This is a genomic window from Rhodococcus gannanensis, assembly GCF_042681175.1.
GTDB lineage: Bacteria > Actinomycetota > Actinomycetes > Mycobacteriales > Mycobacteriaceae > Rhodococcus_G > Rhodococcus_G gannanensis.
This window is the reverse complement of sequence record NZ_JBHUFB010000012.1, coordinates 56,971-114,641: the sequence shown is the minus strand read 5'-3', so window position 1 is coordinate 114,641 and position 57,671 is coordinate 56,971. Positions and strand designations below refer to the sequence as shown.

The following is a 57,671-nucleotide window of genomic DNA, read 5'->3' as shown; positions in this document are numbered from 1 at the left end:
CACAACGGCATCGAGTACGCCGACATGCAGCTGATCGGTGAGGCCTACCACCTGTTCCGGGATGCGCTCGGCTACGACGCCGCGCAGATCGCGGCCGTGTTCGGCGAGTGGAACACCGGCGACCTGGAGTCGTACCTGATCGAGATCACCGCCGAGGTGCTGTCCCAGGTCGACGCGAACACCGGGCAGCCGCTGGTGGACGTGATCGTGGACGCCGCCGAGCAGAAGGGCACCGGCCGGTGGACGGTGAAGTCGGCGCTCGATCTCGGTGTCCCGGTGACGGGTATCGCCGAGGCCGTGTTCGCCCGCGCGCTGTCCGGGTCGCGCGCGCAGCGTCAGGCCGCGAAGGGTCTCGCGTCGGGCGTCCTCGGCGACAAGCCGACCGATGCGGCGCAGTTCACGGAAGACATCCGGCAGGCGCTCTACGCGTCGAAGATCGTCGCGTACGCGCAGGGCTTCGACCAGATCCGTGCCGGCAGCGTCGAGTACGACTGGGATCTGACTCCCGGCGACATGGCGACGATCTGGCGTGGTGGCTGCATCATCCGCGCGCGCTTCCTGAACCGCATCAAGGAGGCGTACGACAACAACCCGGAGCTCACGTCGCTGATCGTGGAGCCGTATTTCAAGGACGCGATCGAGACCGCCATCGATTCGTGGCGCCGCGTCGTCGTCACCGCGACGCAGCTGGGCATTCCGGTGCCGGCGTTCGCGTCGTCGCTGTCGTACTACGACGGCCTGCGCGCGGAGCGTCTGCCTGCCGCGCTGACGCAGGGCCAGCGTGACTTCTTCGGTGCGCACACCTACGAGCGCACCGACCGTCCCGGCAAGTTCCACACCCTCTGGAGCGGTGACCGCAGCGAGGTCGAGGCCTGATCCGCCATCCGGCGCCGCCCGTCACGGGTGGCGCCGGACGTTGCTGGTTCGCCACGGGCTACCGGCGTAGCGTTTGACGCGACGTGAGTCACACCAGGCCCGGAGGCCGTCATGACCGTCGCGAATCCGAACCCCACCGACGAGGTCGTCGACTCCTGCGACCTGTGCGTGGTCGGTGCGGGCATGGCGGGCCTGAACGCGCTGTTCGCTGCGAGTCGCTATCTGGACAGCGGGCAGAAGGTCGTGCTGATCGACCGCCGGCCGCGGGTGGGTGGCATGTGGGTGGACACGTACCCGTACGTGCGCCTGCATCAGCCACACCGACTGTTCACGGCCGGGAACATCGGGTGGGACCTCGACCGGCCCCCGTCGTACCTGGCGACGAAGGACGAGGTGCTCACGCACCTGCGGCACTGTGCCGACGTGATCGAGCAACGCATGCCGGTCGACGAACGCCTCGGATGCAGCGTCGACTCCGTCCAGGAGTCGGGCGGCGGAGTGGATGTGCACTACGCGAGTGCCGACGGGTGGCGCCACCGTCTGCGAGCTGCCCGCGTGATCAAGGCACTCGGGTTCGACATCTCCCCCAACGATCCACTGCCGGTGTCGAGTTCACGGGTGCGGTCGGTCTCCCCCGACAGCTGCGACCTCCACGAGATCGCGTCGGACGCCGCGCCGGTGTGGGTAGTCGGCAGTGGCAAGACGGCGATGGACACGGCGCACGCGCTCGTCGATCGCGTTCCTGGGCGAGAGGTGAACCTGGTTGCCGGCTCGGGCACATACTTCATCCGGCGTGACGGGGCATTTCCGGTCGGTGCCAGGCGCTGGTGGCACAGCCCGCTGCCGAATGCTGTGCTCGCCTCGGTCGCTCACCGCTTCGACGGCACCAACGAGGCGATCGTTGCGCGGTGGTATCGGGACAGGCACGGAACCGGACCGCTCCCCGTGGCCCGGAACTTCATGCTGGGGATTCTGTCCGACGCGGAGAACGCGGCGATCTCCACGGGACTCGCCCAGGTGCGGATGGACCATCTCGTCGACGTCGTCGACCGGGACGGCGCCACCGAGATCGTGTTCCGCAGCGGCGCGAGGGCTCCGGTGTCTCCGGGCAGCTGGATCGTGAACTGCACGGGCTACACGCTCCATTCGGAGCACCCGTACGAACCGTACGTGTCCACGACCGGCTCGGTCGTGTCGGTGCAGCTGCGATCCGCGGTGCTGCCGCTGCCCGCGTTCATGGGGTACTACCTGTCCCATCTGCTGCACGCCGGGCTCGTGCGTCAGATACCGCTGTACGCGGTCGACGGTGAGGAGGTGCGCCGCCGCGGCACGCAGGAACTGTTCGCGTTCACCGCAATGTCTCTCGCGATGTACAACCTGGGTCTGCTCGCGGACGCGCTGCCGACGCGGGTCCTCCGCACCGCGGCGTTCGACTACGACCGCTGGTACCCGTGGCACCGGCAGATGCTGGGCCTGGTGCGCTTCGCCGCCGCGGCACGGCGCGATCGTGACCACTTCCGCCGCACCCTCGACACGGTGGGCCGACGCTTCGACGTCCGCGTCGGACCGCAGATCGACGGGTGACGCCACGGCCGTCGGCTCGGGTTTCGGGGACGGCGACGCGTACGCTCAACCTGCGCCGATCGCGCCCCACCCGACCCTGGAGGTGTTCCGCACCGTGTCCACGCCGTCCTTCGCCGAGTTGGGTCTGCCCGCGACGCTGGTGCAGTCCCTGCGGCGGGAGAAGGTCGCCGAGCCGTTCCCGATCCAGGCACTGGTGATCCCCGACATCCTCGCGGGACGAGACGTGCTGGGTCGCGGCCCGACGGGATCCGGGAAGACCCTCGCGTTCGGGTTGCCGATGCTGGTGCGGCTCAAGGGGAAGCCCAGCGCGCCCGGGCGGCCTCGCGGGCTGGTGCTCGCGCCGACCCGAGAGTTGGCGATGCAGATCGAACGCTCCCTCGACGAGTCCGCGCTCGCGCTGGGCCTGCGGTTGGCGTCCGCGACGGGCGGCGTTCCGACGAAGCCGCAGGCGCAGCGGCTCGCCCGCGGCGTGGACGTGCTCGTCGCGACCCCGGGCCGCGCCGCGGACCTGATCGCGCAGAATGCGCTGGATCTGGGCGACGTCGCGGTGACGGCGGTCGACGAGGCCGACCACATGGCGCAGATCGGATTCCTGCCGCAGGTGACGTCGATTCTCGACGCGACCCCGGAATCCGCGCAGCGACTGCTGTTCTCGGCGACGCTCGACGGCGAGGTCGACGAACTGGTGCGCCGCTACCTGAACGACCCGGTGACGCACGCGACGGCGTCCGCGGCGGCGCCGGTCGCCGACACCGACCATCACGTGCTCTTCGTGGACCGCCGCGACAAGTCGCGGGTGGTCGAGGAGATCGCGGCCCGCGACGGGCGGACGTTGATGTTCGTCCGCACCCAGCACGGCGTCGATCGGCTGGTGCAGCGGCTCGCCGAGGTCGGGGTCGCGGCAGGCACACTGCACGGCGGGAAGTCGCAGGCGTTCCGCAACCACGCGCTCGCCGCGTTCACGTCGGGGCAGGTGCCGCTGCTCGTGGCGACCGATGTCGCGGCGCGCGGGATCCACGTGGAGGACGTGTCGCTGGTGGTGCACGTGGACCCGCCTGCGGATCCGAAGGACTACCTGCACCGCGCCGGGCGGACGGGGCGGGCGGGCGCGTCGGGGACGGTGGTGACCCTGGTGACCGACGACCAGCGCGAGGAGGTCGCAGCGGTGATGACGCAGGCCGGGGTCGACGCGATACGCGACTCCGTGCGACCAGGGGACCGAACCCTCTCGAGGCTGACGGGCGCGAAACGGCCACCGGGAAAACCGCGTGTCGCCGAACCTGATCCGACACCGGCAAAGCCCATTCCGCGGCGCCCCGGCGGCGCCCGCGGCGGCCGCGGCCCGGCGGCTCCTCGCCGGACAAGGCGCGGGTCGAAGCCGTGAGCGACCTCCCCGTCCTCGCGGTCGTGCTCGCGCTGATCGGCGCGCTGCTGTTCGCGGTCGGCTCTGTGGCGCAGCAGTCCGCGGCGGAGGGCGTCGACGAGGACGCGTTGATCGGCGAGCTGATCCGGTCGCCGCGGTGGTGGGCGGGGGTGGTCGGCGACGTCGGCGGCTACGGGTTCCAGGCGGCGGCGCTCGCGGTGGGGTCGGTGCTGGTGGTGCAGCCGCTGATCGTCAGCACCCTGTTGTTCGCGTTGCCGCTGTCGGCGCGGTTCACCGGGACCCGGATGACCGGACGCACGTGGGCGGCGGCGCTGGCGCTGGCGGCGGCGCTCGTCGTGTTCCTCGTCGTCGGGAACCCCACCGAGGGTGTGGAGTCGGCACCGTTACGGCACTGGGTGGTTCCGCTGCTGGTGGTGCTCGCCTGCTGTGTCGGGGCGGTCGCCGCCACCGCCGCGCCGCGGATGCCCGCGGGTGCGCGGGCGCTGCTGCTCGGCTCCGCCAGCGGCGCGCTGTACGGGGTGGCGGTGGCGTTGACGAAGCCGGTGGTCGAGGAGTTCGACGACGGCCTCACAGCGGTGCTGACGGGCTGGGAGCCGTGGGCGCTGGCCGCCGCCGGACTGGTCGGCTTCTACCTGCAGCAGCGCGCGTTCGCGGCGGGGGCGCTGTCCGCGTCACTGCCGGCGATCACGATCGGCGAACCGCTGGTGGCGTCCTTCCTCGGTTTCACGGTGCTCGACGAGCGATTGCGGGTGGAGGCCGCGGGGCTGGTGATCGTGCTGGCTGCGGTCGCGGTGATGGTGGTGACGACGGTCGCGCTGTCCCGGGGCCAGGCGGGCGCGGCAGCACCCGCGGTGTCGTCGTGAGGCGGTCTCTCGGTACCGCGGTGCTGGCGCTGACCGTGGCGGTCACGCCGGCTTGTTCGACCGGCGACGAGACGACCCCCGCACCGGAGGCGACGATCGCGGGCAACGGCGGCATCGGCGACGACGGCTCGGGCGACTGGACGGCGGTGCCTCCCGACGAGGCCGGACTCGACCCGGCGGTTCTCGACGCGATGGCCGCCGAGGCCGCGGCGCACGACTCCTACTGCCTGCTCGTCGCCCGGAACGGGAGGATCGCCGGCGAGTGGTACTGGAACGACGTGTCCGAGCACACGGGCCGGGAGGTGTTCTCGGTGACGAAGTCGGCGACCAGCCTGCTCGCGGGGATCGCCGCGGACGACGGCGCCGTCGAACTCGATGCACCCGCCGCAGAGTGGATTCCGCAGTGGCAGGGCACCGACTCGGCGACGGTGACCGTGTCGGACCTGCTCGGCAACGACTCCGGCCGCTACTGGTCGATGTCCAGCGACTACGGCGAGCTGATCCGCGCGCAGGATCGTTCCGCGTACGCGGTCGGACTGGCACAGCAGGATCCTCCGGGCACGGTGTGGGCGTACAACAACGCAGCGATCCAGACGCTGGTTCCGCTGCTCGAGTCCGCGAGCGGAACACCGTTCGTGGAGTTCGGGCGGGATCGGTTGCTCGCCCCGCTCGGGATGACCGACTCGGCGTTCGGGACCGACGCCTCCGGCGGTGGGGTGTCGTTCATGGGTCTTCGGTCCACGTGTCGTGATCTGGGACGCCTCGGTGAACTGGTACTCCAGGACGGGGTGTGGGACGGCAGGCGGATCGTGTCCGAGGAGTACCTGGACGCCGCCACCGGCCGCGCCTCCCAGGACCTCAACGCCGCGTACGGCTACCTGTTCTGGCGCAACGCCGTCGGTCCGATCGCGGGCGCGGTGAGCCCGCTGTCGGCGCAGCAGGTCGCGGGCCGGGCGGACGCGCAGATGGCGCCGGGCCGACCGGAGGACCTGGTGTGGGCGCTGGGGCTGGGCGGGCAGATCGTGCAGATCCACGCGCCGACGAACACCGTCGTGGTGCGGATCGGCCCGCCGGAGCCGGGCGCGGACTACGACTACTCGGCGACGGCGAAGGTGCTCGACGCGATCCGCAACTGACCGTGTCCGGATCCGGTGACCGACGCCGGACGCCGTCACCCGGTACCGTGGACTGACGTGCGCTTCCTCGACGGACAGACTCCGCCCTACGACCTGACCTACGACGACGTGTTCCTGGTGCCGAACCGCACTGACGTCGCATCCCGCTTCGACGTGGACCTGTCCACGCGGGACGGCTCCGGTACCACCATCCCGATCGTCGTCGCGAACATGACCGCGGTCGCGGGCCGACGAATGGCGGAGACCGTCGCGCGGCGCGGCGGCATCGTCGTGATCCCGCAGGACGTCCCCACGTCGGCGGTCGCCGAGACCGTAGCCTTCGTCAAGGGCAGGCACCTGGTCGCGGACACACCGGTGACCCTCGGCCCCGACGCCTCGGTCTCGGACGCGCTCGCGCTGCTGCCGAAGCGGGCGCACGGCGCGATCGTCGTCGTCGATGCCGGGAACCGGCCGGTCGGCGTGGTGACCGAGGCGTCCTGCGCGGACGTGGACCGGTTCACGCGGCTCAGCGCAGTCGCCGCCACCGACTTCGTGACCGCGCCGTCGACGGCGTCGGCGCGTGAGGTGTTCGACCTGCTCGAGACCCGACACGATCCGATCGCGGTGGTCGTCGACGGCGACGGCCGACTCGAAGGGGTTCTGACCCGTACCGGCACCATCCGCGCGGGGATCTACACCCCGGCGCTGGACGACGCCGGACGGCTGCGCATCGCCGCGGCCGTCGGCATCAACGGTGACGTCGCCGCGAAGGCGAAGGCGCTGGTGGAGGCCGGTGCCGACGTGCTGGTCATGGACACCGCGCACGGGCACCAGGCGAAGATGCTCGAGGCACTGTCCGCGGTGGCGGCCCTCGACCTGGGTGTGCCGCTGGTGGCGGGCAACGTCGTGTCGGCGGCCGGTACCCGGGACCTCGTCGCGGCGGGCGCGAGCATCGTCAAGGTCGGCGTCGGCCCCGGCGCGATGTGCACGACCCGGATGATGACCGGCGTCGGCCGCCCGCAGTTCTCCGCGGTCGCGGAGTGTTCGGAGGCGGCACGGGAACTCGGTGCGCACGTGTGGGCAGACGGCGGTGTCCGGCATCCGCGGGACGTGGCGCTGGCACTCGCGGCAGGTGCGTCGAACGTGATGATCGGCTCGTGGTTCGCCGGAACCTACGAGTCACCGGGCGACCTGCGGTTCGACGAGGACGGCAACGCCTACAAGGAGAGCTTCGGCATGGCGAGCAAGCGGGCCGTCGCCGCCCGCACCGCGTCCGACAGCGGATTCGACCGCGCCCGCAAGGCGCTGTTCGAGGAGGGCATCTCCAGTTCCCGGATGCGCCTGGACCCGCATCGCCCGGGTGTCGAGGACCTGATCGACCACATCTGTTCCGGTGTCCGCAGCACCTGCACCTACGCGGGTGCCCGGACCATCGAGGAACTGCATGACAAGGCTGTGCTGGGCGTGCAGTCCGCGGCCGGTTTCGCCGAGGGACGGCCCCTGCCGACCGGCTGGTGACCCGCACTCCCGACCTGTGGCGCGCGTCGCGGGTTGCCCGCTTCGCGCGTCACGGGCGGTAGAATGGCCGCTTTCCAGACAGTGTGCGCCCGGCACTCTTCCGGGCACGACGAAAGGATCAAGGTGCCCGAGGCACCCGAATCGGCGCACGACGCCGGCTCCGGCGACGACAGCTCCACGACGGAGGGCTCCTCTACCGAGCCGGGTGACAAACCCGGCGGCCCCATCCCGACCCACTCCGGGCGGCGATAGACGATGCAGATCGCAGTGACCGTCGTCAGCCTGCTCGGCTTTCTCGCCCTGACCGCAGGCACCGCGGTGTTCGTCGCCGCGGAGTTCTCCCTGACCGCCCTCGAGCGCAGCACCGTCGACGCGCATGCCCGCGACGGCGACCGCCGCGCGCGGCAGGTGCAGCGGGCGCACCGCACCCTGTCCTTCCAGCTGTCGGGTGCGCAGCTCGGTATCACCATCACCACGCTGGCCACCGGCTACATCGCCGAGCCGGTCCTGGCGAAGCTCATCACCCCGCTGCTCACCGCCGTCGGCGTCTCGGCGTCGGTGGCGTCGGGGGTGTCCCTGGCGCTGGCGCTGATCCTCGCGACGTCGTTGTCGATGGTGTTCGGTGAGCTCGTCCCGAAGAACCTCGCGATCGCGCGTCCGCTCGCGACGGCGCGCGCGACCGCCGGACCGCAGGCCTGGTTCTCGACGGTGTTCCGTTGGGCCATCGACGGTCTCAACGGCACCGCGAACTGGGTGGTGCGCCGTCTCGGTGTCGAGCCGGCGGAGGAGCTGCGGTCGGCGCGGTCGCCGCAGGAGCTCGGTTCCCTGGTACGCAACAGTGCCCGTAGCGGCACCCTCGATCCGGGCACCGCGCTGTTGGTGGACCGGTCGCTTCGGTTCGGTGAGCGCACCGCGGAGGAGTTGATGACGCCGCGGGTGAAGATCGAGACCCTGGAGCTGCACGACACTGTCGCGGACCTGCTCGACGTCGCGTCCCGCACCGGCTTCTCCCGATTCCCCGTCGTCGACGGGGACCTGGACGACACGGTCGGCGTGGTGCACGTGAAGCAGGCGTTCACGGTGTCCGCGGCGGCCCGTTCGGCGACCCGGCTGTCGGTGCTCGCGCAGAAGGTTCCCGTCGTTCCGTCGAGCCTCGACGGTGACGCGCTGATGGAACAGGTGCGGTCGGACGGCATGCAGGTGGCGCTCGTCGTCGACGAGTACGGGGGCACCGCGGGACTGGTGACGATGGAGGACCTGATCGAGGAGATCGTCGGCGACGTCCGCGACGAGCACGACGACCAGCAGATCGACGTGCAGCGCTCCGGGGACGGCTGGATCTGCGCCGGACTGTTGCGGATCGACGAGATCCGCCACGCAACCGGCTATGCGGCACCGGAAGGCGAGTACGACACCATCGGCGGTCTCGTCCTGGAACGGCTCGGCAGGATTCCCGAGGTCGGTGACGAGGTGGAGTTGCCCGCACCCGACGGCTCCGAAGCGCAGCCCAGCGACGGCGCAGGCGGCTGGCTCGCCCGGGTCGCCGCGATGGACGGCCGCCGCATCGACCGGATCGTCCTGACTCCGGTCCCCGCGGAGACGCTCGCCGCCTTCCGCGCCCGCACCGACGAGGAGGCCGACGATGAATGACCTGTTCGGCGTTCTCCTGACGGTGCTGCTGCTCGGCGGCAACGCCTTCTTCGTCGCGGCCGAGTTCGCGTTGATCTCGGCTCGCCGCGACCGGCTCGAGGCCCTGGTCGCACAGGGTAAGAAGCGGGCCGCCACGGTGATCCGCGCCGGCGAGAACCTGTCGCTGATGCTCGCCGCGGCGCAGCTGGGCATCACCATCTGCTCGATCCTGCTGGGCCGGGTCGGCGAGCCGGCGATCGCGCATCTGATCGAGAAGCCGCTCGACTGGGTGGGTCTGCCCGACCAGTTGCTGCATCCGATCGCGTTCACCATTGCGATGGCACTGGTGGTGGTCCTGCACATCCTGCTCGGGGAGATGGTGCCGAAGAACATCGCGATCGCGGGCCCCGAGCGGGCGGCGATGCTGCTGGTGCCCGCGCACCTGGGGTTCATCAAGTTCGCGAAGCCGCTGATCGCGTTCTACAACTGGGCCGCGAACTCGGTGCTGCGGTTGCTGCGGGTGGAACCGAAGGACGAGCTCGACAGCACCGTCTCCGAGATCGAGCTGACCGAGATGATCGGCGAGTCCCGCTCGGAGGGTCTGATCGACGAGGAGGAGCATCGCAGGCTCACGCAGGCGCTGCACACCTCCGGCCGCACGGTGGCCGACGTGCTCATTCCGCTCGACAAGGTGCGGACCGTGCCGTTGACGGACCGCGGGACGACGCTCGGGGAGATCGAGGAGGCCGTCGCCGAGACCGGCTACTCGCGCTACCCGGCGGCGCTGCCGGACGGCACCCTCGCCGGGTACCTGCACCTGAAGGACGTCCTCGACGAGGTGCTCGACGAGCATGCGGGTCCGGACACGGTGGTTCCACGCGCCGACATCCGTCCGTGGCCGCGAGTGCTGGTGCAGACGCCGCTGGACGAGGCGCTCGCCGTGTTGCGGCGGGCGAGCAGCCATCTGGCGGAGGTTGTCGACGCCGACGGCGTCTGCCTGGGCATCGTCGCACTCGAGGACCTGGTCGAGGAGTTCGTGGGCACGGTGCGGGACGGCACCCATCGCATCACGGACGCCGTCCCCGGACAGCACACGCCGTGACCGCGGTGAGTTCCGTCCAACACCGCGTCGTCCTGCCCGAGTCGGAGTGGACGACGCGGCGGGACGCGTACCGGCATCGGGTGGACGAACTGATCGGTGCGCACGTCGACCGGCAGTCGCACGGCGTCACGCATCCCGTGGTGGACTTCCTGTTCACCTACTACAGCCTCCGGCCTGCGCAGTTGCGGCGCTGGCATCCCGGTTTCGGGATCGTGCTCGGCGGCGATGCCGCGCGCCGCTACGCGGAGTACTCCGGCTATCGGGAGGTCGACGGCGGGGTCACCGCCGACCCGGCACTCGTGCAGCGGCGGCGGACGATGCTGGAGTTCACCGAACGCCTGCTGGCGGGCACGCAGTCGCGGCCCGCCCAGCTCGGCTGTTTCGGTCTGCACGAGTGGGCGATGGTGTACCGGGGCGGGGCCGACGCGGTCCGGCATTCGGGGACGCCGCTGCGACTCGGCGCGGACGGGACGGACGCGGTCGTCGAGTCGATGTCGCTGCGCTGCACCCACTACGACGCGTTCCGCTTCTTCACGCCGGACGCGGTGGGCCGCAACCAGGTCCCGCTCTCGCGCGACGAGCAGGCCGCGCGGGAGCAGCCCGGCTGCCTGCACGCCGGGATGGATCTTTACAAGTGGTGCTACAAGCTGGTGCCGCTGGTCGACTCCGACCTGCTGATCCGTTGTTTCGAGCATGCGATGGACGCGCGGGAGCTGGACATGCGGGCGAGCCCGTACGACCTGCGCGAACTCGGCTACGAGCCGGTGCCCATCGAGACCGCGGCGGGCCGCGCCGACTACGTGCGCGCGCAGCAGTCGCTGGCCGAGCGGGCCGAACCGCTGCGAGCCGAGCTCCTCGTACGCTGCCGGGAACTGCTCACGTTCCGGTCCTGACGACCGGGAACCGATCCCGCGCGCATCCTGCGGACCGCTACATTCGATCCCGGACGGTTGCCCGGAAGACGAAGGTGGCGCAGGTGAATCTCACGCACGACGACATCGACCGCGACGAACTCGAGCGGCGCAAGGCGCTGTACGGGCCGCTCACGGACGCGGTCCGCGATCTCGTCGACGCGACGATCCGCACCGAGGTCGACGACGCAGTGATCCGCGAGGTGCATGCCGAGATCGCCGCCGCCACCGCGAAACTCCGCGCGACGCAGATCGACGGCGCGTTCGGGATGAGGCGCGCCGCGACGGGCGAGCAGTTCGCGTGGGGCAACGCAGGTGTCGGGCTCAAGAACGCGATCGCGCCGCCACTGGTCATCGAACGGGACGACACCGGCCGCCACTGGACGGACGTCACCCTGGGTGCCGCCTACGAGGGTCCGCCGGGGCACGTGCACGGCGGCATCTGCGCGCTGGTCCTCGACCACCTGCTCGGGGTGACGGCCAGTGCCGCGGCACGCCGGTTCACCGGGACGCTGACGCTGCGGTATGTACGCGCGACCCCGCTGGGGCCGCTGCGGGGCGAGGCGGACGTGGTGTCCGTCGTGGGCCGTAAGGCGACGGTGCGGGGCACCCTCTCGGACGCTGCCGGCGTCACCGTCGAGGCGGAGGGCATCTTCATCGCTCCCGCGTCGTGACGCCGCCGGTCAGGCCGCACCCGGCCGCGTCCGTACCAGGCGCGGGCGCCGGCGACGACCCGTAGCGGCCCATGAAGCGGTCGTACCGTTCGGCGGGGGCGACGAACTGTTCCGTCACTCCATGAAGGACCCGGCGCGGTCGGGTCGAGACCCGCGCTGGACAGCACCCCCGCTTGCCCACTAGATTTCATTCTAGCTAGACACCTGTCCAATTCTCTGGAGGTTCCGTGTTCACGCTCGAGGACATCGACGGCGTCGAGATCGACCGCCGCGCAGCCCTGTACGGGCCGCTCGCCGACGCCGTCCGCGAGCTGATCGACGCGACCATCCGCACCGAGACCGACGCCGACGTCATCCGGGACGTCGAGGCGACCGTCCGCGCGGCCACGACGCGACTGCGGGACCGGCAGATCGACGGCGCGTACGGAGTCCGCTTCACCCCGGACGGCACCGGGATGCCGTGGGGCAATGCCGTCGTGGGCCTGCGGAACCCGATCGCGCCGCCGCTGGACATCGAGCGCGACGAGGACGGCAGACACCACAGCAGGTTCACCCTCGGCGCCGCGTACGAGGGCCCACCCGGACACGTGCACGGCGGTGTCTGCGCGCTCGTGCTCGACCATCTGCTCGGGATGACCGCCAGCCCCGGCGACAAGCCGAACTTCACCGGCACCCTCACCCTCCGCTACCGCCGCGCCACTCCCCTGGGCCCGCTGCACGCCGAGGCTCGTATCGACCGGGTCGAGGGCGTGAAGACGTTCGTCGTCGGCACCCTCTCCGACGCCGAGGGAGTCACCGTGGAGGCGGAAGGCGTGTTCATCACCCCGGCATGGGCGCGCGACTGACCGTCAGTCGACGTGGGCGGTGATCGCCACCTCCACCGGCGCCCCACCCGGCAACGCGTACACACCGATCGCGCTGCGCGCCGGGAGGGCGCCGCGGCCGAGTTGCCGTTCGATCTCCGACGATGCGCCGTCGGCGACGGCGGACAGCGCGGTGAATCCCTCCGCGCACGCCACGTAGACCACCATCTCGACGCACCGGAACGGCGTGCCCGGCGGCAGAACCGACCGGATCGCGGCAAGGGCGTTGGCGGCGGACACTCCCGCCGCCACCTGTGCGACGTCCGCGTCCACGTCGTCACCGACGCGGCCGGTGACGGTCAGGATGCCGTCGCGGCGCGGCGTCATACCCGCGGTGCGGACACTGGACCCCGCCCGGACCGCCGGCACGTACCTACCCTGCGGAATCGGTGCGGCGACAACACTATTCGACACCAAGCGTCACTCCTTCCTGTCGGGGGTCACTGCCCCCACTGAACACGCCGCGCGGGTCGAGGGAGACGACCTGCGCGCTGCCTTCCGCGCCGAGCGGCGGGAGGACGGTGACGCGGTGCCCGAGACCCGCGAGTTCGTCGCGAACCTCGACAGCGACGCCGGCCTCGACCCGTAGTTCGGTCGGGTCGCCGATCACGTTGGCGTCGGATCCCGGGTACACGGTGAACCGCGGGGCGGACACCGCTTCCTGCGGGTCGACTCCGTGATCGAGCAGGTGTGAGAGCAGCTGCATGTTCCACTGCACCTGGCCGTCCCCGCCGGGGGTGTTGCCGACGTTCTCCGGCAGCATCGTCACCGGCCTCTCCTCCATCTTCAATGCGAGCCTGGTCGCCGCGAAGGAACTGTTCAACATCTTCCTGATCATCGCGATGGTCACGGCGATGCTCGGCGCGCTGCGTCAACTCGGCGCGGACCGCTTGATGGTCGCCCCGTTCCGGCGGGTCATGCGCGCCGGAACCAGCAGCTTCCTCGTTCTCGCCGCCGTCACCTACGTCATCTCGCTCTTCTTCTGGCCCACGCCGGCGGTGCCGCTCGTCGGCGCGGTGCTCATTCCCGTCGCGATCCGCGCCGGCATGACTCCGCTGTCGGTCGGCATGGTCATCGCGATCTGCGGGCAGGGAATGGCCCTGTCGTCGGACTACATCATCAAGGTCGCGCCCGGCATCTCCGCCACCGCTGCCGGCGCCGATCCGGACGCCGTCGCCGACAAGGCGCTGGTCCTGTCCCTGATCGTCGGTGTCACCGCACTCGTCATCACCTACGTCGTGCAGCGCCGCACCTGGCGCACCCCGGCACCGGAACTGCTCGCCGAATGGGAGGCCACGGCCGATCGCGGACTCGACTCCCCCGACGACGCGCCGGGCGGTGCGGGTGGCGGCTCCGGACGACCCACGCCGGAGGCCGCTCCGACCGGCGGTCCTGCCGGTGGCCCCGAGGCGGCGGGTGCGGCGACCGCGGTCCTGGTCACCGAGAAGTCCGCCGTCCCGGACGACCCCACAGGAACCGAGCGGGAACGCCGCGGCACCGCGAAGGCGTTCGCCATGCTCGTGCCGCTCGCCTACCTCGCGTTCATCGTCTACCTCATGCTCGGCAAGTTCACCGAGGTCGTCCCGCCCCTCAAGGGTGGCGACGCGGCGGCGATCGTCGGCGGCATCGCCGCGTTGATCCTGTTCGCGGCGGCAGCGTCCAACGATCGCGGCGGGTTCCTGGAGACGACCTCCGACCATCTCGTCGACGGCCTGGTGTTCGCGTTCAAGGCGATGGGCGTCGTGCTGCCGATCGCGGGCTTCTTCTTCATCGGCAACTCGGACTTCTCCGCCACCATCCTCGGTCTGTCCGCGGACGCGACCGCACCGGCGTTCCTGTTCGACCTGGTGAGTTCGGCGCAGTCGCATCTGCCGCAGAACGCCTTCGTCACCTCGTTCGGCATTCTCGCCGTCGGCCTCGTCGCCGGCCTGGACGGATCCGGGTTCAGCGGCCTGCCGCTGACCGGGTCGCTCGCCGGGGCGCTCGGCCCGGCCGTCGACATCGACCCGGCAACGCTCGCCGCGATCGGCCAGATGGGCAACATCTGGTCCGGCGGTGGCGTTCTGATCGCCTGGTCGTCGCTCGTCGCGGTCGCGGGCTTCGCCCGGGTTCCCGTCCTCGACCTCGCCCGCAAGTGCTTCGTTCCCGTCATGGCGGGCCTGATCCTGTCGACGGTGTTCGCAGTGCTCGTCTTCTGACCCGACCCGACATCGGGCAACCGGCCGAACCTCGATCCCCGTCGCGCCACCGCGGCGGGGATCGTGTGCGTGGCCGGCCGAGGGTGAGCCGGTCGAGGCGACCCGACCCGTTCCCGTATCATCGGTAACGACCGGCGACACCGCTGGTCGTCGTCGAGACTCGCCGTGCGACCCGCACCGTCAGTCCCGTGGCACCCGGGTGCGCCAACCTCCGCGCCTCGTGCTCTCGAACTGTTTGACGATGCCGCCCGGCGCGCGGCCACCCGGACCATCTGAACCCCGGGAAGCTACCGCCGGGTAACATTGTTGTGTCCCGTACAGCGTCCCACATGCGGACGCTTCTGGTAGCGGAAAAGTGAGGCTGTTCAATGACTGAACGCGTGCAGGTCGGTGGCCTTCAGGTCGCCAAGGTTCTCTACGACTTCGTGAACACCGAGGCGCTCCCCGGCACCGGCGTCGATGTCGACGCGTTCTGGTCCGGCGCCGTCAAGGTGATCGAGGACCTCGCCCCCAAGAACAAGGCGCTGCTCGCCAAGCGCGACGACCTGCAGGCACAGGTCGACACCTGGCACCGCGACCGCGCCGGCCAGCCCCACGACGCCGTCGCGTACAAGGCGTTCCTGCAGGAGATCGGCTACCTGCTGCCGACGCCGGAGCCGTTCGAGATCACCACCGGGGGCGTCGACGCCGAGATCGCGACCACCGCAGGCCCGCAGCTGGTCGTGCCGGTGCTCAACGCCCGCTTCGCGCTCAACGCCTCCAACGCACGCTGGGGCTCGCTGTACGACGCGCTGTACGGCACCGACGCCATCTCCGAGGAGAACGGCGCCGAGAAGGGCACCGGCTACAACAAGGTCCGCGGCGACAAGGTCATCGCCTGGGCCCGCAACTTCCTCGACACCGCCGCGCCGCTCGCCAAGGGCAGCCACGCCGAGGCCACCCGCTACTTCGTCGACGGCACCGAACTGAAGATCGAGCTCGGCGGCGAGGTCGTCACCGGACTCGCTCAGCCGGAGAAGTTCGTCGGCTACCTCGGCGACGCCGACGCCCCCACCTCGGTGCTGCTGCGCAACAACGGCCTGCACGCCGAGATCCAGATCGACGCCAATTCGCCGATCGGCTCCACCGACGCCGCAGGCGTCAAGGACGTCGTGCTCGAATCCGCGATCACCACGATCATGGACTTCGAGGACTCCGTCGCCGCCGTCGACGCCGACGACAAGGTCGTCGGCTACCGCAACTGGCTGGGCCTCAACCGCGGCGACCTGTCCGAGTCGTTCGACAAGGGCGGCAAGACGCTCACCCGCACCCTGAACGGCGACCGCACCTACACCGCGCCCGACGGCTCGGAACTGACCCTGCACGGTCGTTCGCTGCTGTTCGTCCGCAACGTCGGTCACCTGATGACCAACCCCGCCATCCTCGACGCCGACGGCAACGAGGTCCCGGAGGGCATCCTCGACGCCCTGGTCACCAGCGCCTGCGCCGTCCACGGCCTGACCCGCAGCGACTCCAACGGCCCGCTCGACAACAGCCGCACCGGCTCGATCTACATCGTCAAGCCGAAGCAGCACGGCCCCGAAGAGGTCGCGTTCACCACCGAGCTCTTCGGCCGCGTCGAGCAGGTCCTCGGCCTGCCCGTGAACACCCTCAAGGTCGGCATCATGGACGAGGAGCGCCGCACCACCGTCAACCTCGCCGCCTGCATCAAGGAGGCCAGCGAGCGGGTCGTGTTCATCAACACCGGCTTCCTCGACCGCACCGGCGACGAGATCCACACCTCCATGGAGGCCGGCGCGATGATCCGCAAGGCCGAGATGAAGAAGCAGCGCTGGATCGCCGCCTACGAGGACTGGAACGTCGACACCGGACTGGCCGCCGGCCTGCAGGGCAAGGCGCAGATCGGCAAGGGCATGTGGGCCATGACGGACCTCATGGCGGACATGCTGGAGCAGAAGATCGGCCACCCCAAGGCCGGCGCCAACACCGCATGGGTGCCGTCCCCGACCGGCGCCACCCTGCACGCGACCCACTACCACCAGGTGGACGTGTTCGCCGTGCAGGACGAGCTCAAGGGCAAGCCCCGCGCCACCGTCGACGACATCCTCACCATCCCGCTCGCCCCGTCCACCGACTGGACCGACGCGGAGAAGAAGGAGGAGCTGGACAACAACGCCCAGTCCATCCTCGGCTATGTGGTGCGCTGGATCGACGCCGGCGTCGGCTGCTCCAAGGTTCCGGACATCCACGACGTCGCGCTCATGGAGGACCGCGCCACGCTACGCATCTCCAGCCAGCTGCTCGCCAACTGGCTGCGCCACGGAATCGTCACCGAAGCGGATGTGGTGGAGGCCCTCGAGCGGATGGCCCCGGTCGTCGACCGCCAGAACGAGGGTGACGCCACCTACCGGAACATGGCACCCGACTTCGACACCAACATCGCCTTCCAGGCCGCGAAGGAGCTGATCCTCGAGGGCGCGAAGCAGCCGAGCGGCTACACCGAGCCGATCCTGCACCGCCGCCGCCGGGAGTACAAGGCCGCGAACGCCTGATCGCACAGTTCCCGAAACGCCGCCCGACCTTTCCGGTCGGGCGGCGTTTCGCCGTTGTCGGCGCAGTTCAGCCCCCGGCGCCGTCGATCCGTACACTGTCCGAGGCTGACCGATCGACAGCGGGCCTCGCGTCCGGAATCGAGGAGACGACGTGGGGTTTCATCGCGGTGACGGGGAACGGCGGGGCATCAGCAGAGGCCCCGTCATCGCACTCGCATCGGTCATCGTGCTCGTACTCGCCGTCGTCGGCTGGATCCAGTTGCGCGACCGTGTGTTCGACCAGGGAGTCGCCGCCGCCCAGACCTGCGTCGAGGGTGAGGCGCAGCTCGACGTCGCCGTCGACCCGGAGTTCGCCGACCTCGTCGGCACCGTCGCCGAGAAGTACAACGAGTCCGGGCCCGTGGTCCGCGACCACTGCATCCTGGTCAGCGTGAACCCCGCCCCGTCGGACGGGGTGTCCGCCGCGCTGGCGACCCCCGGCGAAGCCGAGTGGACCGGGCCGGGTAACCCGCCCGCGCTGTGGATCCCGCAGAGCGCGATGTCCACCGGGCCGCTGGCCGCGAACCCCGGGGTCGTCGACGGCGCCCCCAAGCCGATCGCGTATTCCCCTGTGCTGCTTGCTGTTCCGGACGCCCTGCGCGACGGAATGAAGCGCGCGGGAATAGGATGGCAGGACCTGCCGCGCCTGCAGTCGGATCCCGAGTCGCTGCCGGAACTCGGGTTGCCGGGATGGGGCAGCCTCAAACTCCTCGTACCCCCGTTCTGGGACAGCGCGACCCTGACGGGTCAAGCCGTCGCCGCGGCCGTCACCGGCACCGCCCCTCTCACCGCCGAGGCCGCCGCGTCCGCGGACGCGCGCTCCGCGCTCGCGACGCTGGCCGCGGGGTCGCGGATCGGCGAGCTTTCCGGCACACCCGGTGAGTCCGTTCGCGACCTCGCCATGCAGTCCGATCACGCGGCGGCACCGTTCCACGCAGTCCCTGTCACCGCCACCCAGCTCGCGGACTACGACAGTTCCTCGGTGAGCGGCTACTCCCCCGCCGGTGCCACACCGGTCGCCGACCATCCGGCCGTGATCCTCGCCGCGCCCTGGGTGGACGAGACCCGGTCCCGCGCCGCCGCACAGTTCTCCGAATACCTCCGAGCCCCCGAGCAGGCCGACATCTTCACCGCCGCCGGCCTGACGACCACGCCACCGGAAGGCTCACTCGCCCCTGCGGACGCGACCACCGCGGCCGCCGTCCTGGCACCGTTGACGGAGTCCTTCACGCCTCGTTCCGCCACGGTCCTGCTCGACGTGTCGGCATCGATGAGCCGCAGCGACGGCTCGGGCACCCTGCTGAGCAACGTGTCCGACACGATGACCACCGTCCTGGACACCCTGCCCGACGACACGGAAGTCGGGCTCTGGCTCTACTCGAACGGCCTCGACGGATCCCGGCCCTACCGGGTGGCGGTCGCCACCGCTCCCCTCGGCCAGACCAGGGACGGTATCGGCAACACCCTCGAATCCACCACTCCGGCGACCGCCACCTCCACGTACCGGTCCGTGCTCGCGGCCTACGAGAGCGCGAAGTCCGGGCACAGCAACGGCAGCACCAACTCCGTCCTGTTGATCACGGACGGCCCCAACGACGACACGAGCATGAGCAGCGCCCAGTTCCTCGCCGCGGTCACCTCCGCGACCGACCCCGACCACCACGTCCAGGTCGACGTGATCATGATCGGCGAGAACTCCGACCGCGCCACACTGCACCAACTGTCGGCGATCACCGGAGGCACCCTGATCGCGGTACCGAACGCGTCCGGCCCGGAGTTCGACTCGGCCGTCACCCGCATGCTCGGCTGACCGGCGTCCCATGCTCCGTCTCGTCGTCTTCGGCGCCCTGCTGGCGCTGCTGACCTGGTGGCTGTACCGACGGCTCACCCGTCCCACCGAGCTCGGTCCGCGGGCACGCTCGGCGGTCGCCGTCGCGCTCGGCGTGCTGTGGGCGCTCGCACTGATCGGTGTCGGCAGTGGCGAGGTGTTCGCCACCTCGTGGGCGCGGCCCCTCGGTGCCGTGGGCTGGGTCTGGCTCGCGGCCGGTCTGTACCTGGTCCTCGGCCTCGGGGTGATCGCGCTCGGCACCGGAGTCGACCGGGTGATCCGTCGACGTCGGGGCGTCGACGTTCCGACGAGCCCCGGGCGGCGGCGGTTCCTGCGCATCGCGACCGGCGCGGTCGTGGTGGCCGCCGTCGGTGCCGCCGGGTACGGCGTCGTGGAGGCCTCGACGCCGCGCGTGGTCCGGGTGCGCATCCCCTTGCGACGGCTTCCCGCCGAATTCGCCGGCACCCGCCTCGTGCTGCTGACCGACCTCCACGTCGGTCCGGCCCGAGGGATCGGGTTCACCCGGAAGGTCGTGGACATCGTCGCGGCCGAGAACTCCGACCTGATCCTGATCGGCGGAGACCTCGTCGACGGCACCGTCGCGAAGGTCGGCCCCGATCTCGAACCGCTCGCCGAACTGCGCGCCCCGCTCGGGGTGTTCGGGGTGAGCGGGAATCACGAGTTCTATGCCGGTGACGGCGGACGCTGGCTCGACCTGTGGGATCGCCTCGGCATCCACACCCTCCGCAACACACGCGTCGAGCTCCGTCGCGGCGACGCCGTCGTCGACCTCGCCGGGATCCACGACCTGACGTCGCCCGCGCCGTTCGAGCCGGACCTGGACGCAGCTCTCGCCGGCCGAGACCCCGAGCGGGCGGTGATCCTGCTCGCGCACCAGCCGGCGCAGGTCGTCGACGCCGAACGTCTCGGCGTCGACCTGCAGTTGTCGGGACACACGCACGGAGGGCAGATGTGGCCCCTCGGCTACCTCGTTCCGTTGCAGCAGCCGTCGGTGACAGGTCTCGACAGGTTCGGTGACACCGTGCTCTACACCAGCCGCGGCGCTGGAGCCTGGGGACCACCGGTCCGCGTCGGCGCACCACCCGAGATCACGGTGATCGAACTGGTCCGCGCCTGACCTGCGGTTTTGCGGGAACGTCAGCCGGCTAGAGGCACCACTCGAGGTCGGCGGAGCCGGGCAGCGGAATCACGAAGCACAGGGCGAGTGAACCGTTGCCGAGCGGTCGTTCCGCAGCTGTCGCGGCGGGCGCGGCGACGACTCCGACACCGACCACGAGTGCGGACACGCAGGCGAGACGAACGAACCTGGCAGACATGGTGTCGATCCTTCGAACGGGCGGCGGCCCCGGACCGCCTGACGGCCCCCGTCCATCGTCCGCCCGAGGACCCGCCGGGGACAACCGTCCGGCGGGTCCTCGTCACGACGTCAGCTGCTGAACGCCTCGATCGGCGGGCAGGAGCACACCAGGTTCCGGTCACCGTGTGCGCCGTCGATGCGACGCACCGGCGGCCAGATCTTGTCGGCAGCACCGGCGGGGAACACGGCGAGTTCACGGGAGTACGGGTGCGTCCACTCACCGACGATGCAGGCCGCGGTGTGCGGCGCGCCGCGCAGCGGGTTGTCGTCGACCGGCCACTCGCCTGCCCCGACCCGGTCGATCTCCTTGCGGATCGCGACCATCGCGTCGCAGAACCGGTCGACCTCGGCCAGGTTCTCCGATTCCGTCGGTTCGATCATGAGCGTGCCCGCAACGGGGAAGCTCATGGTCGGCGCGTGGAATCCGTAGTCCGCCAAGCGCTTCGCCACGTCGTCGACGGTGACGCCGGTGTCCTTCGTGATCTGCCGCAGGTCGATGATGCACTCGTGCGCGACCATGCCGTTGTCGCCGGTGTAGAGCACCGGGAAGTGCTCGTCGAGGCGGCGGGCGATGTAGTTCGCCGAGGCGATCGCCGTCAGCGACGCCGACCGCAGTCCGGCGGCGCCCATCATCCGGATGTACGCCCAGGTGATCGGGAGGATCGACGCGCTGCCGTACGGCGCGGCGGACACCGTCGGTCCGCCACCGAGCTCCGGGGCGAGCGGGTGCCCCGGCAGGAACGGCGCGAGGTGCTCACGTACGGCGACCGGGCCGACGCCGGGGCCACCGCCACCATGGGGGATGCAGAACGTCTTGTGCAGGTTCAGGTGGCTGACGTCGCCGCCGAACTTGCCCGGCCGGGCGAGCCCGACCAGCGCGTTCAGGTTCGCGCCGTCGACGTACACCTGGCCGCCCGCGTCGTGCACGGCCGCGCAGATCTCGGTGACCTCGTGCTCGTACACGCCGTGCGTGGACGGGTAGGTGATCATGATCGCCGCGAGCCGCTCGGCGTGATCCGCGATCTTGGCGCGCAGGTCGTCGAGGTCGACATCGCCGTTCGCGCGGCACGCCACGACCTCGACCCGCATCCCGGCCATCACCGCCGACGCCGCGTTCGTGCCGTGGGCACTGGACGGGATCAGGCAGGTGTCGCGGTGCTCGTCGCCGCGGGAGAGGTGGTAGTTGCGGATCGCGAGCAGTCCGGCGTACTCGCCCTGGCTGCCCGCGTTCGGCTGGAGGCTCACCCGGTCGTACCCGGTGACCGACGCCAGCCACGACTCCAGATCGGCGACGAGGCCACGGATGCCGACGGTGTCGTCGGCGGGCGCGAAGGGATGCAGCCTGTTGAACTGCGGCCAGGTGATGGACTCCATCTCGGCGGCCGCGTTGAGCTTCATCGTGCACGATCCGAGCGGGATCATACTGCGGTCGAGCGCGATGTCCTTGTCGGACAGTTTGCGCAGGTAGCGCATCATCGCGGTCTCGGTTCGGTGCGTGGTGAACGCCGGATGGGTGAGGAACTCGGAGGTCCTCGCGAGCGACTCCGGCAGCGACGCGGGCGCTGCCGATTCGAGGTCGTCTGCGACACCGAACGCGGCGAGCACCGACTGCAGGTGCGCGGTGCCGGTCGCCTCGTCGCAGGCGATGCCGACGTGATCGGCGTCGACGAGACGCAGGTTCACGTTCCAGCCCTTGGCCGCCGCGACGACATCCGCCGCGCGGCCGGGGACCCGGGTGAGGACGGTGTCGAAGAAGGCGGCGTGGACCACGTCGACGCCACCGGCGCGCAGTCCCGCGGCGAGGGCCCGTGCCGAGCCGTTGACGCGGCGGGCGATCGTGGTCAGCCCCTCGGCACCGTGATAGCTGGCGTACATCGCCGCGAGAACCGCGAGGAGCACCTGCGCGGTGCAGATGTTCGAGGTCGCCTTCTCGCGGCGGATGTGCTGCTCGCGGGTCTGGAGGGCGAGCCGGTACGCCTTGTCGCCGTCGGCGTCGACGGAGACACCGACGAGCCGGCCGGGCAGCTGGCGGGCGTGCTTCGAGTGGACGGCGAGGTAACCGGCGTGCGGACCGCCGAAGCCCATCGGGACACCGAACCGCTGCGTGGTGCCGAAACAGGCGTCGGCGCCCATCTCACCGGGCGGGGTCAGCAGCGTCAGCGCCAGCAGGTCTGCGCCGACCGCGACGAGGGCGCCGCGCTCGTGTGCGGCGACGATCAGCGCGGAGTGGTCGACGATGCGACCCGACGCACCGGGAAGCTGAGCGAGAACGCCGAAGAAGTCACCGTCGGGCAGGCCCTGGGACAGGTCCGCCTCCACAACCTCGATACCCAGCGGGGTCGCGCGGGTGTCGATGACGGCGCGGGTCTGCGGGAACAGGTCGGTGTCGACGACGAATCGCGGGGACTTCGACCGGCCGGCACGGCGCAGCAGCGTCATCGCCTCCGCGGCGGCGGTCGCCTCGTCGAGCATGGACGAGTTCGCGACCTCCATCCCGGTGAGGTCGGCGACCATCGTCTGGAAGTTGATCAGGGCCTCGAGCCGGCCCTGGCTGATCTCCGGCTGGTACGGCGTGTACGCCGTGTACCAGGCCGGGCTCTCGAGGATGTTCCGAACCAGGACGGGCGGGGTGAGGGTGTCGTAGTACCCGAGTCCGATCATCGACGTCGCGACGGTGTTGCGACCTGCGAGCGCGGACAGCTCCGCCAGCACCTCGTGCTCGGACACCGCCGCGGGCAGGGTGTCCAGACCCGCGCTGACGCCGTCGGTCACCGTGTCGAGGATGCTGCCCGGGATCGCCTTCGCGGCGAGGGTGTCGAGGCTGTCGACACCGATGACGTGCAGGATCCGGTCGAGTTCGGCACGGTTCGGCCCGATGTGCCGCCCGGCGAAGTCGGCAGGATCGAAAGTGGGCTGGTCAGGCAAGGCGACTCCCGGGTCTCGAGGCCACACCGCAGCGCCTGCGGTGCGTTCCTCCCCCTCTGTCGCGTGCTCGTACCGAGCGCCTGAGAGATTCGGGCGCCCATCCTTCCAACAAGACGGCCGACCCTTTCCCCGTGGGCGGGTGGGTGCTCCCACCGCTTTCCAGAGGCGCCGATGCCCGCACGGTCCGGGTGCCTGAGAGATTGACGGGGAGGTGCTGCTCCTTCGGCGTCCGGACGACCTGAATCCGGAGCTCTCCCGTGCGGCGACGACGCACTCGAATTCTATGCGACGCTCACGGCTTCATCCGAACCCGTGTGGTGAGCACCACGTCCCGGCGCCCGCCACAGGGCTCGAAACGGGTGTCGACTAGCCGGTGCGACGGCTGCCGCGGTTGCGTCGCCGCGAGGCGAGCTCGTCCTCGGGGCTCTGCTCCGATTCTCCGCCGTCGGCGCGTTCGGCCGGGAAGTCCGCGATCGTGCCGGTCAGTTCACGCATCGCGCCACTGACGGCAATGCCGAAGACGCCCTGTCCGCCTTGCAGCAGATCCACGACCTCTTCCGGCGAGGTGCACTCGTACACCGTCGTGCCGTCGGAGAACAGGGTGATCTTGGCGAGGTCCGCGACCCCCCGCTTGCGGAGGTGGTCGACCGCGACCCGGATGTTCTGCAACGAGATGCCGGTGTCCAGCAGCCGCTTGACGATCTTGAGGACGAGGATGTCCTTGAACGAGTACAGCCGCTGACTGCCCGAGCCCGCCGCGCCGCGGATCGACGGCACGACCAGCGAGGTGCGTGCCCAGTAGTCGAGCTGGCGGTACGTGATCCCGGCGATCTGGCAGGCGATCGGCACCCGGTATCCGACCAGTTCGTCGGGAACGGAATCGTCGGGGAACAGTCCCGGCTGCAGGTCGTCGACCTCGACCGCTTCGACCGGTGCCTCGGCATCGACGCGCTGACGAACACTCACGTCTTGCGGCTGATCTACCACTGACTGCTCCCTCTCGCACGGAAAAACCGACCCGTGGATCCCCTTCGGCAATGCGCCTGGAATTCTCAGCGTACGCCGCGGCGAATCACATGGTGCGTATTCATGACGGCCAGACGCTATGGGTCGGCGGCCATGCGGTCAACGCAACACGCCCAAGACAGTCGAAGCTTAGCCCCGCTTTAGCTGACTTTACGGAGTCGAGACGCTATCGAGACCGGCCAATGCACAATCGTGACCTTCGGGGTGCGGCGCAGCGGAAGCCCGCCGCCGATGTGTCGAATCGTGCTCGGCAGGCGCGTGTGCGACGACGGCTCAGCCGTCGGTGGCCTTGAAGTCGTCGGGCGAGACCGACTCGAGGAACTCCTTGAACTTCTCCACCTCGTCCTCACGCTCGTCCGGCATCACGAGTCCGGCCTCCGCGAGCACGGCCTCCTCCGCGTAGATCGGGACGCCCGCGCGCAGCGCGATGGCCACCGAGTCGGACGGGCGCGCCGACACGGTGACGTTCCGGTCGAACACCAGGTCCGCGTAGAACGTCCCCTCCTGCAGATCGACGATTCGCACCTCGATCAGGCGGTGCCCGAGGGCACCGATCAAGGTCGTGATCAGGTCGTGCGTGAGGGGCCGAGCCGGCTCGACACCCTGTTGCTCGAGGACGATCGCGGTCGCCTCGGTCTGGCCGATCCAGATCGGCAGATAGCGGTCGCCGTCGGCTTCGCGGAGCAGCAGCACGGGCGAATTCTGTGGCTGCTCGACGCGAATCCCGATCACACGCATCTCACTCATCGCGCCCGCCTCCCGTGAAAACCGTTGCTTCGACCGATTCTATGCCGATGTGAGGACCCGCGCCCGGACGCGCTCGACCCATTCGAGTGCCTCCACCCGGCCTCGTCGGTGTGCACACGCTCAGCGGTCGAGCGCACCACGCACGGCCGCCTTCACCAGGCAGGTGTGCAGTGTGAGGGACAGGGCGGCCAGCTCGCGCACCATCTCCTCGGCCCGGTCGCGGGCGCCCGCGTCGCGCCCCTTCGCGACCGGACCGGCGATCTGGGCGACGAGACCGGCCTCGCGATCGGCGGCGAGCTTGAAGGCGCGCAGGTGGCGCGCCTCGAGCCCGAACCCCGACATCGCTCGCGCGGTGCGGGCGAGGGTGACCGCGTCCTCGTCGAAGAATCCCGCGGAGCCGGGCACGATCAGCCCGGCACGGATCAGCTCGGTGAGGAACCCCTCGTCCACACCGGAACGCGCCAGCAGATCGTTCCGGCTGACCCGCACCTCACGATCAGGGCGGAACTCCTCGGGCGAGACCTCGCCGGGAGCCACCGTGAGCACCCGGGGCCGCCGCGGTGCCGCGTCCGGGGCCCCCACGACAGCGGCGCCGCTGTCGATCGCTTCGAGCTGCTCCTTGATCACCTTCAGGGGCAGGTACTGGTCACGCTGCGCCGTCAGCACGTAGCGGAGTCGCTCACAGTCGGCGAGCGAGAACCGCCGATAGCCCGACGGCGTTCGTTCCGGACTGATCAGACCCTCTGCCTCGAGGAAGCGGATCTTCGAGATCGTCACGTCCGGGAACTCGGGGCGAAGCCGATCCAGGACGGAGCCGATGGACATCCCCCCCGAACCCTGGCTCCGCTGCCCGACCGCGGTCATCAGCTGCCTGCACCCGCAGGAGCGTCGCCGGCCGCCGCGCGCGGCCCGGTCAGGAACACCAGGCGGAACTTGCCGATCTGGACTTCGTCGCCGTTCGCGAGTGTCGCCGAGTCGACCGGCTCCCGGTTGACGTACGTGCCGTTGAGGCTGCCCACGTCGACGACCTGGAACTCGTTCTGCTCGCGACGGAACTCGGCGTGCCTGCGGGAGACCGTCACGTCGTCGAGGAAGATGTCACTGTCCGGGTGCCTGCCCGCCGAGGTGGTCGGGTGATCGAGCAGGAAGCGGGATCCGGCGTTGGGGCCACGCTTGACGACCAGCAGGGCGGAACCGGAGGGCAGGCCCTCGACACCGGAGACGGGCTGCTCGGTCGGCGCGGCGGTGCCGTCCAGGTCGCTGAGGAAATCAGCCCGGAACACAGACGTGGTCTCTGCAGGTGTCTCCCCGTAGACCGCGTCGCCGTCGTTGTCGCTCACCGTTTCTCCTCCTCAGTCCGATGCGTCCGGGAAGCCCCGAGCGGAGACCCGAACGAATCTGTAGACACAATCACAACCGATACGGATCTGCGCCCCGACACGGCGAATGACCTTGCACTCGACCGTACCCTGTGAGCACCTGTCCGCGTAGGCGCTCGCCGTGTGGGGCGGGTCGGGGTCACTCCCCGGTCAACTCCCGATACGCGTTCGCGTCGAGCATCGCGGCGAGCGCGGCGTCCAGTGCGGACTCCTCGACGACCTCGAGTTCGACGAGCCAGCCGTCGCCGTAGGGCGCCGAGTTCACCAGCTCCGGCGCCGAATCCAGATTCTCGTTCGCCGCAACAACTTTCGCGGCGAGCGGCGCGTAGATGTCGGACACACTCTTGGTGGACTCGACCTCGCCGAAGGACTCGCCCGCGGCCGTCTCGTCGCCGACGGCGGGCAACTGGACGAACACGACGTCGCCGAGCTGGGACTGTGCGAAGTCGGTGATGCCGACCCGGACCGTCGTCGATCCCGTCCGCTGCACCCACTCGTGTTCCGCCGTGTAGTGCAGGTCGGCCGGGATGTTGGTCTCGCTCACCGTGAGGTCCTTTCGAAAGGGTCGTACTCGCTGCGGTGGCGTCGGCGCACCACCCGGCAGCGGGAGTTCAATTTCCGGGCTGAGCGTATTGGCGTGGTTTCACCTCTCGCAAGGCGGCTGTCGTGACCTGCTCCGATTGCTCGACCGTCACGGTGCCGCCACTGCGCGCAACGGTGTCCACGACACCGCCGGGGATGTTCAGGGCGGCAGCGAGGGTGGGCGGGTCACCGATCGCGGTGACGGTGTACGGCGCCTGCAGCTGGACCCCGTCGAACTGCAGGTTCCCCGGCGTGCCCCGCACCCAGGAATCCACGCCCACCCGGATCGGGGCGCTGCCGTTGCCTGCGATCTCGATCGACTCCGCGCCCGCGGCGCGCAGTTCCTGGATCATGTCCAAGATCACGTCGGAGCCGACGCCGCGCGCCGGGTCGGTGACGGTGAGCACGACCCCGGGGCCGGTCGCCGGGACGGCGCCCACCTGGATCGAGAGGGCGGACAGGCGCGCGTTCGCCTCGGCGAGGGCCGCCTCGGACCCGCCTCCGCTGCGCTGCAACGTCTCCAGGGTCTCCTGCAGGGTCGCGATCTCCTGGCGGAGGGCCGCTTCCCGCTGTCCGAGGTTGTCGAGGATGACGAGGAGGTCGGCCGGCCTGGCCGAATCGAGGGTGTCGCCGGAGCCGGTGCCCTGTACCTGGGTTGCGATCGCGACCCCGAGCGCCGCCATGAGCAACGCGGCGAGGATCCCGAAGACCACCTTCGACCGTCTGGCCGATGCCGGCGTCTCGGTGTGCCATTCGTGTTTGCCCTCGGGCGCCATGTCAGTACCCACCGTCCCGGCGGTCGCCGGTACGAGATAGTGCGCGGGACATCGTCACGCCCCGAACAACCTGCGGCGCAAGGCCGCCGCATTGCCGAAGATGCGGATACCGAGCACCACGATGATCGCGGTCGAGAGCTGCGTCCCGACGCCGAGCTGGTCTCCCAGCCAGACGATCAACGCGGCCACGAGGACGTTGAAGACGAACGAGACCACGAAGACCTTGGCGTCGAAGATCTCATCGAGATAGGCCCGCAGGCCGCCGAACACGGCGTCGAGGGCGGCGACGACCGCGATGGGCAGGTACGGCTGCACGGAGTCCGGCACCTGGGGCCGGAACACGATGCCCAGGGCGATGCCTGCGACCAGCGCGAGCACGCCGTAGATGGCGTAGCCGTTGCGGGCGGCCTCGACAGGTTTGACGGGTTTCACTGACCCCCCACTTCTCGTGCGCTTCTGACCTCCCGGGCCGTTGCGCCCGGGAGGGTGATGTCGTCGTGTTCGTCGATCGCGAATCCGACACCGTACAACTGCTGTACGCCGGACATGCGCAGGTAGGCGTCGCTGACGACGAAACCGGTCTGCAGCCGCGACGGCTGCCCGATCGCGGAGACCACGTACGGCGACGGCACGGGTTGATTGTCGACGAGCATCGCTCCGCCCGCCTGCCGGATCGTCACCCCCGGACCGACCCGGACGTCTCCGACGGCGACGGCCTCGGCGCCGGAGTTCCACAGTCCGTTGACGACGGCCTGCAGATCCCTGTCGAGGAGGACTGGGTTCGCGCCGGTTCCGGGACGGGACCTGTCGGACAGGTCGGGGCGTGCCGCAGGGTCGGTGAGGGTGACCGTCACGCCGGGGCCGTGCACGGGCACGAGTGCCGCCGCGTGTTCGAGGTCGGTGATCCGGTCCAGGACCGCCGCGCCCTGCGCGTCGCCTGCGAGTGCGGCGGTGCGGGCGGCGTCGGTCCGGGCCAGCAGGTCGTCGCGGGTGGCGGCGAGGTCGGCACCGCGGACCTCGGCGGCGTCGACCTGGGTGAGGATGTCCCTGCGCACCTGCTCCGTGCCGGGGGCGCGGTCGGCGGACTCGGCGTGAGCGACGCCGAAGATCAGGCCGAGGGCGAGTGCCCCACCGACGCACCAGGCCGTCGCGTGCAACGGACGGTGCAGCGCGTGATTGCGTTCCCGGTCTTCGGCGGCTGCGGCGTATCCGGGGTCGAGTCCCTCCGCGAGCAGTGCCGTGAGCAGCGACGGCGTCGGGTTCCGCCGGACGCCGCCGGGGGGCGCAGTTTCCGCCTCGATCACGGCGAGTCCGTTCGTCGGCCGGAATCCTCGAGTACCGGCACCTCCCGGGCGATGTTGCGGGCGGCGAGCAGGTACAGCAGGCCGGTCCAGACGTACAGGGCGGTGCCCCACACCAGCAGTGCGTAACCGAGGGCGTGCGCCGCGGACGCGATCGCCCAATCCCCCTGGGCGGCCAGCACCAGGGGCAGCGCGAACATGAGCGCGAAGGTCGCGGCCTTGCCCAGGTACATCACCGACGGCGGTGGCAGCCCGCGGCGCCGGTACACGTACAGACTGGCGGCGAGGATCAGGTCACGGCCGATCAGCACGAACGCCACCCACCACGGGATCATGTCGCGGATCGCGAACGCCAGCAGCGTGGTGACGACGTACAGCCGATCGACGAGGGGATCCAGCAGCCCACCCAGAGTCGACATCTGGTTCAGCAGCCGGGCAAGTTTGCCGTCCGCCCAGTCCGTGAATCCGCTGAGCATGAGGATGGCCAGAGCCCACCCGTCTGCCTGCGGCACCAGCAGCAGGTACGCGAACACCGGCACACCGATCAGCCGGAGCAGGCTGAGCAGGTTGGGCACCGTGACCACACGGTCGGTGACCGTCGGGGCCTCCGCCGCTGTCTGCGGCCGCTCTGCGCTGTCCACGTTCACTCCCACATCTCACTCGGCCGGGCATCCCGGTCGGGGCCCGGTCAAGCCTGTCACACGGGAGGAGTGGGCGCGGGCAGGCAGGCCACGGCGTCGGCGGTGAGGCTGCCGAGGTACAGCAGGCCGCCCGCCTCACGGACACCCGTGACGGGCGCGTAACTGCCGCGGTCGCCACGCAGGTCGTGCACGACCGTGCCCTCCCCGTCGAACCCGAGTACCCGGCCGGCGAGGACGGGCTGCGGCGCGAGCCGGTCCGGGAGGTTGGCAGCGACGATCCGCAACGCGGGGTACGGGGCCATCCGGTCCAGCGCGGGAAGCCGTGGGCTGTACAGCGCCACCCAGAAGATGCCGCTCTCGGACTGGGAGGCGATGTTGTCGGGGAAGCCGGGCATGTTGTCCACCCAGGTCGTTGCGGTGCCGGCGGTGGGGCCGCGCAGGTCGACGCGGCGGATCGCGTAGCCGGCCGTCTCCGCCACGAGGAGGTACGACTCGTCGGCGGCGAGACCGACCCCGTTCCCGAATTGCAGCCCGGCGAGCAGGACGTCGGTGTCGCCGGTCGCGGGGTCGAACCGGATCAGGCGACCGGTCCCCGAGTGTTCGATCGCGTCGAGTCGGTGCTCTGCGAGGCGGAAGCGGGCCGACGAGTCGGTGAAGTAGACGACCCCGGCGGAGTCGACGGCAGCGTTGTTGCACAGGAGCAGCGGCGATCCCGCGGCGGTGTCGGTGAGGACGTCGACGCGGCCGCGGTCGTCGACACGGAGCAGCCCCCGGTCGGCGTCGCACACGAGGTAGCGGCCGTCGGCGAGGACTTCGACGCCGAGCGGCCGGCCTCCGGTGTCGGCGATCCGGGTGACGCGGCCCGGGCCGTCGAACCGCCAGATCGCACCGTCGTCGGTCCCGGTGACGACCCGGCCCTCACCGTCGACGGCGACGTCCTCCGGGCCCGTCGAGCCCGGGAGTGGCCACCTTTCCACGGCGTCGAAATCGACTGTGGAGCCCGATGTCTCCCGGGGCGCGGGCGGCGCGGTCCACGCCACCGGATCCACGCCGGTGCGGTCGAGTCGGGCGAGGGCGCGGCGGAGCGGTCCCATGACGGCAACAGTAGCCCCGGGCGGACCACCCCGTAACCCCGAGCGGCCCGCCACCGTAACCCTGAGGTGGCCCGCCACCGCGACTACTTGGCCGCGAAGTCCGGCTGCGCGTACTCCGCGACTCGTGTCGGCCGACCGTGCAGGACGACCTCACGGAACTGGTGGATGAGGGCCGCGGTGGGCGCGAACATGGCCCCACCCCGGAACGGCCACCGCAGGAACGGCGGCGCCCCCTCGGGGGTACCGGGGACGGGCTGGATCAGCGGGTCGACGTCGACTTCCTCCACCGCGACCTCGAAGACCATCGCGACCTCTGCCGGGTTCGGGACGATCGGACCGTCGGGCGCGCCGAGCCACACCACGACGGGCGTGATGACGAACCCGGACCGGGTCACGTAGTCGTCGAGGAGCCCGAGAACGGCGTCGGCCCCGGCCCGTACTCCGAGTTCCTCGTCGAGTTCGCGTGCCGCGGCGGCTTCCGGTGTCTCACCGGGATCGATGCTGCCTCCGGGCAGCGCGAACTGTCCCGCGTGGGCACGCATCTTCGGCTGCCGGCGGGTGAGCAACAACCGGGACCCCTCGTCGTCCGTCACGACGGCCAGCGCGACTGCGGCACGCCGGGTACCGGTGTCGGGGACCGCGACCCGGTCGAATGCTGCCACGCGCGCGGCGCATTCGGCTCGCTCGAGCCGTCGACCGGGTCGGCGCGGCACGCGGTCGGTCGGATCCTCGTCCCGGGTCGACGGCTCGTCGGGCGCGGGCGGTGTGTCGTGGGCCATGCCCCGACGTTATCCGCTCAGGCCAGCGCGTCGACGTAGGCGCCCTGCCAGACGGTGTCGAACGGGGTGTGGGCGCCGATTCGACCGGCGATTCCGGCGGTGACGAACTCCTTCGCGAACTCGACGGCCGACTCGACTGGAGCGCCCTTCGCCAGTTCGGCCGTGACGGCGGCGGCGAGCGTGCAGCCGGCGCCCGAGACTCGTTCCTGCCCGACCTTCGGGGCGCGCAGGACGGTCACCTCGGTGCCGTCGAACAGCACGTCGACGGCGTCGTCGCCGGGGAGTTCGACACCGCCCTTGGCGATGACGTGGCTCGGACCGAGATCGTGGATGCGGCGTGCCGCCTCGATCAGGTCGTCGACGGAATCGATCGACTCCATCCCCGCGAGGGTCCGCGCCTCGAACAGGTTCGGGGTCACCACCGTCGCGAGCGGCAGGATCTGCTCGCGCAGGGCGGTGTCGGTGTCGAGCGCGGCGCCGGGCTCCTGCCCCTTGCAGATGAGAACGGGGTCGAGGACGACGTGACGCCACGACTGACTGCGCAGCCCGGCCGCGACGACCTCGATGGTGTCCGGGGTGCCGAGCATGCCGATCTTGACGACGTCGAGATCGTGGGCGGCGGTCGCGGCTTCGATCTGGTCGGCGATGACATCCGGGGCGACGGGAACGAACCGGTGGCCCCATCCGGCCTTCGGGTCGAACGAGACGATGCAGGTGACGGTGCCGACACCGTAGACGCCGAGTTCCTGGAAGGTCTTGAGGTCGACCTGCAGGCCGGCGCCACCGGTCGCTTCCGAGCCGGCGATGACATAGGCGAGGTCGACCACTGGGAACTCCTTCTGGAACACCGCGGCGGTCATGTGGACCGCCGTGTCACGGCAGTTGTCCAGGATAGTCGCCCCGACGGATCGGGCGGAACGCGCCGGTCGGTGCCCCGCTACGCACCGACCCGCACACGGCCCCGCTTCGGCGGCTGTCCGGCCGCCAGCAGCGCCGCGGCGCGGTCCAGGATGCACGCGAGCCCGTATTCGAAGTTGGCCTCGTCGGGGGCGCCACCGGTGCGGCCGTGTGAGGTGGCCTCGGCCAGCAAAGGCGTTGTCTCGTGGGTGATCTCGAGGTCCTCGTAGTAGGCGTGCGAGTCCGGGTCGGCGGCCTTCGCCTTGTCGCCCAACCGGGCGAGGACGACCGAACCGCGCACGTGGAGCTGTACGGCGGAGAAGATGTCGTACGCATCGGAGAGCGGCAGGCCGGCGGCGACGAGTCCGGCGATCACCTTCTCGATCTGCTGGGCGCCTGCCTGTCCGTGCCGCGGGCTGAGGGTGGAGCGGATGAGGATCAGGTCGGTGAGGATCGGGTTGGCCAGGAACGTCGACCGCATCGTCCGGGCGAAGGCCGCGAGGGTCTCCTTCCACCCCGTCACCTGCGGCACGGGGACCGAGACCAGGTACTGACGCACCGCGCGGTCGGTCATCTCGTTGAGGAGATCGTCCTTCTTGCGGAAGTACCAGTAGATGCTCGTGACGCCGACTCCGAGGTGCTTGCCGAGCATGGGCATGCTCAGGTTGTCGATCGACACCTGCTCGGCGAGTTCGAAGGCACCCGCGACGATATCGTCGGGGTCGATCGAACCACGTTCCCGCCGTTGCCGTTTGGGTTCAGCGCCACGCTTGGCCATGTCCGCACCTCCGTCGCGCCCAGGTGGGCGCCCTCTGCATTACCGTAAACCGTACGGCACGCTTGTCATCAGCGCCGGGCCACTCCCCCACCAGCCTTGCCGAATGCTCTACCGAAGACTATACAGTAGGCATGTTCACCGAGGGCTTTCCCGCGACCGGAGCCATCGCTCGCCCCGCGCCCGTGCACCGCGATTCGCGGACAACCGATCCCGAAGGAGACGCTCGATGAGCCAGTTCACCGCGGCACCGGTCTTCGACGCCGACCAGCACATGTACGAGACGGCCGAGGCGCTGACGAAGTACCTGCCCGAGCGCTACGCGCACGCGGTCCAGTACGCACGGATCGGGCGTCACACACGGATCGTCATCAACGGACGGGTCACGGACTTCATCCCGAATCCCACGTTCGACCGGGTCGCGGCGCCCGGCGCGCACGAGAAGTTCTTCGCAGGAGAGAATGTCGACGGTCTGACGCTGCGGGAGATGCAGGGTCCCGCGATCGACGCTCCGCCGGCCGCACGCAACCCGCAGGACCGCGTCGCCGAACTGGACCGGCAGGGCGTGCGCGAGGCGCTGAACTATCCGACCCTCGCGAGTCTCGTGGAGCACTCGGCGGCCGACGATCCGGAACTGACGCTGGCGATCATCCACGCCCTCAACCGCTGGATGCTCGAGCACTGGACGTTCGCATACGAGGGCCGTGTCTTCTCCACGCCGGTCCTCAACTGCGCCGAGGTCGACGGCGCCCGGCGCGAGCTCGAGTTCATCCTCGACAACGGCGCCAAGGTGGCCCTGATCAAGCCGGCCCCGGTCAAGGGCCTGCACGGGTGGCGCTCCCCCGCGCTGCCCGAGTTCGACCCGTTCTGGCGCGACGTCGAATCGGCCGGACTCCCGATCGTGTTGCACGCCAGCCAGCCACCGCTCGACGACTACGTGAACCGGTGGGAACCGCCGCGCACCGACAACTTCATGGCGATGAGCGCGTTCCGGTGGCTCGTGCTCGGCCACCGCGAGATCTCCGACATGATCGGCAGCCTGATCTGTCACGGCACCCTGACCCGCTTTCCGAAACTGCGCATCGCCAGTGTGGAGAGCGGGAGTTCGTGGATCCGCCCGCTGTTCCACGACCTGGAGGACCTGACACGCAAGATGCCGCAGAACTTTGCGGAGGATCCCCTCGATGTCTTCCGTCGCAACATCTGGGTGAGCCCGTTCTGGGAAGGCTCGGTGTCGGACGTGGTGGAGACGGTCGGATGGGACCGGGTCCTGTTCGGTTCCGACTACCCGCACCCGGAGGGTCTACCCGAGCCCAAGGGTTTCTGGAAGTACGCCGAGGGCATGGACGAGCGTCGCACGTACGACTTCATGGGAGACAACGCTCGGCGGTTCATGGGCCTTCCACTCGCCAACCCCGATCCCGCGGCGGCCCGGCCACCCGCCGTCGCGGCGTCCTGAACCCGACGGTCGACCCGAACACATCCCGCACCTGGCGAGGAAGGATCATCGTGAACAACGCGCAGACCTGGGACGAGAGTCTCGACGATCTCGAGCGGCGCCGGCAGCACACCTACGCGATGGGCGGGGAGGAACGGATCGCCCGACACCACGCGAAGGGCAAGCTCGACGCCCGTGCCCGCATCGATCATCTGCTCGACAACGCCAGTTTCCAGGAGTTCGGAACCCTCGTCGGCGGCGACGTGCCCGCCGACGGTCTGGTCGCCGGATCCGGCCTGATCGACGGCAGACCGGTCCTGGTGGGCGCGGAGGACTTCACCACCCTGGCGGGCAGCATCGCGCCCGGAAGCAACTCCAAGCGCTACCGACTCGCCGAACTCGCCGAGCGCATGAAAGTTCCGCTGATCATGCTGCTCGAGGGTGCGGGGTTCCGCCCCACCGGATCCCACTACGGCCGCACCCCGACCGACCTCCTCGCCCAGGCCCGGTGCTCGGGCAGGGTTCCGACCGTCGCGGCGGTGCTGGGTCCGTCCGCCGGCCACGGCGCCCTGGTGGCGCCGGTGTGCGACTTCTCCGTGATGACCAGGCAGGGAGCGATCTTCACTGCGGGACCACCGGTGGTGAAGGAGTCGACCGGGGAGGACGTCTCGAAAGAGGATCTCGGCGGGCCGGACGTCGCGCTGTCCAGCGGCGTCGTGCACAACCTCGTCGAGGACGACAAGTCCGCGCTCGAATCGGTGCGGCGCTACCTGTCGTTCTTCCCGTCGAGCGCATGGTCGTATCCCCCGTCGTTCCTCCCGGACGACGACGCCGCTCCCCGGGCGACCCCCGAACTGCTCGACATCGTCTCGCGCGACAACCGGCGCGTCTACGACATGCACTCGGTGCTCGACTCCGTGTTCGACACACCGGACTGGATGGAGATCCAGCCGTCGTTCGGTCCCGCGGTGATCTGCGCGCTCGCGCATCTCGGCGGGCACCCGGTCGCGGTGGTGGCGAATCAGCCCACCGTCCTCGCCGGGTCCATCGACGCCGATGCCGCCGACAAGGCGGCGCACTTCATCACGGTCGCCGACTCGTTCCACCTCCCGATCGTGTTCCTGACCGACAATCCCGGGATGCTGCCCGGCAGCGCGTCGGAGCGTGCCGGGGTCCTGCGCAGCGGCGCACGGATGTTCGCCGCACAGACGTCGGCGACCACGATCAAGCTGCACCTCACGTTGCGGAAGGCGTACGGATTCGGATCGATGGTGATGTCGCTGCTCGGCTACGACGACCAGGTCGCGACCTTCGCGTATCCGGGAGCGACGATGGGGGCGATGAGCGCCGCCGCGCTGAGCATGGCGACGGGAGCCGAGCAGGACGTCTCGGCGCTGCTGCAGGAGATGGAACTGAAGGCGTCCTACTTCTCCGCTGAGCACATGGGTTTCGACGAGATGATCTCCCCGGTCGAGACCCGGAACCGGCTGCTGACGGCGCTGCAGCGCGGGCTCCACAGCCGTCAGGACCCGGCACGACCGGTCACCCGAACCGTCATCACTCCGTGAAGGTGCGACCCCAGCGGTTACGATCGCTGGGACACACGGAGGTGCGCAAGGTATGGCCAGGCAGGATTCCGAGCCGAAACGGCAACGCCGGGAACGCGGTTCGATCAACCCCGACGACATCGTCGCGGGCGCCTTCGAACTCGCCGAGCAGGTGACACTCGACAACCTGAGCATGCCCATGCTCGGCAAGCACCTCGGGGTCGGCGTCACCAGCATCTACTGGTACTTCCGCAAGAAGGACGATCTCCTCAACGAGATGACCGACCGCGCGGTGCGTGAGCACCTGATGTCGGTCGAGTTCCCCGAGGTCACCGGGTGGCGGGACATGCTCGCCACCTATGCGCGCACCATGCGTGCGACGTTCCTGGCCAACCCGATTCTCATCGACCTGATTCTCATCCGGTCCACGCTGAGCCCGAAGCACGGGCAGATCGGCGCCCAGCAGATCGAGCAGGTGGTCGCCGGACTGGTCGCGGCCGGTCTACCCCTGGCCGATGCGTACGACACGTTCTCCGCCGTGCAACTGCACGTTCGCGGTTTCGTGGTCCTCGCCAGGCTGGGTGACAAGGCACGCGACGCCGACCCGAATTCGCATGCCTACTACGAGGATCTCGAGATCACCCCGGAGAACACGCCACTACTGGCGGAGGCGACGGCGCTCGGCAACACGGGTGGTGTCCCCGACGACCGGAACTTCGAGTACGGCCTCGAGTGCATTCTCGATCACGCGGCTGCACGACTCGACGCCACAGCCGGATCGGCCAAGCGCACCACGCGCCGCCGCACGAAGTCCGCAGGCGCCTGACGTACCCGCACCGCGTCAGCCCTGCTGTGCGGTCATCATGTCCTGCCAGGACGACGCGGTGCGGGCCGCGCCGCCGGGGGCGATCCCCGGTTGCGTGTACCGCCTGCCGTCGGGGCCGACGAACACCCCGGTCTGCGGATCGTATTGACGCGCTGCCGTCGTGGTGTCGGAACTGGGCCGCACCTCCGGCGCCGGCGTGTCGGACCGCCACGGATTGGTGCCCTCCGGTACGTACGGCTCCCCGCTGCGGCACGCCTCCACGGTCGCGGCCCGCCTACCCGGGTACTCCATACACGGCAGGTTGCGCGCTCCACGCACCACCATCGGGCTGTCCTGCGGCACTTTGCAGAACAGGTTGTCGGGGGTGTCGACGACCGTCGTGTCGGTCGGTGACCGCCACTGGGTCGAGGACAGGAACCCCGTTGTGCACGCCGGCGGATCCTCGAACTGCAGGTGGAAGTCGACCAGTGCGCCGTCCTCCAGCGGGCCGCGCACCGTCGTCCCGAGTGCTGCCACCAGGGGCGGGAAGACGACGAGCACCTGTTCGATGCCGGGGTTGTAGGTGCTGGTCACCTGTCCGACGCTGACCAGGTTCGCGAGGAGCAACGGCAGTGTGGGGCGGAGGTCGTCGAACAGCCGGTTCGCCTCGCCAAGGGCACCGGGCGCTGTGTCCACGAGTGACTCGAGGGTGGGTTCGCTCTCCCGGAGCCGACCGGTGACCCTCGTGAGATCGTCTGTCCAGGAGCGAATGTCGTCGGATCCGACGACCTGCGTGTCGAGCAACGGTCCGGCCTGGTCGATCAGGAGACGGGTCTGGTCGCTGTTGGCCTCGGCCTCCTGTACGAGCAGGTGCGCGGAGTCGAGCAGTCGCTGCAGATCCGGGCCGGTCCCGTTGAACGCCTCGAAGGCGCCCGAGAGCAGGTCGCGGAGCTCCGTGTCGGCGACGGAGTCGAGGAGTCGGTCGGCCTGGTCGAGGATCTCGCCGACATCCTGAGGCAACTGTGTCCGGTCGACGGGAATGACGTCGCCGTCGGCCAGGTCGGCGTCGGAGGCGGATCCGCTCGGCACGAGGTCGACGTACTGCTCGCCGATCGCCGAGACGCTGCGGACCCTCGCGTCGACGTCGGCGGGAATCGAGAATCGTTCCGCGAGAGACAGTTCCGCATTGACGCCATCGGTCCGGAGAACCACCGCGTCGACGGTGCCGACGGTGGTGCCGAGGAACGTGACGTTGGCGTGCGGATAGAGACCGCCGCTGGCGTCCAGGCGGACGGTCACCCGGTACTGCCCCACCCCGAGCATCGCGGGCACCCGGACGTACGCGGTGGCCATGACGAAGAGGCCGACGACCGTCAGCACGGAGAACACGATCAGCTGGGTGCGGACGAAGGGAGTCAGTCTCACGGCGCTCCCCCGCCCCGAGATACCGGTGCCGCGACGGGCCCGCGCAGCGGATCAACGGCGTGCCCTGCGGTTCCGGCCATCTGCCCGAGTAGTCCCTCGACGCCGCCGAGGGTGCCGCCGAGCGGCGTTCCGGTGAGGAAGTTGCTGTCGAGGCGAGAGTTGGTGAGGTCGAGGTTGATGTCGAGGTTCGCGTAGTCGCCGATCAGCCACCGGTCCATGTGCTTGGTGCTGAACGGGAACGTCAGGAGGATCGACAGGACGTCCACCAGGTGGTTCCCCGTGTTCGCCAGGGTGTCGAGAACCGGCGTCAGGTGACGCAGATCGGCCTCGAGGTTGTCACCGCTGGTGGCGATCACCTCGTTGGCGACTGCGCTGAGTCGGCCCGCCGACGACACCGCCGCGGTGATGTTCGCGCGCTGGCCGGCGAGTACGTCGAGCGCGGACGGAACGTCGTCGAGTGCGTCGACGAGCACCTGCTGATCCTGCGCGAAGGCCCCGGACAGGCGGTCCAGCCCTTCGAGCGCGGAGACGATGTCGCTGCGTTGGCCGTTCAGTGTCCCGGTCAGTTCGGCGAGCCGAGGCAGCAGGTCACGGGCGGCGTCGGTGTGCCCGGTCAGCGCGGTGTCGAGTTCACGTGTGATGTCCTGCAACTGGGCCAGTCCTCCACCGTTCAGCACCACCGACAGCGCGGACAACGCCTGCTCGGTCGTCGGGAAGGCACCGGCACGTTCGAGCGGGATGACGTCGCCGTCCTCGAGCATCCCCTGCGGTGGCTCGTCGGGCGGCGGTGCCAGCTCGACGTGATTGGAACCGAGGAGACTGGTCTGGCCGACCTTGGCGGTCGCGTTCACAGGAACGGTGACACCGCCGTCGATGCCGAGGGTCACCACCGAGTGCCACGCCGAGAGGCAGTCCGTCCGACATCGCTCGGCCTCGATCCGCCTCACCGATCCGACGGTCACGTCGTCGACGCGGACGGGTGAGTTCTGCGTGAGCATGGTCGCGTCGGGGAGTTCCACCCGGATCTCGTAGGCGTTGTCGCCCGTGCCAGCGGTACCGGGCAGCGGCAGGGAGTTCAGTCCACCCCATTCGCATCCGGTGACCGTGACGGCCGTCAGCATCGCCATGCACGTGATCGCCACGCGGCCTCGACCTGTCATCGCGCTCCTTCCTGGACCTGCCCGGCGACGCTCGGCGGCTGGTACTCGATCTGGTGCGGAAACGCGGTGATGCCGCTGACCGGGTTCGTCATGATCGGCGGGTAGTTGACGACCATCGAGTTGAACAGTGGTCCGAGGTACTGCCTGCACAGCTCGCCGGTACGTTCGGTGCCCGGGTTGGCGGTGCCCTCGATCGCACCGCACACGAAGGCTGCGGGGTTGGCGACCTCGTTGAGCCCGAACACTCCGGTCAGGCTGCCCTGCGCCGGCTGGTACAGGTTGTAGAAGTTCACCAGGGCAGTCGGCGCGACGTGCAGGATCTGCTCGATCTCCGGCCGCTTGTCGGCGAGTACCTGGGTGGCGGCGGCGAGTTCTCCGACGCTGTGCGCCAGGGCATCGGTGTTGGCGGAGAGGAACCGCTGCACGTCCCGGACGGCCACGTCGAGGTCGGTCAGCGCCACTCCGAGCTGATCCGAGGACGAGGACAGGACGTCGGCGACGGTGGCGAGTCGCCCTCCGAACTGCACGATTTGCTCGTCGCTGTTCGACAGGGCGGTGACGAACGTCTGGAGGCTCCGGACGGTGCCGAACAGGTCGGTCCGACCGTCGGCCAGTGTGCTCATGGTGTCGGCCAGGCCACGCAGGGCGGCGTTCACCGCGGGGCCGTTCCCTCCGTCGAGGTTGTCCGCCGCGGTGTCGACGAACCGCCCGAACGAGCCCTGCGGATCGTCGCCCTGCGGACCGAGCGCGGCGGTGAGCTTGTCGAGTTCTGTCTTGATCTCGTCCCATTCGACGGGTACCGCGGTCCGTTCGAGTGGAATCGCCGTCCCCGCATCGAGATACGGGCCGTCGACCCATGCGGGGGTGAGCTGCACGAAGCGTCCGGAGACGAGCGAGGTCGCCATGACGACAGCCTTCGCGTTCTCCGGGACGCGGACACCGCGCCGCAGCGACATCGTCACGGTGGCCGATTCCCGGCCGGGAGTGATCGCGTCCACGGTCCCCACCGACACTCCGAGGACGCGAACGTCGTCGCCCACGTACAGGCCGGTGGTTGAGGGGAATTCGGCGGTGAGGCGGTAGTGCGTCACCCGGTCGAAGGCTTGCCGGCCCGCGACGCCGAGAGTCGCCGTCACGACCACCGCGGCGATCAGGGCCACGATTCTGCGGGAGGGACGCCACCGCGCAACAGAAGTCCTCAGAGCGCTCATCGGGGGTTCACCGTGTCCTTGAACTCGACGCTCGGCGGGGGATCCATCAACGCCTGCAGGTCCTTCGGCAGCTGGCCGGGGTTGACCAGCGCGCTCATGAGCGGCGAGAGGAACTCACCGGCTGCGTAGTTCTGGACGTACGCCTGGAAGTAGGGTCCGCTGCCGACGGCCTCGCCGAGGGACGTCGCGTACGGGCCGAGTCCCTCGACGGCGCCGGCGATCGAGTCGCGGTTGCGGACGAGCAGCGCCGTGACGGCGTCGAGCTTGGTCAGGACCGGGGCGAGTTGCGCCTCGTTGTCCGCGACGAGTCCGGTCAGCTGACGGGACACGGCGGACACGTTGGCGACGAGTTCGGTGATCGCGTCACGCCGGCGTTCCAGTTCGCCGAGCAGGTCGTTCCCGTCGAGCAGGAGCGCGTTGATCTGGTCGCCACGCTCCGCGAGCACGGTTGTCACCGATCGCGCCTTCTTCAGGAGTTCGAGCAGTTCGGTGTCCCGGGCATTGAGAACCTCGGTCAGCGCGGTGATTCCGGACGCCGCCTCGCCGAGCGGCACGGGTGTGTCGGTGAGCGCCCCCGACATCGCGTCGAGCGCCGAGTTCAGCGCGTCCGTGTCGAGGTCGTGCACCGTCCCGGTCAGGTCACCCAGCGCGTCGGTGAGCGAGTACGGAGAGGTCGTTCGATCCAGCGGGATCGTTCCGCCCACCGGCATCCTCGAGGCTCCGTCGGGAACGACGGCCAACGACTTCCGGCCGAGGATCGTGTGTGTCTTGATCGCGGCGGTGGTCCGGTCGCCGGGAGAGGCGTCGGCATCCAGGGTGAAGGAGACGACCACCCGGTCCCCGTCCACCTCGATGTCGTCGACGGAACCCGAGGTGATGCCTGCGATCTCGACGTCGTCGCCGGGCAGCAGCCCGCCTGCGTCCGCGAACACCGCCCGGTATCCCACGCCTGCCTTGAGGAACTGGAGGTCGGCGTACTGCAGTCCGGTCAGTACGACCGCGATCGCGACTGCGACACCCACGATTCCCCGGCGCAGGAGGCGGCGCTGTGCGTCGTCGGCGGTCACGGCGCGCACCGTCCCTCGGTGCTCGATCCCGGCATCTTCACCTTCATCGTCTGGTTGTCGGGCGCGGTGAAGCGGAGCGAGGCGGAGCAGATGTAGAACTGGAAGAACGACCCGTACGACCCGGTCCGGGCGAGCCTGCGGTAGATGTCGGGCAGCCCCGTCAGCGTCGCTTCGATGCTCTCGCTGCCCGCGTCGAGGTTCGCGGCCAGGGCACCGGTCCGGTCGATCGCAGCGCGGATGTCGGGGCGAGCGACCTGCAGCAGATCGGCGAGTCCACCGGTGGCGTCGGCGATTCTGGGGAGGGCGTCGCCGATCGGGTCCCGATCCGCCGCGAGCCCCGAGACGAGTCGCTGGAGCCCGTCGACCGTGGCGGAAAACTGTTCCCGCTTACCGTCGAGCGTTCCCAGAACCTCGTTCAGGTTGTCGACGACCTCGCCGATCACGTCCTCCCGCGCCGCCAGTTCGGTGGTCAGCGAACCGGTACTGCCCAGCAAGGTCACGAGAGCGTCGCCCTGCCCCTGGAAGACCTGGACGAGAGCCTCCGAGAGGCTGTTGACGTGGTCGGGTTCCAGGCCGCGCAGGAGCGGCTTGACGCCGCCGAGGAGCAGGTCGAGGTCGAGTGCGGGTTCGGTTCGGTCGAGCGGGATGGTGTCGCCTCCCTGCAGTGCGTCACTCATCCCGGGCCCGTCGGTGAGTTCGAGGTACCGGTCGCCGACGAGGTTCTCGTAGCGGATCAACGCCCGGGTTCCGGTGGTCAGCGGATACTTCGACTGCAGGTCGAAGGTGACGTGTGCCAGGTTGTCCCGTCCTCGGTCGACGGCGGTGACCGAACCCACCGGCGCGCCGGCGATGCGAACGGACGATCCGCTCTGCATTCCGGAGGAACTGGTGAACACCGCGTGGTAGGTGGTGGTCGACGCGAAGGTGGCCTTGCTGAAGACGACGACGAGGCCGGCGAAGATCACCACCATCACCGCGGCGAAGACACCGAACTTGATCGGGATCGAGTACCTCGTCACTTCCCCACCCCCGGGTAGAGACCGTCGAAGAACACCTCGAAGAACTTGCGTGGATTGGTGACCGAGGTCGTGCGTGGCGCGTACGGGACCGGGGCGTTGTCGGTGACGACGAACGGTGGATGGTCGACGGTGAAGTCGAGATCGCCCGGCAGCCCGACGCAGTTCGGCCCCCCGGACGCGTTCACCCGGGGCAGGCTTTCCGGGTAGGTGTAGGGCTCGACTCCGGACGTGGCGCTGACGCTCAGTGCGAAGCCGGGCGACAGTCCGCCCTCGACGGCTTCGGCCTTGGGCCGCAACAGGTCGAGGCCGACGACGAGGCAGTTGATCGCCGGTGCGTACTCGTCGAGGAGTTCGGCGGTGGGACGCAGCAGGTCGACGGCGCCGGTCAGATCCTGCTGGTTCTCCCTCAGCACGGCGGTCGCGTTGTCGCCGAATCCGACCACGTCGAGGAGCAGGCGTTCGAGTCCGTTCGCCCTCGCGGTGACGAACCTTCCGGTGGAGGTGACGTTGTCGACGATGGTGAGCAGATCGGGCGCGGTGTCGGCGTAGAGGTTGGTGACACCGGAGGCCGCGCGCAGGTCCCGCTGGAGCGCGGGCAGGCTCGGATTCAGCTCACCGAGCAACGCGTCCGTGTCACCGATCAGTTCCCCGATCTCCTCGCCCCTGCCGCGGACCGCGGTGGCGATGGCCCCGAGTGTCTCGTTGAGCTTGTCGGGTTCCACCCGCTGCAGCACATCGGCGAGGTTCTCGAAAAGGGTGTTGAACTCGACCGTCACCGAATCCGCGGTGACGGTCGTTCCCGGTTGCAGATGCTCGGAGGACGAATCGGGCGGGGGTTCGAAATTGACGTACTTCGCGCCGAAGACGGTGGTCGAGCGGATGTCGACGGTGGCGTTGCCCGGAATCTGTTCCAGGCCGGATGGGTTCATGTCGAGGTCGATCACCGCGTGGTCGGCCTCGTACCGGACTGCCGCGACGCGCCCGACCTCGACGCCCCGCATCGTGACCTTCGCCTGCGGCTCCATCACGAGGCCCGCCCGCTCGGAGACCACGGTGACTCGTTCGGTGTCGGAGAATCCTCCGAGGAATGCGGTCACCGAGGCGACGACGACGGCGACAAGTGACACCGTGAAGATCACCGCCACAATGCGTTTCACGACCACCGGGGAAGCCATCTCACCTCCTCATCCGGCCAGGTTGAAGTTGCCGGACATGCCGTACACGACCAGTGAGATCAGCAGGGTCACCGTGACGACGACGACGAGGGACGCGCGCACGGCGTTGCCGACCGCCGCACCGACGCCGACGGGGCCACCGGTCGCGTGGTAGCCGTGGTAGGTGTGGATCAGCATGACGGCCAACGCCATGACGATGGCCTGCACGAACGACCACAGGATGTCGGACGGCACCAGGAAGGTCGTGAAGTAGTGGTCGTAGAGACCGGGTGACTGCCCGTACATCCACACGGTGGCGAATCGGCTCGCCATGAACGACGCCGTCACCGCGAGCGCGTACAGCGGGACGATTGCGATCATGCCCGCGACGACCCGGGTACTGACGAGGTACGGGACCGACGGGATCGCCATGGTCTCCAGCGCGTCGATCTCCTCGGAGACCCTCATCGCGCCGAGTTGCGCCGTGGAACCGGCACCGATGGTGGCGGCGAGACCGATGCCCGCGATCACGGGCGCGGCGATGCGGACGTTGACGAATGCGGCGAAGAAGCCGGTGAGCGCCTCGACGCCGATGTTGCCGAGCGAACTGTAGCCCTGCACGGCGATCGTCCCACCGGTGAACAGGGTGAGGAAGCCGACGATGACGACGGTGCCACCGATGACGGCGAGGGCGCCGGTGCCCATGCTGATCTCGGCGACCAGGCGGACCGTCTCTCGGGGATAACGCGACACGGCTTTGGGCATGTGCCACAGTGCTTTCGCGTAGAAGACGGACTGGTCACCGACGGAATCCACCGCCGCGAGGGACCGGCGGTACTGCCGCCGGGTACGGGGGTATCGACTGCGTAGGACCTCGACCACGGCGCTATCCCTTCGTCAGGGAGATGCCGACGGCGGTCACGACGATGTTCACCACGAACAACGCCATGAACGCGAAGACGACGGTCTGGTTGACGGCATCGCCGACGGACTTCGGGCCACCGCGGACGCCGAGCCCGAGGTAGCACGCCATGAGACCGGCGATCAGCCCGAACAGGCCTGCCTTGACCTGGGATATCAGCAGTTCACCGAGTCCGGTCAGCAGGGTGATACCGGAGACGAACGCGCCCGGGTTGACGCCTTGCAGGAGAACGGAGAACAGGAAGCCGCCCACGATGCCGATGGTGCAGACCAATCCGTTGAGCAGCAGCGCGACAGTCGTCGAGGCGAGCACGCGGGGTACCACGAGACGCTGGATCGGGTCGATGCCCAGCACCCGCATGGCGTCGATCTCCTCGCGGATGGTGCGTGCCGCCAGGTCCGCGCAGATCGCGGTGGCGCCTGCACCCGCGACGATGAGGACGGTGACGACGGGCCCCACCTGGGTGACGGCGCCGAGCGCCGCTCCCGCTCCCGACAGGTCCGCGGCACCGATCTCGCGGAGGAGGATGTTGATCGTGAAGCTGACCAGCACGGTGAACGGCACGGCCACCAGCACGGTCGGAGCGATCGACACCCGCGCCACGAACCAGGACTGCTCGACGTACTCCCGGGTCTGGAAGGGACGGCGCGTGGACGCGCGGGCGACGTCGGCCACGAGATCGAAGAATCCGCCTGCGGCCCGCAGCGGTACTGCCAGGAGATTGTTCACGGCGCCCCCACTCCACTCGACGGGACCAGCGATCTCGAACGGGCCCAGCACCTCTCACGCAGGAATCTACGACGCATCGGGTGCAGCCGGCGCGCGGCTCCCACTGCTCGAACGTCAGGATCGTAGCATCTACCGCATGGGCAACAGTAGCATTTGCGATACGCGTGGTGACCCCTTGGCTTCCCGCCGTTCCGGAGTTATCGTAACCATTTCAGTAGGACTTACCGTTCATTGCCACGGAACACGCGTCGTACCCACCACGAGCGAGGAGCAGCGTTGTCCGACCACCCCACACCGCCGAACGCGGCGTTCACCATCCCCGAGGTCGCCGATGCCGTCGCCGCGGTCGTCCCCGACCGCGAACTCGTCGCGGTCGGCGACCGACACCTGAGCTATTCCGAGGTCGCCGAGCGGTCCCGCCGCCTCGGCGCGTATCTGCGATCACGCGGACTCGGCTGCCACACCGAGCGCGGTGAACTCCCGCCGCAGGAGGTGGGGCAGGACATGCTCGGCATCTACGCCTACAACGGCAACGAGTACGTCGAAGCGATGCTCGGCGCGTTCCGGGCGCGCGTCGCCCCCTTCAACGTCAACTATCGCTACATCGAGAACGAACTGCTGTATCTGCTCGAGGACGCGGGCGCCACCGCGCTGGTCTACAACGCGGCCTTCGCACCCGCACTCGTCACGATCCTGCCCCGCCTTCCGAAGCTGACGGTACTGATCCAGATCGCGGACGAGTCGGGCAACGCACTGCTGGACGGCGCGGTCGACTACGAGGAGGCCGTCGCGACAGGTGGACCCGAATCCGGCCTCTCATCGCCGGAGGATCATCGTGCGCTGTCACCGGACGATCTCTACGTGCTCTACACGGGCGGCACGACCGGAATGCCCAAGGGCGTGCTGTGGCGTCAGCACGACATCTACATGTCCGCCTGCGGAGGCAAGGACTTCTACACCGGGACGCCTGTCGGGTCGTACGAGGCGATCGCCGAGCGGGCCCGGTCGAACCCCGGCCTCAAGGTCTTCGTCGTCCCTCCCCTCATCCACGGTGCGGCGCAGTGGGCCGCGCTCACCGCACTCGCGACGGGACAGTCGCTCGTGTTCCCGCCACCGACAGGGCATCTCGATCCGGAGAGCATCGTCCGGACCATCGAACACGAACGGCCGGCGGTGGTGATGGTCGTCGGCGACGCGACCGCGCGGCCGCTCCTCTCCGTGCTCGAGCGGGGCGACGCCGACACCTCCTCGATCGCCATCGTGGCGAACGGTGGCGCGCAGCTGACCCCCACCATCAAGCAGCGCCTGCTCGACCTGTTGCCGAACGCGATCGTGATGGACGGTGCCGGATCGTCCGAGACCGGTGCGCAGATGATGCATGTGTCGACCGCCGGATCGGTGACGAGCGGGGTGTTCAACCCGAGTTCGTACACGTGCGTCCTGAGCGAGAACCTCGACGCGGTCTGCGAACCCGGCCACGACGGCATCGGGTGGCTCGCGCAGCGCGGCTTCGTACCCCTCGGTTACAAGGGCGACGAGAAGAAGACCGCCGCGACGTTCCCCGTGATCGACGGCGTCCGGTACGCGCTGCCGGGTGACCGTGCGCGTCACCTCGAGGACGGTTCGCTGCAGCTGCTCGGCCGCGACTCGGTCACCATCAACTCCGGTGGCGAGAAGATCTTCGTGGAGGAGGTGGAGTCCGCGATCGCCTCCCATCCCGCGGTGGTGGACGTGATCGTCGTCGGGCGGCCCAGTGAACGCTGGGGCGAGGAGGTCGTCGCGATCGTCGTCCTCGCCGACGGCACCGAACACCGGGTGGACGAGGCCACGATCATCGCTCATGCGGCGGATTCCGTTGCACGCTACAAGCTTCCGAAGTCCGTGCTGTTCCGCCCGCACATCGTGCGCAGCCCCGTCGGCAAGGCGGACTACCGGTGGGCCCGCGAGCAGGCCGCGGCGGCCACCCAGCCCGCCGCGAGCCCGGCCTGACCACAACCCCAGAACCAGGAGGACGGATCAGATGCAGACCGTGATCGCACCGGAGATCTCCACGTGGCCGGAACCGAACCCCAGCCTGATCGGCAGCCGCTGTACGTCCTGCGACGCGGTGGTGTTCCCGATCCAGGAGCAGTGTCCCCGGTGCAGCAGGCTCACGATGACGGACGAGATCCTGCCCCGGCGCGGCACCCTCGTCGCGTGGACCACCCAGGGATTCCTCCCCGGGGCGCCGTACCTCGGCACCGAGACGCCGAAGACGTTCACGCCGTTCGGCGTGGGACTCGTCCAACTGGGTGACATCGTGCGAGTCGAGGCCCGGCTGACCGAGAACGACCCCGGCCGGCTGACGTTCGGCATGCAGGTGGAGCTGACGATGGTCCCCCTCGCCACCGACTCCGCCGGGGACGAGATCCTCACCTTCGCATTCCGGCCGATCGACGAGACGGGATCCGCAGCATGAACGACGTGGCGATCATCGGGGTCGGCCTGCACCCCTTCGGCCGGTTCGAGGGCGTCTCGGCGATGCAGATGGGCACGCACGCGATCCGCGCGGCCCTCGCCGACGCGGGACTCGAGTGGAAGGACGTCCAGTTCGCCGTCGGCGGCAGTTGGGAGGTCGCCAACCCCGACGCCGTCGTGAGCCTGATGGGCCTGACCGGCATCCCGTTCACCAACGTGTTCAACGCGTGCGCGACGGGCGCCAGCGCGACCGAGGCCTGCGCGGACGCGATTCGTCTCGGCAAGTACGACATCGGCATCGCGATAGGGATGGACAAGCATCCGCGGGGCGCCTTCACCGTCGATCCGACGCTCGTCGGGATGCCGAAGTGGTACGGCGAGAACGGTCAGTACCTGACGACCAAGTTCTTCGGGATGAAGGCGAACCGGTACCTGCACGACCACGACATCTCGCCCATGACCCTGGCGAGGGTCGCGGCGAAGAACTACCGGAACGGTGTCCTGAATCCGAACGCGTTCCGACGCAAGGCCGTCAGCGAGGAGGACGTTCTCACCGCGCCGATGCTCAACCATCCCCTGACGCACCTGATGTTCTGCGCACCGGACGAGGGTGCGGCGGCGGTGATCATGTGCCGGGCCGACATCGCCCACCGGTTCACGTCGACGCCGGTGTTCGTGCGGTCCGTGGAGGTACGGACCCGCACGTACGGCGCGTACGAGGTGAACACCACCTTCGCGCCGATCGAGGAGGCACCGTCGCCGTCGGTGTTCGCATCCCGGGCGGCCTTCGAGAGCGCCGGCGTCGAGCCGGGCGACATCGGCGTCGTCCAGTTGCAGGACACCGACGCCGGCGCGGAGGTAATCCACATGGCCGAGGCGGGGTTCTGCGCGGACGGCGACCAGGAGAAGCTGATCGCGGAGGGCGCCACGGAGATCGGCGGGTCGCTGCCGGTGAACACCGACGGGGGCCTGATCGCGAACGGTGAGCCGATCGGCGCGTCGGGGCTGCGTCAGGTCCACGAGCTCGTTCACCAACTGCGGGGCACCGCCGGGGAGCGACAGGTCCCCGGCGAACCGAAGGCGGGATTCGCCCTGTTGTACGGCGCCCCCGGAACCGCGGGCGCGACCGTGGTCACGAGGTGACAGCCGAGGTCGTCGCCGCGCTCTGCCGGCCATCACCCCGAACCGCCGCAGGCCCGATGGCCGCCGGAGCGCGACCGCCGACCACATGATCCACCGCTTGAGCCACGGGACGCCGGAGGTGCGCATCATCTCCCGGAAGAAGCGGTCGGCGAGAACGTGGCGGAGGCCGGACACGCCGGCACGAGTCGCGCACTACCCGACAATCGACAGGGCCCACGACCGAGCCCCTTCGCGGCTACTCGATCGAGGAGGTCGTTCGACCGGTCAGACCGTCGGCGCAGCGTACGTCGGTCGCCCGAGCCCCAGAATGTGCTGGGCGATCATGTTGCGGAACACGTCGATCGTGCCGCCGTAGATTCCGATGAGCGGCGCGCGCCGGTACAGGTACTCCGCTCCGGCGGCTCCGGTAACCGAGGACCCACCACCGACGTCCATCAGTTCCGGTGCGAGGTCGCGCATGGTCTGCGCGATCGCGACCCGCCCGAACAGGTTCGGAGTGCTCAGCGCCGCCTCGATCCGGGCGTGCGCCCGGCCGAGGCGGTAGGCGACGGCCTCGTCGTCGAGGGACCTGGTCCCGTCCTCGTCGGGATCCCCGGCGATCCGGACGGCGCTGTCCGCCGACACCGCCATCGCCATCCCGAAGTTGCTCATCATGGTGACGTCGGTCAGCCCGGCGTCGGCGGGCGCACCGGCGCCGTGTTCGGCGGCGAGGGGTCCGCTGAGCACGGTCCAGCCGTCGTCGACGTCACCGAGCCGGTAGCGATCCGGGAACCGGACGTCGGTGTAGTGGGTGACGGTGGTGCTGTCGCCGTCGACGGTGTGCAGCGGTCGGACCTCGATTCCCGGCGTGTCCAGGGGCACCAGGAACATCGTGAGATTGCGGTGACGTCCACCCTGCGGGTCGGTGTTGGCGAGGAGGAACACGTACTGGCACACGTCTGCGCCGGAGGTGAACATCTTCTGCCCGTTGACGATCCAGTCGTCCCCGTCGCGGACCGCCCGGGTCCGGCAGGTGGCGATGTCGGATCCTCCCTCGGGTTCGGTGTACCCCATGCAGAGCAGGGCCTCGCCGCGGTACACCCGCTCGACGACCTCGTCACGCAGCTCGGGCGACGCAAAGCCCTCGACAGCCTGCAGGATCATCAGCGTCGATCCCCAGCGTTCCAGCGGCAGGCCGATCCTTCGGCGCTCGAGGTCCCAGATGCGCTGCTGCACAGTGGTCAGGCCGCCGGCGTCGGCACCAGCTGCCTCGGCCCGGAGCCAGCCGTCGGCGCCCATGGCACGGTGCACGTCCCGCAGTACGCCGGTGCCGGCGCTCCGTTCGGCATCGAGCGCCGCCTCGTCGACGTGGGTGTCCAGGAACTCGCGGGCACGCGCCTGGAAATCGCGGTCGCCGTCGCACGGTGCAACGCGGGAGAAGTCCATGAAGCATCCTTTCCGGAATCAGAGATCAGTTGGTCACGTCGGCTGTGGCGCGGCCCCCGGCTACGACACCCCTGGCCCAGCCGTAGTTCGCCTTGCCGTTCGCGAGCCGCTCGACGCGCTCGACGACGACGACCTCCTTCGGCACCTTGAACCGTGCGAGTCGCGTTGCAACGTACTCGAGGAGCTCACCGAGCGGCAGTGCGTCGCCGGGGCCGAAGGCGACCACGGCCACGATCTCGGAACCCCAGCGGTCGCTCGGCCTCCCGACGGCAAGCGCGTCCGCGACGGCGGGGTGGCCACGGAGGACGTCCTCGACCTCCTCCACGAAGATCTTCTCGCCTCCACTGTTGACGACCAGGGAATCCCGCCCTCGCAGCCGAATCGATCCGTCAGCCTCGACCAGGGCACGGTCGCCGGGAATCGAGACGCGCACACCGTCGATCTCGGGGAAGGTCCGCAACGTGGCCTCGCGGTCGTCGAAGTACCCGAGTGGTACCCGTCCGGTCCGGGCGATCCATCCGAGTTCGCCCTCTCCGCCGGTGAGGAACCGGCTGCGGTCGGCCGAGACCACGCGACCGGTCGGGTGCATGACCATGGTGTCGGAGAGTGCGTTCGACATGCTGGGGCCGGTGGCCATGCCGCCGGTCTCGGAGGAACCGAAGGTGTCGAGTACGACGATGTGCGGCAACAACTCCAGGAGCGCGGCCTTGTGCCGCGTGTTGATCGCGGCCCCGCCGCTCCCGATGCCGATCAGGTGGGGCAGCTCGTACGATCCCGTCCGCAGTTCCGTCACGAGCAGCCCGGCGTGTGCGTCGCCGACGATGGTGAGGATTCGCACCTGCTCTCGTTCGACGGTCTCCAGGACGCTGCGCGCGTCGAACGGGCCACGGTTGTCGTGGACGACGGCGGTGCGGCCCGCCATGACGGCACTCAGCGCGGTCGACAGGCCGGCGGCGTGCATCAGCGGTGAAAGCCCGAAGTACGGCTCACCCTCACCCGGAATGTGGCCGACGAGTTCAGCGGTGTCGGCGTGGTCCATTCCGGTCATGAGTGACAGGTAGGCATCGCCCTGTCGCCACAGCACCCCCTTGGGCAGGCCTGTGGTACCGCCGGTGCAGACCATCATGAGGTCGTCGGGCACGGACTGCGCCGACTCGGCGCCCGCCCCGAGTTCCAGTGCGGCGTCGAGGGACACCGCACCGGGAAGGTCCGGTCCGTCGCCGTCCTCGACCACGATCACGACGTCGACGCCGGGTGGCATCGTGTCGACGAGCAGGTGCGCGAGGGACCGGTGGCAGATCACTCCACTGGGCCGCACGAGGCCCAGCAGCGCCGCGATTTCCGGTGGCGTGTAGTGGTGGTTCACGTTCACCGGCACGACACGCGCGCGGAGGCATCCGAGGTAGACGTCGAGGTAGAGGTCGTTGTGCATGACGACGGCAACGCGGTCCTGCCCACACTCCCACCTGTCCAGTGTTGCTCGTTCGGCGTGCACGCCGAGCCCCCGTGAGGCGAGGTAGCCGGCGAGAGATCGCGTGCGCGACGCGGTGTCGGCGAACGTGCCGCGCCGCGAACCGCACACGGTCATGACGCGGTCCGGGACGGTGTCGGCGACGATGTCCAGAACCTCTCCAACCGTCCATTCGCGCATGCGGCCTCCCACTGGTCGACGAAAACTCCCGGCGCCCCACGGCTTTCGACCGAATGGGTTCCCACTGAATCTATCGTAAGGCATACTGTATGTACACAGAGAGGAGTTCGACGTGGACAAGAACGACATGATCCTCATCAGCGTCGATGACCACATCATCGAACCGCCGGACATGTTCGAGAACCACCTGCCCGCGAAGTACAGGGAGGACGCCCCGCGCCTGGTCCACATGGACAACGGCGCCGACATGTGGCGGTTCCGGGACCGGGTCATTCCCAACGTCGCCCTCAATGCCGTGGCCGGCCGCCCCAAGGAGGAGTACGGCCTCGAACCGGAGGGCCTCGACGAGATCCGGCCAGGCTGCTACAACGTCGACGAGCGGGTCAAGGACATGAACGCGGGCGGCGTGCTCGCGCAGATGAACTTCCCGTCGTTCCCCGGCTTCGCCGCACGCCTGTTCGCGACATCTGACTCCGACTTCTCCCTCGCGCTGGTCCAGGCATACAACGACTGGCACATCGACGAGTGGTGTGGCGCCTACCCGGGCCGCTTCATCCCGATGGCGCTGCCGGTGATCTGGGATGCCGAACTGTGCGCCCAGGAGGTGCGCCGGGTCTCGAAGAAGGGCGTCCACTCGCTGACATTCACCGAAAACCCTGCGGCCCTAGGCTATCCGAGCTTCCACGACGACTACTGGGCGCCGTTGTGGAAGGCGCTGGTGGACACCGACACCGTGCTGAACGTGCACATCGGGTCGTCCGGCAAGCTGTCGATCCCCGCGTCGGACTCTCCTCCGGACGTGATGATCACCCTGCAGCCGATGAACATCGTCTCGGCGGCGGCGGACCTGCTGTGGTCCAAGCCGATCAAGGAGCACAAGGACCTGAAGATCGCCCTGTCCGAGGGCGGCACCGGCTGGATCCCCTACTTCCTCGAGCGAGTCGACCGGACCTTCGAGATGCACGCCACGTGGACCCTGCAGGATTTCGGCGGGAAGCTCCCGAGCGAGGTGTTCCGCGAGCACTTCCTGACGTGCTTCATCAGCGATCCGCTCGGCGTCACGTTGCGGCACAAGATCGGCATCGACAACATCGCCTGGGAGATGGACTACCCGCACAGTGACTCCATGTGGCCGCACGGACCCGAGGAACTGAACGGTGTGTTCGAGGCCGACCGGGTACCCGACGACGAGATCGACAAGATGACCCATCAGAACGCGATGCGGTGGTACTCCTTCGACCCGTTCGCCCACGTACCCAAGGAGCAGGCGACCGTCGGTGCGTTGCGTGCCGCGGCGGCCGGCCACGACGTCAGCATCCGCGCGCTCAGCAAGCACCAGTCGAACGCCGAGCAGAAGCTGGCCGCATTCCACAGTCAGATCAAGGCGGCCACGGGGATGCAACGGCAGAGCTGACCTACCACGGATGTCTGCGGCCGCACCGGGAAGGTCCGGTGCGGCCGCAGACATCACCGTGGCGTCACCGACACTCCACACGACCGGGGTCGTCGGTCACCATCTGCCGCAGCTGGTTCTTCGCGATCTTTCCTGTTGCCGTGCGCGGGACCTCGCCGGCGACGACCAGCGCCTCGGGACATTTGAACGCTGCGAGACGCTCGGCGGCGAACGCGCGAAGTTCCTCGAGCACCGGAGTCGCGCCGGCCCGCGGGACCACCACGGCGCACACCCGCTCCCCCATCGCGTCGTCGGGAATCGCGACCACCGCGACGTCGAGGACGGTCGAGTGCTCGAACAGAACGGCTTCGACCTCGGCGCAGTACACGTTCTCGCCACCGCGGATGACGACGTCCTTGACGCGGTCCACCACGTACACGAAACCGTCCTCGTCGATGGAGCCGAGGTCTCCGGTCCGGAACCAGCCGTCGCAGAAGGACTCCGCGGTGGCCTCGGGGTTCCGCCAGTAGCCGAGGGCGGTCTGGGGTGATCGGACGGAGAGTTCCCCCACCTCGCCGGGTGGAAGCAATCGACCGTCGGCGGACTCGATCCGCAGTTCCGTGGTGGGGTTCAACCTGCCCACGCTGTCCGGGTGCTCCTCGTAGTCGGCGCCGACGTTGCTCACGACCCCGGAGGTCGTCTCCGTCGCGCCGTAGCCGTTGAAGATCTGCACCGACTCACCGAGGACCTCCCGGGCGAGCCGTGGAAGTTCCGGCGGTACCGAGGCCGCACCGACGGAGAACGACGTGACCTGGCCGGCGAGGGCGGCGGCGCGCGGGTGTTCGAGCATCTCACGCGCGATCATCGGCACTCCGCCCATTCCGGTGACGTGTTCCCGTTCCACGAGGCGCATCGCCTCGTCGACGTCCCATTTGTGCAAGAGGACCGTCGTGACACCGGTCAGGCCGGCTCCGACGGCGGAGGCGAGCCCGCCGACGTGGAAGTACGGCGTGGTCAGCAACCCGGCTGCCGGTCCCCCGGAGCCGGATGGCAGCCGTCCGGTGAGGACCATGTCCCGCGCTCGCATGAACATCATGTTCATGACGTTGGCGATGGTTCCGCGGTGGGTGATCACGACACCCTTCGGTCGGCCGGTGGTGCCCGAGGTGTAGAGGACGAACGCGACGTCGCCCGGATCGGGATCGGCGAACTGTTCCGGCGACATCACTTCTCCCGCAGCCAGGTCGGCGAAGTCGAGGTGTCTCGCGCCCGTACGCACACCGACGAGTACCCGGCTGCCGCCTCGGGCGCCGACGCCTGTGAGCCGTTGTAGCCGCTCATCGTCCACGAACACGACAGTGGCCTCGGCTTCCTCGAGCGCCCGCTCCAACTCCGGTCCGCGCCACCAGGCATTGAGCGGCACCAGGATCGCACCGAGGAGGGCCGTCGCCCACATGATCGGAACGAACTCCGGGAGGTTGCGCATCGCGACGGCGACACGGTCACCCGGTCCGACACCGTGATCCCTACGGAGGTGCATCGCCACGACGGCCGCCTCACGCCGGACCTCGCCGAACGTCAGGCGTTCGTTCTCGTGGACCAGGCAGTCCCTCGCATCGTGGGCGGCAGCTGCGCGATACACGTCGACGAGGGTCCGGGGTGCGTTGGCGAAGCATCGCAGTGGGACACCCGCGCACTCACGGTCCACCACCTCGAAAGGGGCGCCCGGCCCGACGAGCGCGGCGATGCGCGCATCCGAGGCGTAGTCGCAGGCAAAGAACTCCTGCCCAGCAATCGAATTGGCGGTCACGACACTCCTGACGTCACGGGATCCCGGCTCGCGCCACAGTGTACATGCCTTACTGTAAGTGTTACCGTACAGAATCGACAGGTTGGAGCCACCGACCGCGATTCCGGCATCGTGTTCGTCCGAACGGATTGGAGAGTCCCGTGGAAGTGCCGTTCACCTGGAAGGTCACCGGCTGGTTCGTGATCGGGTGGTCCCCGGAGTTCCCCGCCGGCGAGACCAGGGCACTGCGCTACTTCGGAGACGATCTCGTCGCCTACCGGGACGAGGCGGGCGAACTGCACGTCATGTCCGCCCACTGCAGGCATCTCGGCGCACATCTCGGGCACGGCGGGAAGGTCGTGGGCGACTGTGTCGAATGCCCCTTCCACGGGTGGCGGTGGGGTCCGGACGGGACCAATCGGTACATCCCGTACGAGCCCGACCGCCCCAACAAGGCATTGCGGCTGCGGGTGTACCCCGTCCGTGAGCAACACGGCGTCGTGTTCCTGTGGCACCAGCCCGAGGGCGGGCCACCCCAATGGGACCTGCCGGACATCTTCGCGAAGTTCCCCGAGGTCACCACCGGTCCCGAGGCCTACTACCGACCCTTCCCCGAGTTCTCCCGCCGAGCGGAGTACGAGCCCGTCCATCCGCAGATCGTCGCGGAGAACGGGCCGGACAGCTCCCACTTCCGCTACGTGCACGGGGCGACGGTCACCCCGGTCTGTCTGAAGTGGGAGGCTGTCGACAACGAGTGGCGCTTCCTCACCGGCTGGCCGGACACGTCCAGCTCCGATCCCGACAAGATGGCGCTGCGCATCCACAGCCACTTCTCGGGACTCGGCTATGCGATGAGCGCGTTCGAGGGCGCCCAGAATCATCGCCTGATCTTCGCCTGCACTCCCGTCGACGACGGTCACTCCGATCTCTTCTACTCCATCTGGTGGCCGCGCGATCCCGGTGACGAGTCCGACGTGCCGCCCCAGGACGTTCGGGAGAAGGTCGAACGCCGTTTCCTCGTCACGGTGTTCGAGGATCTCGGCATCTGGCGGTACCAGAAGTACGTCGAACGGCCTCCACTGGCGCGGATCGACGCCAAGCCGTACATGGCCATGCGCGAATGGGCGCTGCGGTTCTACGAGGTGCCGCCGGTGGCAGCAGGCACCGGAGCGGCGGGATGACCCAGGCGCTGGCCGAACTCGTCCACCCCCGTCACACCGCGATCGTCACCCAGGAATGCCAGAACGCAGTCGTCGGGCCGGACGCCGGCCTGAAAGCGTTGGCGGACGCGGCCCGCCGCGAGGCGATCCCGAGCATCGGGCGTCTCCTCGACGCGGCACGGGCCGCCGATGCCCGGGTGGTGCACTGCCTGGTCCAGCGCCGCGACGACGGCCTCGGTTCCAACCACAACGCGAGACTGTTCGCAGTCGGCCGGGATTCGGTGTCGATCGCGCCGGGCAGTCCCGGCGCGACACTCGTCCCCGAGTTCGGGCCCGCCCCGTCGGATCTCGTGCTGACCCGACTGCACGGCATCGGGCCGATGGGCGGCACCGACCTCGACGCGGTGCTCCGGAATCTCGGCGTCACCACGATCGTCGCCGTCGGAGTGTCCCTGAACGTGGCGATCCCGAATCTCGTCATGGATGCCGTCAACGCCGGCTACCGCGTCGTCGTGCCCCGCGACGCGGTCGCGGGCGTTCCCGCCGAGTACGGCGACGCGGTCGTGAAGAACACCCTGTCGCTTCTCGCGACAGTCACGACGACCGACGATCTCGTGCGCGCGTGGAAGGACTGACGTTCAGTCGCTCGACGGCAGTGCCGTCGACTCCTTGAACCGCAGTCGCGCATCACCGACCGACAGCGACCCGGCGCCTGCCTTGGTCACGAGGATCTCGGCGCC

At 69.4% G+C, this 57,671-nt stretch carries 51 protein-coding genes, 3 pseudogenes and 1 riboswitch (2 of these 55 only partly in view); of the genes and pseudogenes, 24 read left to right on the top strand and 30 right to left on the bottom strand.

Annotated elements, in window-relative coordinates; genetic code table 11:
* The 11 genes from gndA to ACFSJG_RS15320 form a co-directional block, all read left to right on the top strand.
* Positions 1 to 876, top strand: partial view of an NADP-dependent phosphogluconate dehydrogenase gene (gene gndA / locus ACFSJG_RS15370; protein WP_378486104.1) — the 3' portion only. It extends 576 nt beyond the left edge of the window; only the last 876 of its 1,452 coding nucleotides appear in the window; its start codon lies beyond the left edge, outside the window; its stop codon occupies positions 874 to 876.
* Positions 877 to 987: 111 nt separating this feature from the next.
* Complete coding sequence (locus tag ACFSJG_RS15365; protein ID WP_378486103.1) at positions 988 to 2,460, top strand: FAD-dependent oxidoreductase; 1,473 nt, start codon at positions 988 to 990, stop codon at positions 2,458 to 2,460.
* Between the two features lie 94 nt (positions 2,461 to 2,554).
* On the top strand, positions 2,555 to 3,844 hold the full coding sequence (locus ACFSJG_RS15360) for a DEAD/DEAH box helicase (RefSeq protein WP_378486102.1): 1,290 nt from the start codon (positions 2,555 to 2,557) through the stop codon (positions 3,842 to 3,844).
* Complete coding sequence (locus tag ACFSJG_RS15355) at positions 3,841 to 4,707, top strand: DMT family transporter (protein ID WP_378486101.1); 867 nt, start codon at positions 3,841 to 3,843, stop codon at positions 4,705 to 4,707. Before ACFSJG_RS15360 ends, ACFSJG_RS15355 begins: the two co-directional genes overlap by 4 nt.
* Positions 4,704 to 5,843, top strand: coding sequence for a serine hydrolase domain-containing protein (locus ACFSJG_RS15350; RefSeq protein WP_378486100.1), 1,140 nt, complete (start codon positions 4,704 to 4,706; stop codon positions 5,841 to 5,843). The genes ACFSJG_RS15355 and ACFSJG_RS15350 overlap by 4 nt, the downstream gene beginning before the upstream one ends.
* Positions 5,844 to 5,900: 57 nt before the next feature.
* Complete coding sequence (locus tag ACFSJG_RS15345) at positions 5,901 to 7,340, top strand: GuaB1 family IMP dehydrogenase-related protein (RefSeq protein ID WP_378486099.1); 1,440 nt, start codon at positions 5,901 to 5,903, stop codon at positions 7,338 to 7,340.
* Positions 7,341 to 7,595: 255 nt separating this feature from the next.
* Entirely contained in the window at positions 7,596 to 8,990 is a 1,395-nt protein-coding gene (locus ACFSJG_RS15340) for a hemolysin family protein (protein ID WP_378486098.1), read from the top strand.
* Positions 8,983 to 10,071, top strand: coding sequence for a hemolysin family protein (locus tag ACFSJG_RS15335; RefSeq protein WP_378486097.1), 1,089 nt, complete (start codon positions 8,983 to 8,985; stop codon positions 10,069 to 10,071). Before ACFSJG_RS15340 ends, ACFSJG_RS15335 begins: the two co-directional genes overlap by 8 nt.
* 5 nt (positions 10,072 to 10,076) lie before the next feature.
* Positions 10,077 to 10,964 carry a 3-methyladenine DNA glycosylase gene (locus ACFSJG_RS15330; RefSeq protein ID WP_378486096.1) on the top strand — a complete coding sequence of 296 codons (888 nt, stop codon included), beginning with the start codon at positions 10,077 to 10,079 and terminating at the stop codon, positions 10,962 to 10,964.
* 83 nt (positions 10,965 to 11,047) lie between these two features.
* Positions 11,048 to 11,656, top strand: coding sequence for a hotdog domain-containing protein (locus ACFSJG_RS15325; RefSeq protein WP_378486095.1), 609 nt, complete (start codon positions 11,048 to 11,050; stop codon positions 11,654 to 11,656).
* A 227-nt stretch (positions 11,657 to 11,883) separates the two neighbouring features.
* Positions 11,884 to 12,501 carry a PaaI family thioesterase gene (locus tag ACFSJG_RS15320; RefSeq protein ID WP_378486094.1) on the top strand — a complete coding sequence of 206 codons (618 nt, stop codon included), beginning with the start codon at positions 11,884 to 11,886 and terminating at the stop codon, positions 12,499 to 12,501.
* A gap of 3 nt (positions 12,502 to 12,504) precedes the next feature.
* Here the strand turns inward: ACFSJG_RS15320 and ACFSJG_RS15315 are convergent, their stop codons facing one another.
* Positions 12,505 to 12,933: a RidA family protein gene (locus ACFSJG_RS15315; protein WP_378486093.1), complete on the bottom strand. Its 429-nt coding sequence runs from the start codon at positions 12,931 to 12,933 to the stop codon at positions 12,505 to 12,507.
* Positions 12,923 to 13,270: pseudogene (locus ACFSJG_RS15310) on the bottom strand (gamma-glutamyltransferase); the annotation flags it as partial. The gene ACFSJG_RS15315 and the pseudogene ACFSJG_RS15310, both read right to left, overlap by 11 nt.
* Between ACFSJG_RS15310 and ACFSJG_RS15305 the strand changes: the two are divergent.
* The 4 genes and pseudogenes from ACFSJG_RS15305 to ACFSJG_RS15290 all read left to right on the top strand — a co-directional run.
* A pseudogene (locus tag ACFSJG_RS15305) lies at positions 13,269 to 14,717 on the top strand (hypothetical protein); the annotation flags it as partial. The pseudogenes ACFSJG_RS15310 and ACFSJG_RS15305 overlap by 2 nt on opposite strands.
* A gap of 368 nt (positions 14,718 to 15,085) precedes the next feature.
* Positions 15,086 to 17,269 (top strand): malate synthase G, encoded by a 2,184-nt coding sequence (locus ACFSJG_RS15300; RefSeq protein WP_378486092.1) that lies wholly within the window; start codon positions 15,086 to 15,088, stop codon positions 17,267 to 17,269.
* A 151-nt stretch (positions 17,270 to 17,420) separates the two neighbouring features.
* Positions 17,421 to 19,118 carry a substrate-binding domain-containing protein gene (locus ACFSJG_RS15295; RefSeq protein WP_378486091.1) on the top strand — a complete coding sequence of 566 codons (1,698 nt, stop codon included), beginning with the start codon at positions 17,421 to 17,423 and terminating at the stop codon, positions 19,116 to 19,118.
* Between the two features lie 10 nt (positions 19,119 to 19,128).
* Positions 19,129 to 20,274 (top strand): metallophosphoesterase, encoded by a 1,146-nt coding sequence (locus ACFSJG_RS15290; RefSeq protein WP_378486090.1) that lies wholly within the window; start codon positions 19,129 to 19,131, stop codon positions 20,272 to 20,274.
* Positions 20,275 to 20,302: 28 nt separating this feature from the next.
* Here the strand turns inward: ACFSJG_RS15290 and ACFSJG_RS15285 are convergent, their stop codons facing one another.
* The 15 genes from ACFSJG_RS15285 to ACFSJG_RS15215 all read right to left on the bottom strand — a co-directional run bounded on the left by ACFSJG_RS15285 (position 20,303) and on the right by ACFSJG_RS15215 (position 33,439).
* On the bottom strand, positions 20,303 to 20,473 hold the full coding sequence (locus ACFSJG_RS15285; protein ID WP_378486089.1) for a hypothetical protein: 171 nt from the start codon (positions 20,471 to 20,473) through the stop codon (positions 20,303 to 20,305).
* Between the two features lie 110 nt (positions 20,474 to 20,583).
* Positions 20,584 to 23,439: an aminomethyl-transferring glycine dehydrogenase gene (gene gcvP, locus ACFSJG_RS15280; protein ID WP_378486088.1), complete on the bottom strand. Its 2,856-nt coding sequence runs from the start codon at positions 23,437 to 23,439 to the stop codon at positions 20,584 to 20,586.
* 170 nt (positions 23,440 to 23,609) lie between these two features.
* Positions 23,610 to 23,707: riboswitch (glycine riboswitch) on the bottom strand.
* A gap of 98 nt (positions 23,708 to 23,805) precedes the next feature.
* Positions 23,806 to 24,405, bottom strand: coding sequence for a MerR family transcriptional regulator (locus ACFSJG_RS15275; protein WP_378486087.1), 600 nt, complete (start codon positions 24,403 to 24,405; stop codon positions 23,806 to 23,808).
* 333 nt (positions 24,406 to 24,738) lie between these two features.
* A complete protein-coding gene (locus ACFSJG_RS15270; protein ID WP_378486086.1) occupies positions 24,739 to 25,212 on the bottom strand; it encodes a bifunctional nuclease family protein in 474 nt (157 codons plus the stop codon).
* Between the two features lie 120 nt (positions 25,213 to 25,332).
* Complete coding sequence (ftsR, locus tag ACFSJG_RS15265) at positions 25,333 to 26,076, bottom strand: transcriptional regulator FtsR (protein WP_378486085.1); 744 nt, start codon at positions 26,074 to 26,076, stop codon at positions 25,333 to 25,335.
* Complete coding sequence (garA, locus tag ACFSJG_RS15260) at positions 26,076 to 26,552, bottom strand: glycogen accumulation regulator GarA (RefSeq protein ID WP_007530547.1); 477 nt, start codon at positions 26,550 to 26,552, stop codon at positions 26,076 to 26,078. The genes ftsR and garA overlap by 1 nt, the downstream gene beginning before the upstream one ends.
* Positions 26,553 to 26,730: 178 nt before the next feature.
* On the bottom strand, positions 26,731 to 27,135 hold the full coding sequence (gene gcvH, locus ACFSJG_RS15255; protein ID WP_378486084.1) for a glycine cleavage system protein GcvH: 405 nt from the start codon (positions 27,133 to 27,135) through the stop codon (positions 26,731 to 26,733).
* A gap of 67 nt (positions 27,136 to 27,202) precedes the next feature.
* Positions 27,203 to 27,949, bottom strand: coding sequence for a DUF881 domain-containing protein (locus tag ACFSJG_RS15250; protein WP_378486438.1), 747 nt, complete (start codon positions 27,947 to 27,949; stop codon positions 27,203 to 27,205).
* A gap of 54 nt (positions 27,950 to 28,003) precedes the next feature.
* Positions 28,004 to 28,381: a small basic family protein gene (locus ACFSJG_RS15245; RefSeq protein WP_378486083.1), complete on the bottom strand. Its 378-nt coding sequence runs from the start codon at positions 28,379 to 28,381 to the stop codon at positions 28,004 to 28,006.
* Positions 28,378 to 29,253 (bottom strand): DUF881 domain-containing protein, encoded by an 876-nt coding sequence (locus tag ACFSJG_RS15240; RefSeq protein ID WP_378486082.1) that lies wholly within the window; start codon positions 29,251 to 29,253, stop codon positions 28,378 to 28,380. Before ACFSJG_RS15240 ends, ACFSJG_RS15245 begins: the two co-directional genes overlap by 4 nt.
* Positions 29,250 to 29,891 (bottom strand): CDP-alcohol phosphatidyltransferase family protein, encoded by a 642-nt coding sequence (locus ACFSJG_RS15235; RefSeq protein WP_378486081.1) that lies wholly within the window; start codon positions 29,889 to 29,891, stop codon positions 29,250 to 29,252. The genes ACFSJG_RS15240 and ACFSJG_RS15235 overlap by 4 nt, the downstream gene beginning before the upstream one ends.
* 56 nt (positions 29,892 to 29,947) lie before the next feature.
* Positions 29,948 to 30,985 carry an SMP-30/gluconolactonase/LRE family protein gene (locus ACFSJG_RS15230; RefSeq protein WP_378486080.1) on the bottom strand — a complete coding sequence of 346 codons (1,038 nt, stop codon included), beginning with the start codon at positions 30,983 to 30,985 and terminating at the stop codon, positions 29,948 to 29,950.
* Between the two features lie 83 nt (positions 30,986 to 31,068).
* On the bottom strand, positions 31,069 to 31,764 hold the full coding sequence (locus tag ACFSJG_RS15225; RefSeq protein WP_378486079.1) for an NUDIX hydrolase: 696 nt from the start codon (positions 31,762 to 31,764) through the stop codon (positions 31,069 to 31,071).
* Between the two features lie 17 nt (positions 31,765 to 31,781).
* Complete coding sequence (gene thiD / locus ACFSJG_RS15220; protein ID WP_378486437.1) at positions 31,782 to 32,591, bottom strand: bifunctional hydroxymethylpyrimidine kinase/phosphomethylpyrimidine kinase; 810 nt, start codon at positions 32,589 to 32,591, stop codon at positions 31,782 to 31,784.
* Positions 32,592 to 32,701: 110 nt separating this feature from the next.
* The gene (locus ACFSJG_RS15215; RefSeq protein ID WP_378486078.1) at positions 32,702 to 33,439 is read right to left on the bottom strand and encodes a TetR/AcrR family transcriptional regulator; all 738 of its coding nucleotides are present in this window, start codon (positions 33,437 to 33,439) and stop codon (positions 32,702 to 32,704) included.
* Between the two features lie 226 nt (positions 33,440 to 33,665).
* On the opposite strand from ACFSJG_RS15215, the gene ACFSJG_RS15210 reads away from it, so the two are divergent.
* The 3 genes from ACFSJG_RS15210 to ACFSJG_RS15200 are packed head-to-tail and all read left to right on the top strand — an operon-like array spanning position 33,666 to position 37,247.
* A complete protein-coding gene (locus ACFSJG_RS15210; RefSeq protein ID WP_378486077.1) occupies positions 33,666 to 34,895 on the top strand; it encodes an amidohydrolase family protein in 1,230 nt (409 codons plus the stop codon).
* Positions 34,896 to 34,945: 50 nt separating this feature from the next.
* Positions 34,946 to 36,442, top strand: coding sequence for an acyl-CoA carboxylase subunit beta (locus tag ACFSJG_RS15205; protein WP_378486076.1), 1,497 nt, complete (start codon positions 34,946 to 34,948; stop codon positions 36,440 to 36,442).
* A gap of 52 nt (positions 36,443 to 36,494) precedes the next feature.
* A complete protein-coding gene (locus ACFSJG_RS15200; RefSeq protein WP_378486075.1) occupies positions 36,495 to 37,247 on the top strand; it encodes a TetR/AcrR family transcriptional regulator in 753 nt (250 codons plus the stop codon).
* 15 nt (positions 37,248 to 37,262) lie between these two features.
* On the opposite strand, the gene ACFSJG_RS15195 is transcribed toward ACFSJG_RS15200, so the two are convergent.
* From ACFSJG_RS15195 to ACFSJG_RS15160, 8 genes are read right to left on the bottom strand one after another with little or no spacing between them, the layout of a single operon-like run.
* Positions 37,263 to 38,651 (bottom strand): MCE family protein, encoded by a 1,389-nt coding sequence (locus ACFSJG_RS15195; RefSeq protein ID WP_378486074.1) that lies wholly within the window; start codon positions 38,649 to 38,651, stop codon positions 37,263 to 37,265.
* The gene (locus tag ACFSJG_RS15190; protein WP_378486073.1) at positions 38,648 to 39,811 is read right to left on the bottom strand and encodes an MCE family protein; all 1,164 of its coding nucleotides are present in this window, start codon (positions 39,809 to 39,811) and stop codon (positions 38,648 to 38,650) included. The genes ACFSJG_RS15195 and ACFSJG_RS15190 overlap by 4 nt, the downstream gene beginning before the upstream one ends.
* Entirely contained in the window at positions 39,808 to 41,022 is a 1,215-nt protein-coding gene (locus tag ACFSJG_RS15185; RefSeq protein ID WP_378486072.1) for an MCE family protein, read from the bottom strand. The genes ACFSJG_RS15190 and ACFSJG_RS15185 overlap by 4 nt, the downstream gene beginning before the upstream one ends.
* Entirely contained in the window at positions 41,019 to 42,089 is a 1,071-nt protein-coding gene (locus ACFSJG_RS15180; protein WP_378486071.1) for an MCE family protein, read from the bottom strand. Before ACFSJG_RS15180 ends, ACFSJG_RS15185 begins: the two co-directional genes overlap by 4 nt.
* Entirely contained in the window at positions 42,086 to 43,108 is a 1,023-nt protein-coding gene (locus ACFSJG_RS15175; RefSeq protein ID WP_378486070.1) for an MCE family protein, read from the bottom strand. The genes ACFSJG_RS15180 and ACFSJG_RS15175 overlap by 4 nt, the downstream gene beginning before the upstream one ends.
* Positions 43,105 to 44,283, bottom strand: coding sequence for an MCE family protein (locus ACFSJG_RS15170; RefSeq protein WP_378486069.1), 1,179 nt, complete (start codon positions 44,281 to 44,283; stop codon positions 43,105 to 43,107). The genes ACFSJG_RS15175 and ACFSJG_RS15170 overlap by 4 nt, the downstream gene beginning before the upstream one ends.
* Before the next feature lie 9 nt (positions 44,284 to 44,292).
* Complete coding sequence (locus ACFSJG_RS15165; protein WP_378486068.1) at positions 44,293 to 45,144, bottom strand: MlaE family ABC transporter permease; 852 nt, start codon at positions 45,142 to 45,144, stop codon at positions 44,293 to 44,295.
* 4 nt (positions 45,145 to 45,148) lie between these two features.
* The gene (locus ACFSJG_RS15160) at positions 45,149 to 45,913 is read right to left on the bottom strand and encodes an MlaE family ABC transporter permease (RefSeq protein ID WP_378486067.1); all 765 of its coding nucleotides are present in this window, start codon (positions 45,911 to 45,913) and stop codon (positions 45,149 to 45,151) included.
* 276 nt (positions 45,914 to 46,189) lie between these two features.
* On the opposite strand from ACFSJG_RS15160, the gene ACFSJG_RS15155 reads away from it, so the two are divergent.
* The 3 genes from ACFSJG_RS15155 to ACFSJG_RS15145 are packed head-to-tail and all read left to right on the top strand — an operon-like array spanning position 46,190 to position 49,513.
* Positions 46,190 to 47,902, top strand: a complete 1,713-nt coding sequence (locus ACFSJG_RS15155; protein ID WP_378486066.1) for an acyl-CoA synthetase — start codon at positions 46,190 to 46,192, stop codon at positions 47,900 to 47,902.
* Between the two features lie 31 nt (positions 47,903 to 47,933).
* Entirely contained in the window at positions 47,934 to 48,371 is a 438-nt protein-coding gene (locus ACFSJG_RS15150) for a Zn-ribbon domain-containing OB-fold protein (RefSeq protein ID WP_378486065.1), read from the top strand.
* Positions 48,368 to 49,513 carry a thiolase family protein gene (locus ACFSJG_RS15145; RefSeq protein WP_378486064.1) on the top strand — a complete coding sequence of 382 codons (1,146 nt, stop codon included), beginning with the start codon at positions 48,368 to 48,370 and terminating at the stop codon, positions 49,511 to 49,513. Before ACFSJG_RS15150 ends, ACFSJG_RS15145 begins: the two co-directional genes overlap by 4 nt.
* Positions 49,514 to 49,543: 30 nt before the next feature.
* Here ACFSJG_RS15145 and ACFSJG_RS15140 read toward each other — a convergent pair.
* The 3 genes and pseudogenes from ACFSJG_RS15140 to ACFSJG_RS15130 all read right to left on the bottom strand — a co-directional run.
* A pseudogene (locus ACFSJG_RS15140) lies at positions 49,544 to 49,666 on the bottom strand (DUF1353 domain-containing protein); the annotation flags it as partial.
* A gap of 111 nt (positions 49,667 to 49,777) precedes the next feature.
* The gene (locus ACFSJG_RS15135) at positions 49,778 to 50,938 is read right to left on the bottom strand and encodes an acyl-CoA dehydrogenase family protein (RefSeq protein WP_378486063.1); all 1,161 of its coding nucleotides are present in this window, start codon (positions 50,936 to 50,938) and stop codon (positions 49,778 to 49,780) included.
* A 25-nt stretch (positions 50,939 to 50,963) separates the two neighbouring features.
* Positions 50,964 to 52,589, bottom strand: coding sequence for an AMP-binding protein (locus tag ACFSJG_RS15130; protein WP_378486062.1), 1,626 nt, complete (start codon positions 52,587 to 52,589; stop codon positions 50,964 to 50,966).
* 112 nt (positions 52,590 to 52,701) lie between these two features.
* Between ACFSJG_RS15130 and ACFSJG_RS15125 the strand changes: the two genes are divergently transcribed.
* Positions 52,702 to 54,003 (top strand): amidohydrolase family protein, encoded by a 1,302-nt coding sequence (locus ACFSJG_RS15125; protein ID WP_378486061.1) that lies wholly within the window; start codon positions 52,702 to 52,704, stop codon positions 54,001 to 54,003.
* Between the two features lie 64 nt (positions 54,004 to 54,067).
* Here the strand turns inward: ACFSJG_RS15125 and ACFSJG_RS15120 are convergent, their stop codons facing one another.
* Positions 54,068 to 55,792, bottom strand: coding sequence for a class I adenylate-forming enzyme family protein (locus ACFSJG_RS15120; RefSeq protein ID WP_378486060.1), 1,725 nt, complete (start codon positions 55,790 to 55,792; stop codon positions 54,068 to 54,070).
* A 140-nt stretch (positions 55,793 to 55,932) separates the two neighbouring features.
* Here ACFSJG_RS15120 and ACFSJG_RS15115 point away from each other — a divergent pair, with 140 nt between their 5' ends.
* Positions 55,933 to 56,952: an aromatic ring-hydroxylating oxygenase subunit alpha gene (locus tag ACFSJG_RS15115; protein ID WP_378486059.1), complete on the top strand. Its 1,020-nt coding sequence runs from the start codon at positions 55,933 to 55,935 to the stop codon at positions 56,950 to 56,952.
* Positions 56,949 to 57,566, top strand: coding sequence for a cysteine hydrolase family protein (locus ACFSJG_RS15110; RefSeq protein WP_378486058.1), 618 nt, complete (start codon positions 56,949 to 56,951; stop codon positions 57,564 to 57,566). The genes ACFSJG_RS15115 and ACFSJG_RS15110 overlap by 4 nt, the downstream gene beginning before the upstream one ends.
* 3 nt (positions 57,567 to 57,569) lie before the next feature.
* On the opposite strand, the gene ACFSJG_RS15105 is transcribed toward ACFSJG_RS15110, so the two are convergent.
* Positions 57,570 to 57,671: the 3' portion of a hypothetical protein gene (locus ACFSJG_RS15105; protein ID WP_378486057.1), read on the bottom strand. Its footprint extends 198 nt past the window's final position; only the last 102 of its 300 coding nucleotides appear in the window; the start codon falls outside the window, past its right edge; it ends in the stop codon at positions 57,570 to 57,572.

Coding starts and splice junctions, on each gene's coding strand:
- ACFSJG_RS15365 (WP_378486103.1), top strand. CDS start 988: ATGACCGTCGCGAATCCGAACCCCACCGACGAGGTCGTCGACTCCTGC.
- ACFSJG_RS15340 (WP_378486098.1), top strand. CDS start 7,596: ATGCAGATCGCAGTGACCGTCGTCAGCCTGCTCGGCTTTCTCGCCCTG.
- ACFSJG_RS15335 (WP_378486097.1), top strand. CDS start 8,983: ATGAATGACCTGTTCGGCGTTCTCCTGACGGTGCTGCTGCTCGGCGGC.
- ACFSJG_RS15300 (WP_378486092.1), top strand. CDS start 15,086: ATGACTGAACGCGTGCAGGTCGGTGGCCTTCAGGTCGCCAAGGTTCTC.
- ACFSJG_RS15290 (WP_378486090.1), top strand. CDS start 19,129: ATGCTCCGTCTCGTCGTCTTCGGCGCCCTGCTGGCGCTGCTGACCTGG.
- ACFSJG_RS15285 (WP_378486089.1), bottom strand. CDS start 20,473: ATGTCTGCCAGGTTCGTTCGTCTCGCCTGCGTGTCCGCACTCGTGGTC.
- ACFSJG_RS15270 (WP_378486086.1), bottom strand. CDS start 25,212: ATGAGTGAGATGCGTGTGATCGGGATTCGCGTCGAGCAGCCACAGAAT.
- ftsR (WP_378486085.1), bottom strand. CDS start 26,076: ATGACCGCGGTCGGGCAGCGGAGCCAGGGTTCGGGGGGGATGTCCATC.
- ACFSJG_RS15250 (WP_378486438.1), bottom strand. CDS start 27,949: ATGGCGCCCGAGGGCAAACACGAATGGCACACCGAGACGCCGGCATCG.
- ACFSJG_RS15230 (WP_378486080.1), bottom strand. CDS start 30,985: ATGGGACCGCTCCGCCGCGCCCTCGCCCGACTCGACCGCACCGGCGTG.
- ACFSJG_RS15225 (WP_378486079.1), bottom strand. CDS start 31,764: ATGGCCCACGACACACCGCCCGCGCCCGACGAGCCGTCGACCCGGGAC.
- ACFSJG_RS15215 (WP_378486078.1), bottom strand. CDS start 33,439: ATGGCCAAGCGTGGCGCTGAACCCAAACGGCAACGGCGGGAACGTGGT.
- ACFSJG_RS15210 (WP_378486077.1), top strand. CDS start 33,666: ATGAGCCAGTTCACCGCGGCACCGGTCTTCGACGCCGACCAGCACATG.
- ACFSJG_RS15200 (WP_378486075.1), top strand. CDS start 36,495: ATGGCCAGGCAGGATTCCGAGCCGAAACGGCAACGCCGGGAACGCGGT.
- ACFSJG_RS15190 (WP_378486073.1), bottom strand. CDS start 39,811: ATGACAGGTCGAGGCCGCGTGGCGATCACGTGCATGGCGATGCTGACG.
- ACFSJG_RS15185 (WP_378486072.1), bottom strand. CDS start 41,022: ATGAGCGCTCTGAGGACTTCTGTTGCGCGGTGGCGTCCCTCCCGCAGA.
- ACFSJG_RS15170 (WP_378486069.1), bottom strand. CDS start 44,283: ATGGCTTCCCCGGTGGTCGTGAAACGCATTGTGGCGGTGATCTTCACG.
- ACFSJG_RS15150 (WP_378486065.1), top strand. CDS start 47,934: ATGCAGACCGTGATCGCACCGGAGATCTCCACGTGGCCGGAACCGAAC.
- ACFSJG_RS15145 (WP_378486064.1), top strand. CDS start 48,368: ATGAACGACGTGGCGATCATCGGGGTCGGCCTGCACCCCTTCGGCCGG.
- ACFSJG_RS15135 (WP_378486063.1), bottom strand. CDS start 50,938: ATGGACTTCTCCCGCGTTGCACCGTGCGACGGCGACCGCGATTTCCAG.
- ACFSJG_RS15130 (WP_378486062.1), bottom strand. CDS start 52,589: ATGCGCGAATGGACGGTTGGAGAGGTTCTGGACATCGTCGCCGACACC.
- ACFSJG_RS15110 (WP_378486058.1), top strand. CDS start 56,949: ATGACCCAGGCGCTGGCCGAACTCGTCCACCCCCGTCACACCGCGATC.